68 protein-coding genes (1 of these 68 only partly in view) are annotated in these 55791 nt (G+C 44.5%); 60 read left to right on the top strand and 8 right to left on the bottom strand.

Annotation, left to right across the window (positions count from 1 at the left end; all coding sequences use genetic code 11):
• A protein-coding gene (locus C1T21_RS23080; protein WP_103049913.1) for an aldo/keto reductase crosses the window boundary here: on the top strand, positions 1-447 show its 3' portion. It extends 378 nt beyond the left edge of the window; 447 of the gene's 825 nt are visible here — the last part of the coding sequence; the start codon falls outside the window, past its left edge; it ends in the stop codon at positions 445-447.
• Positions 448-538: 91 nt separating this feature from the next.
• Here C1T21_RS23080 and C1T21_RS23075 read toward each other — a convergent pair whose 3' ends face one another.
• Together C1T21_RS23075 and C1T21_RS23070 are read right to left on the bottom strand one after the other, a co-directional pair.
• Positions 539-1192 carry an SdpI family protein gene (locus tag C1T21_RS23075; protein WP_103049912.1) on the bottom strand — a complete coding sequence of 218 codons (654 nt, stop codon included), beginning with the start codon at positions 1190-1192 and terminating at the stop codon, positions 539-541.
• The gene (locus C1T21_RS23070; protein WP_061830867.1) at positions 1189-1500 is read right to left on the bottom strand and encodes an autorepressor SdpR family transcription factor; all 312 of its coding nucleotides are present in this window, start codon (positions 1498-1500) and stop codon (positions 1189-1191) included. Before C1T21_RS23070 ends, C1T21_RS23075 begins: the two co-directional genes overlap by 4 nt.
• 215 nt (positions 1501-1715) lie before the next feature.
• On the opposite strand from C1T21_RS23070, the gene C1T21_RS23065 reads away from it, so the two are divergent.
• Complete coding sequence (locus C1T21_RS23065; protein WP_103049911.1) at positions 1716-2342, top strand: alpha/beta hydrolase; 627 nt, start codon at positions 1716-1718, stop codon at positions 2340-2342.
• Between the two features lie 91 nt (positions 2343-2433).
• Here C1T21_RS23065 and C1T21_RS23060 read toward each other — a convergent pair whose 3' ends face one another.
• Positions 2434-3630, bottom strand: coding sequence for a chromate transporter (locus tag C1T21_RS23060; RefSeq protein WP_103049910.1), 1197 nt, complete (start codon positions 3628-3630; stop codon positions 2434-2436).
• A gap of 170 nt (positions 3631-3800) precedes the next feature.
• Between C1T21_RS23060 and tlp the strand changes: the two genes are divergently transcribed.
• The 9 genes from tlp (at position 3801) to C1T21_RS23015 (ending at position 13583) form a co-directional block, all read left to right on the top strand.
• Positions 3801-4025, top strand: a complete 225-nt coding sequence (tlp, locus tag C1T21_RS23055; RefSeq protein ID WP_013308822.1) for a small acid-soluble spore protein Tlp — start codon at positions 3801-3803, stop codon at positions 4023-4025.
• Positions 4026-4263: 238 nt separating this feature from the next.
• Positions 4264-5556: an ABC transporter substrate-binding protein gene (locus tag C1T21_RS23050; RefSeq protein WP_103049909.1), complete on the top strand. Its 1293-nt coding sequence runs from the start codon at positions 4264-4266 to the stop codon at positions 5554-5556.
• A 27-nt stretch (positions 5557-5583) separates the two neighbouring features.
• On the top strand, positions 5584-6546 hold the full coding sequence (locus tag C1T21_RS23045) for a carbohydrate ABC transporter permease (RefSeq protein WP_023987071.1): 963 nt from the start codon (positions 5584-5586) through the stop codon (positions 6544-6546).
• Positions 6547-6549: 3 nt separating this feature from the next.
• Positions 6550-7389, top strand: a complete 840-nt coding sequence (locus tag C1T21_RS23040; RefSeq protein ID WP_029517136.1) for a carbohydrate ABC transporter permease — start codon at positions 6550-6552, stop codon at positions 7387-7389.
• 333 nt (positions 7390-7722) lie between these two features.
• Positions 7723-9009, top strand: a complete 1287-nt coding sequence (gene ilvA / locus C1T21_RS23035) for a threonine ammonia-lyase IlvA (protein ID WP_103049908.1) — start codon at positions 7723-7725, stop codon at positions 9007-9009.
• Positions 9010-9228: 219 nt separating this feature from the next.
• Positions 9229-10203, top strand: a complete 975-nt coding sequence (abnA, locus tag C1T21_RS23030) for an arabinan endo-1,5-alpha-L-arabinosidase AbnA (RefSeq protein WP_103049907.1) — start codon at positions 9229-9231, stop codon at positions 10201-10203.
• Between the two features lie 258 nt (positions 10204-10461).
• Positions 10462-11481, top strand: coding sequence for a FecCD family ABC transporter permease (locus tag C1T21_RS23025; RefSeq protein WP_374703733.1), 1020 nt, complete (start codon positions 10462-10464; stop codon positions 11479-11481).
• Positions 11481-12506 carry a FecCD family ABC transporter permease gene (locus C1T21_RS23020; RefSeq protein WP_071559279.1) on the top strand — a complete coding sequence of 342 codons (1026 nt, stop codon included), beginning with the start codon at positions 11481-11483 and terminating at the stop codon, positions 12504-12506. Before C1T21_RS23025 ends, C1T21_RS23020 begins: the two co-directional genes overlap by 1 nt.
• Before the next feature lie 129 nt (positions 12507-12635).
• Complete coding sequence (locus C1T21_RS23015) at positions 12636-13583, top strand: ABC transporter substrate-binding protein (RefSeq protein WP_103049905.1); 948 nt, start codon at positions 12636-12638, stop codon at positions 13581-13583.
• A gap of 162 nt (positions 13584-13745) precedes the next feature.
• Here C1T21_RS23015 and C1T21_RS23010 read toward each other — a convergent pair whose 3' ends face one another.
• The gene (locus C1T21_RS23010; protein WP_013308831.1) at positions 13746-14177 is read right to left on the bottom strand and encodes a hypothetical protein; all 432 of its coding nucleotides are present in this window, start codon (positions 14175-14177) and stop codon (positions 13746-13748) included.
• A gap of 197 nt (positions 14178-14374) precedes the next feature.
• On the opposite strand from C1T21_RS23010, the gene C1T21_RS23005 reads away from it, so the two are divergent.
• From C1T21_RS23005 to C1T21_RS22995, 3 genes are all read left to right on the top strand, one after another.
• Positions 14375-14674, top strand: coding sequence for a hypothetical protein (locus C1T21_RS23005; protein WP_103049904.1), 300 nt, complete (start codon positions 14375-14377; stop codon positions 14672-14674).
• Positions 14675-14945: 271 nt separating this feature from the next.
• Positions 14946-15770 (top strand): alpha/beta hydrolase, encoded by an 825-nt coding sequence (locus tag C1T21_RS23000; protein ID WP_068938549.1) that lies wholly within the window; start codon positions 14946-14948, stop codon positions 15768-15770.
• Positions 15771-15862: 92 nt separating this feature from the next.
• Positions 15863-16654: a dioxygenase family protein gene (locus C1T21_RS22995; protein ID WP_103049903.1), complete on the top strand. Its 792-nt coding sequence runs from the start codon at positions 15863-15865 to the stop codon at positions 16652-16654.
• Between the two features lie 157 nt (positions 16655-16811).
• Here C1T21_RS22995 and C1T21_RS22990 read toward each other — a convergent pair whose 3' ends face one another.
• Positions 16812-17330: a DoxX family membrane protein gene (locus tag C1T21_RS22990; RefSeq protein ID WP_023987083.1), complete on the bottom strand. Its 519-nt coding sequence runs from the start codon at positions 17328-17330 to the stop codon at positions 16812-16814.
• A gap of 249 nt (positions 17331-17579) precedes the next feature.
• Here C1T21_RS22990 and C1T21_RS22985 point away from each other — a divergent pair, with 249 nt between their 5' ends.
• The 6 genes from C1T21_RS22985 to corA all read left to right on the top strand — a co-directional run bounded on the left by C1T21_RS22985 (position 17580) and on the right by corA (position 24421).
• Positions 17580-18674, top strand: a complete 1095-nt coding sequence (locus C1T21_RS22985) for a DUF3048 domain-containing protein (protein ID WP_103049902.1) — start codon at positions 17580-17582, stop codon at positions 18672-18674.
• 188 nt (positions 18675-18862) lie between these two features.
• Positions 18863-19477 carry a DUF47 domain-containing protein gene (locus C1T21_RS22980; protein ID WP_007428879.1) on the top strand — a complete coding sequence of 205 codons (615 nt, stop codon included), beginning with the start codon at positions 18863-18865 and terminating at the stop codon, positions 19475-19477.
• A gap of 14 nt (positions 19478-19491) precedes the next feature.
• Positions 19492-20481: an inorganic phosphate transporter gene (locus C1T21_RS22975; protein ID WP_103049901.1), complete on the top strand. Its 990-nt coding sequence runs from the start codon at positions 19492-19494 to the stop codon at positions 20479-20481.
• A gap of 239 nt (positions 20482-20720) precedes the next feature.
• Positions 20721-22169, top strand: coding sequence for an amino acid ABC transporter substrate-binding protein/permease (locus C1T21_RS22970; protein ID WP_103049900.1), 1449 nt, complete (start codon positions 20721-20723; stop codon positions 22167-22169).
• Entirely contained in the window at positions 22162-22890 is a 729-nt protein-coding gene (locus tag C1T21_RS22965; protein ID WP_029517121.1) for an amino acid ABC transporter ATP-binding protein, read from the top strand. The genes C1T21_RS22970 and C1T21_RS22965 overlap by 8 nt, the downstream gene beginning before the upstream one ends.
• A gap of 571 nt (positions 22891-23461) precedes the next feature.
• Positions 23462-24421: a magnesium/cobalt transporter CorA gene (corA, locus tag C1T21_RS22960; RefSeq protein WP_103049899.1), complete on the top strand. Its 960-nt coding sequence runs from the start codon at positions 23462-23464 to the stop codon at positions 24419-24421.
• Between the two features lie 6 nt (positions 24422-24427).
• On the opposite strand, the gene C1T21_RS22955 is transcribed toward corA, so the two are convergent.
• On the bottom strand, positions 24428-24943 hold the full coding sequence (locus tag C1T21_RS22955) for a hypothetical protein (RefSeq protein WP_061830840.1): 516 nt from the start codon (positions 24941-24943) through the stop codon (positions 24428-24430).
• Between the two features lie 226 nt (positions 24944-25169).
• Between C1T21_RS22955 and C1T21_RS22950 the strand changes: the two genes are divergently transcribed.
• The 4 genes from C1T21_RS22950 to rlmD all read left to right on the top strand — a co-directional run bounded on the left by C1T21_RS22950 (position 25170) and on the right by rlmD (position 29118).
• Positions 25170-25460: a YerC/YecD family TrpR-related protein gene (locus C1T21_RS22950; RefSeq protein WP_007428885.1), complete on the top strand. Its 291-nt coding sequence runs from the start codon at positions 25170-25172 to the stop codon at positions 25458-25460.
• Entirely contained in the window at positions 25460-26248 is a 789-nt protein-coding gene (locus C1T21_RS22945; RefSeq protein ID WP_081112480.1) for a sirohydrochlorin chelatase, read from the top strand. The genes C1T21_RS22950 and C1T21_RS22945 overlap by 1 nt, the downstream gene beginning before the upstream one ends.
• A 173-nt stretch (positions 26249-26421) precedes the next feature.
• Positions 26422-27303 carry a diacylglycerol kinase gene (locus C1T21_RS22940; RefSeq protein WP_013308843.1) on the top strand — a complete coding sequence of 294 codons (882 nt, stop codon included), beginning with the start codon at positions 26422-26424 and terminating at the stop codon, positions 27301-27303.
• Positions 27304-27525: 222 nt separating this feature from the next.
• A complete protein-coding gene (gene rlmD / locus C1T21_RS22935) occupies positions 27526-29118 on the top strand; it encodes a 23S rRNA (uracil(1939)-C(5))-methyltransferase RlmD (RefSeq protein WP_103049898.1) in 1593 nt (530 codons plus the stop codon).
• Positions 29119-29309: 191 nt separating this feature from the next.
• Here rlmD and C1T21_RS22930 read toward each other — a convergent pair whose 3' ends face one another.
• On the bottom strand, positions 29310-30518 hold the full coding sequence (locus C1T21_RS22930; RefSeq protein ID WP_103049897.1) for a site-specific integrase: 1209 nt from the start codon (positions 30516-30518) through the stop codon (positions 29310-29312).
• Positions 30519-30708: 190 nt separating this feature from the next.
• A complete protein-coding gene (locus tag C1T21_RS22925) occupies positions 30709-31326 on the bottom strand; it encodes a helix-turn-helix domain-containing protein (protein ID WP_103049896.1) in 618 nt (205 codons plus the stop codon).
• A gap of 194 nt (positions 31327-31520) precedes the next feature.
• Here C1T21_RS22925 and C1T21_RS22920 point away from each other — a divergent pair, with 194 nt between their 5' ends.
• The 36 genes from C1T21_RS22920 to C1T21_RS22745 all read left to right on the top strand — a co-directional run bounded on the left by C1T21_RS22920 (position 31521) and on the right by C1T21_RS22745 (position 55778).
• Positions 31521-31700, top strand: a complete 180-nt coding sequence (locus C1T21_RS22920) for a helix-turn-helix domain-containing protein (protein WP_103049895.1) — start codon at positions 31521-31523, stop codon at positions 31698-31700.
• Positions 31701-31733: 33 nt separating this feature from the next.
• Positions 31734-32417: a Rha family transcriptional regulator gene (locus C1T21_RS22915; RefSeq protein ID WP_103049894.1), complete on the top strand. Its 684-nt coding sequence runs from the start codon at positions 31734-31736 to the stop codon at positions 32415-32417.
• 132 nt (positions 32418-32549) lie between these two features.
• Positions 32550-33401, top strand: a complete 852-nt coding sequence (locus C1T21_RS22910) for a hypothetical protein (protein WP_103049893.1) — start codon at positions 32550-32552, stop codon at positions 33399-33401.
• Complete coding sequence (locus tag C1T21_RS22905; protein ID WP_103049892.1) at positions 33401-33652, top strand: helix-turn-helix domain-containing protein; 252 nt, start codon at positions 33401-33403, stop codon at positions 33650-33652. The genes C1T21_RS22910 and C1T21_RS22905 overlap by 1 nt, the downstream gene beginning before the upstream one ends.
• A gap of 15 nt (positions 33653-33667) precedes the next feature.
• Positions 33668-33901 carry a hypothetical protein gene (locus tag C1T21_RS22900; protein WP_103049891.1) on the top strand — a complete coding sequence of 78 codons (234 nt, stop codon included), beginning with the start codon at positions 33668-33670 and terminating at the stop codon, positions 33899-33901.
• A gap of 94 nt (positions 33902-33995) precedes the next feature.
• On the top strand, positions 33996-34391 hold the full coding sequence (locus tag C1T21_RS22895) for a hypothetical protein (RefSeq protein ID WP_103049890.1): 396 nt from the start codon (positions 33996-33998) through the stop codon (positions 34389-34391).
• Complete coding sequence (locus C1T21_RS22890) at positions 34392-34712, top strand: hypothetical protein (protein ID WP_103049889.1); 321 nt, start codon at positions 34392-34394, stop codon at positions 34710-34712.
• Positions 34713-34720: 8 nt separating this feature from the next.
• A complete protein-coding gene (locus C1T21_RS22885) occupies positions 34721-35608 on the top strand; it encodes a hypothetical protein (RefSeq protein ID WP_103049888.1) in 888 nt (295 codons plus the stop codon).
• 246 nt (positions 35609-35854) lie between these two features.
• Complete coding sequence (locus C1T21_RS22880; protein ID WP_103049887.1) at positions 35855-37135, top strand: replicative DNA helicase; 1281 nt, start codon at positions 35855-35857, stop codon at positions 37133-37135.
• Entirely contained in the window at positions 37092-37448 is a 357-nt protein-coding gene (locus C1T21_RS22875) for a hypothetical protein (protein WP_103049886.1), read from the top strand. Before C1T21_RS22880 ends, C1T21_RS22875 begins: the two co-directional genes overlap by 44 nt.
• 13 nt (positions 37449-37461) lie before the next feature.
• Complete coding sequence (locus tag C1T21_RS22870; RefSeq protein ID WP_103049885.1) at positions 37462-37938, top strand: hypothetical protein; 477 nt, start codon at positions 37462-37464, stop codon at positions 37936-37938.
• Positions 37913-38320, top strand: coding sequence for a hypothetical protein (locus C1T21_RS22865; RefSeq protein WP_103049884.1), 408 nt, complete (start codon positions 37913-37915; stop codon positions 38318-38320). Before C1T21_RS22870 ends, C1T21_RS22865 begins: the two co-directional genes overlap by 26 nt.
• A 501-nt stretch (positions 38321-38821) precedes the next feature.
• The gene (locus C1T21_RS22860) at positions 38822-39178 is read left to right on the top strand and encodes a hypothetical protein (protein ID WP_103049883.1); all 357 of its coding nucleotides are present in this window, start codon (positions 38822-38824) and stop codon (positions 39176-39178) included.
• A gap of 215 nt (positions 39179-39393) precedes the next feature.
• Positions 39394-41106 carry an ATP-dependent nuclease gene (locus C1T21_RS22855; protein ID WP_103049882.1) on the top strand — a complete coding sequence of 571 codons (1713 nt, stop codon included), beginning with the start codon at positions 39394-39396 and terminating at the stop codon, positions 41104-41106.
• Positions 41107-41506: 400 nt separating this feature from the next.
• Positions 41507-41755, top strand: a complete 249-nt coding sequence (locus C1T21_RS22850; RefSeq protein WP_103049881.1) for a hypothetical protein — start codon at positions 41507-41509, stop codon at positions 41753-41755.
• Positions 41756-41901: 146 nt separating this feature from the next.
• Positions 41902-42375: a hypothetical protein gene (locus C1T21_RS22845; protein WP_103049880.1), complete on the top strand. Its 474-nt coding sequence runs from the start codon at positions 41902-41904 to the stop codon at positions 42373-42375.
• A 51-nt stretch (positions 42376-42426) separates the two neighbouring features.
• Positions 42427-42699 carry a hypothetical protein gene (locus C1T21_RS22840; RefSeq protein ID WP_103049879.1) on the top strand — a complete coding sequence of 91 codons (273 nt, stop codon included), beginning with the start codon at positions 42427-42429 and terminating at the stop codon, positions 42697-42699.
• Positions 42700-42834: 135 nt separating this feature from the next.
• Positions 42835-43680 carry a S1 family peptidase gene (locus C1T21_RS22835; RefSeq protein ID WP_103049878.1) on the top strand — a complete coding sequence of 282 codons (846 nt, stop codon included), beginning with the start codon at positions 42835-42837 and terminating at the stop codon, positions 43678-43680.
• Between the two features lie 72 nt (positions 43681-43752).
• Positions 43753-44193: a terminase small subunit gene (locus tag C1T21_RS22830; protein ID WP_103049877.1), complete on the top strand. Its 441-nt coding sequence runs from the start codon at positions 43753-43755 to the stop codon at positions 44191-44193.
• A complete protein-coding gene (locus tag C1T21_RS22825) occupies positions 44186-45439 on the top strand; it encodes a PBSX family phage terminase large subunit (protein ID WP_103049876.1) in 1254 nt (417 codons plus the stop codon). The genes C1T21_RS22830 and C1T21_RS22825 overlap by 8 nt, the downstream gene beginning before the upstream one ends.
• Before the next feature lie 20 nt (positions 45440-45459).
• The gene (locus tag C1T21_RS22820) at positions 45460-46932 is read left to right on the top strand and encodes a phage portal protein (RefSeq protein ID WP_219727879.1); all 1473 of its coding nucleotides are present in this window, start codon (positions 45460-45462) and stop codon (positions 46930-46932) included.
• Entirely contained in the window at positions 46929-48635 is a 1707-nt protein-coding gene (locus tag C1T21_RS22815) for a minor capsid protein (RefSeq protein ID WP_103049875.1), read from the top strand. The genes C1T21_RS22820 and C1T21_RS22815 overlap by 4 nt, the downstream gene beginning before the upstream one ends.
• Positions 48589-48882 carry a hypothetical protein gene (locus C1T21_RS22810; RefSeq protein ID WP_146032512.1) on the top strand — a complete coding sequence of 98 codons (294 nt, stop codon included), beginning with the start codon at positions 48589-48591 and terminating at the stop codon, positions 48880-48882. Before C1T21_RS22815 ends, C1T21_RS22810 begins: the two co-directional genes overlap by 47 nt.
• Complete coding sequence (locus C1T21_RS22805; RefSeq protein WP_103049873.1) at positions 48875-49216, top strand: hypothetical protein; 342 nt, start codon at positions 48875-48877, stop codon at positions 49214-49216. Before C1T21_RS22810 ends, C1T21_RS22805 begins: the two co-directional genes overlap by 8 nt.
• 100 nt (positions 49217-49316) lie before the next feature.
• Entirely contained in the window at positions 49317-49952 is a 636-nt protein-coding gene (locus C1T21_RS22800; RefSeq protein ID WP_103049872.1) for a phage scaffolding protein, read from the top strand.
• A 15-nt stretch (positions 49953-49967) separates the two neighbouring features.
• On the top strand, positions 49968-50339 hold the full coding sequence (locus C1T21_RS22795) for a hypothetical protein (protein ID WP_103049871.1): 372 nt from the start codon (positions 49968-49970) through the stop codon (positions 50337-50339).
• A gap of 18 nt (positions 50340-50357) precedes the next feature.
• Entirely contained in the window at positions 50358-51401 is a 1044-nt protein-coding gene (locus C1T21_RS22790) for a major capsid protein (RefSeq protein WP_103049870.1), read from the top strand.
• Between the two features lie 46 nt (positions 51402-51447).
• The gene (locus C1T21_RS22785; RefSeq protein ID WP_103049869.1) at positions 51448-51762 is read left to right on the top strand and encodes a Rho termination factor N-terminal domain-containing protein; all 315 of its coding nucleotides are present in this window, start codon (positions 51448-51450) and stop codon (positions 51760-51762) included.
• Positions 51722-52096: a phage head-tail connector protein gene (locus C1T21_RS22780; protein WP_103049868.1), complete on the top strand. Its 375-nt coding sequence runs from the start codon at positions 51722-51724 to the stop codon at positions 52094-52096. The genes C1T21_RS22785 and C1T21_RS22780 overlap by 41 nt, the downstream gene beginning before the upstream one ends.
• A gap of 2 nt (positions 52097-52098) precedes the next feature.
• Positions 52099-52470 carry a hypothetical protein gene (locus tag C1T21_RS22775; protein WP_103049867.1) on the top strand — a complete coding sequence of 124 codons (372 nt, stop codon included), beginning with the start codon at positions 52099-52101 and terminating at the stop codon, positions 52468-52470.
• On the top strand, positions 52467-52868 hold the full coding sequence (locus C1T21_RS22770) for an HK97 gp10 family phage protein (RefSeq protein WP_103049866.1): 402 nt from the start codon (positions 52467-52469) through the stop codon (positions 52866-52868). Before C1T21_RS22775 ends, C1T21_RS22770 begins: the two co-directional genes overlap by 4 nt.
• 4 nt (positions 52869-52872) lie before the next feature.
• Positions 52873-53298, top strand: coding sequence for a phage tail terminator family protein (locus C1T21_RS22765; RefSeq protein WP_103049865.1), 426 nt, complete (start codon positions 52873-52875; stop codon positions 53296-53298).
• Positions 53291-53533, top strand: coding sequence for a hypothetical protein (locus C1T21_RS22760; RefSeq protein ID WP_258012600.1), 243 nt, complete (start codon positions 53291-53293; stop codon positions 53531-53533). Before C1T21_RS22765 ends, C1T21_RS22760 begins: the two co-directional genes overlap by 8 nt.
• Positions 53533-54855 carry a phage tail sheath family protein gene (locus tag C1T21_RS22755; protein ID WP_308411656.1) on the top strand — a complete coding sequence of 441 codons (1323 nt, stop codon included), beginning with the start codon at positions 53533-53535 and terminating at the stop codon, positions 54853-54855. Before C1T21_RS22760 ends, C1T21_RS22755 begins: the two co-directional genes overlap by 1 nt.
• Before the next feature lies 1 nt (position 54856).
• On the top strand, positions 54857-55330 hold the full coding sequence (locus C1T21_RS22750; protein WP_103049863.1) for a phage tail tube protein: 474 nt from the start codon (positions 54857-54859) through the stop codon (positions 55328-55330).
• Between the two features lie 28 nt (positions 55331-55358).
• A complete protein-coding gene (locus tag C1T21_RS22745) occupies positions 55359-55778 on the top strand; it encodes a phage tail assembly chaperone (protein WP_103049862.1) in 420 nt (139 codons plus the stop codon).
• Positions 55779-55791: the final 13 nt, after the last annotated feature.

Raw genomic sequence — 55791 nt, 5'->3', positions numbered from 1 at the left:
CTGTATGAAGAAGGAAGCGTACGCGCTATCGGAGTTAGTAACTTCCAAGTTCACCATCTCGAAGACCTCCTCAAAGACAGCAACATGGTTCCTGTCATCAACCAAGTGGAGCTTCACCCTCGTCTGACTCAACAAGAACTGCATCAATACTGCCGGGAGCACCAGATTCAGCTTGAATCTTGGAGTCCACTGATGAAGGGGAAATTAACCGAGCAAGCGGACATCGTTGAGATTGCTGCCAAATACGGTAAAACCTCTTCGCAGGTTATTTTGCGTTGGCATCTGGATCGGGGGATTGTGACGATTCCCAAATCTGTAACCCCGCATCGTATTCGCGAAAATGCTGATTTATTCGACTTTGAATTGACGGCTGAGGATATTGAACGAATCAATGGTCTTCATCTTGATGAGCGTGTAGGCACGCATCCCGATAAGCTGCTGTTTTAAATAAATATTCAAATGTATAAAGAACCTCCTATTCTACGTTTATCGTGGATTGGGAGGTTCCTTTTTTATGTTCACGTTTGGCTTTGTCTGCTTACTGGTTTAGCTTACGATACAACAAGTAAGAATAGAGTACAGGAGAGATAACGGATATGATCAGTACGGTTAGGAAAATGACTACTCCCGCCATTCCACCGATCCATGCCGCCACCAACGCTGAAGCACCGCCAAGCATCATCATAGGCCCCCCGAAACGGTGCGTTTTACGCCATACCTCGGGATTAGACAGAGTCCACGGCGTGCGGATACCGAACGTATAGTTCGGCTGTACCTGAGTCATATAATTCCCCAGCACCATCAGCATCAGGCCTATTAACCCTAAAATTATAGCATTCATTTGCAGTCGTATATTCAGGTTATACAGCAGCATTCCCCATCCAGCTACAGCGAGAACTACAGAAACACCTGCACGCGTAACTTCATAGGCTTTTGAAAATTTCTCATAATTAGCTCTGTTGGGGTCCATGTGGCGTGCCAATCGAATGACCAGCGGGACTAGGCCCAACAACACGAGCATGATAATGGAACCACTTTTGCTCGTATACCCGTCTGCTGTATTGTTAAAGTTAATATGCGAGGCTAGAACATTGGGAAGTCGGTCGTACAGCAGTATAGCGCCTATGGCGGGTGATAAGGCAATCAAAGTTACCAAAACATCCGTCAAGCTCCAAGGTGTTCGCAATTTCATTCAGATTCCTCCGCATCCTTAATATGATTTACATTTTTCTTGGCAGGGGTATCAGAGTGGGCGATACTGAACATCCAACCGATGACATCCGCCACAACCGTTGTATGCAGGGTGTAGATAATGTTTTGCCCCTGTCGTTCATCCAGCACCAGCCCAGCCTGCTTCAGGATATTGAGATGGTGGGAGATGCTGGGCTTACTAATTTGAAAATGTTCAGCCACTTCGCCTGCGCTCATACTTTTCTCCTTTAAAAGCTGTAAGATTGTACGCCGGGTCGGATCAGCCAAAGCTTTAAAGGCATCGTTCAAAATACATTTCCTCCTTTAGATATTTAGATAATATTCTAAATATCTAACACCATAATAAAATAGAGCTATACTAAATGTCAATGGAACAAGGCATCATTTTAGAAAAAGATTTAAATCAGACTCATTAGGTTTGTAAAAGGCAGCGAAGTTGGCTATAATTAATTTATAATAAAAATAAGAATCTTAATTTAAAGAAAATTGAGGAGGAAATATAAATGAAACACGTATTTCGTAAAGGAACTCATCCGCAAGCCCCGGTTATTTTGCTGTTGCATGGTACAGGCGGGAACGAACAAGACCTGATCCCTTTGGCTGAGATGGTAGCACCGGGAGCTTCTGTGTTAGGCGTGAGAGGAAATGTGCTGGAAAATGGGATGCCGCGTTTCTTTCGCCGTTTGGCAGAAGGAGTGTTCGACATTGAGGATCTCGTATTTCGCACCAAAGAACTGAGCGAATTTGTGGACACAGCTGCAGAGCAATACGATTTTGATCGTAATAACGTGGTGGCTCTTGGCTATTCCAATGGTGCAAACATAGCCGCCAGCATGCTCTTTCACGATGCAAAAGCGTTACGTGGAGCTATTTTACACCATGCAATGGTGCCGTTGCGTGGGCTGGATTTGCCAGCTTTGAATGGTATCCCTGTATTTTTGTCTTCCGGTGAAAATGATCCAATTGTTCCAGTTGGGGAATCCCGTGAGCTGCACGCTTTACTGGAAGGAGCCGGAGCTCAGGTGAAAGCATATTGGGAACGCAATGGTCATCAATTAACCCGTACAGAAGCCGAAGCCGCAGGGAAATGGTTTGGAGAGCATTTTAACCTGAGTGGAGAGCAGATTTAAATACCGGATAAGTTAAAATGTTGAGGATAGGGCGAGTGACCTGGTTAAAATCATCGCCCAAAAGAGTCGACTGCTTGTAGGCTGTCGGCTTTTATCCTAGCAGCATTCCTCCAGTTGCCCCCACAAGAACTACCACCCAGGGCGGCAGCTTCCAAAAAACCAGCATCACAAACAAAATGACCGCCAGAGCAAAGTCTATTGGCTTCAGGATGGCGGTAGTCCAAAGCGGATCATACAGCGCAGCCAGCAAAATACCAACCACAGCCGCATTCACTCCTACCAAAGCCCTTTGGATTTTCGGACTGTTTCTTAATTTATTCCAGAACGGAAGTACACCGACAACAAGAAGAAATGCTGGCAAAAAAATGGCGAGAGTAGCAATCATCGCTCCTGGTAACCCCCAGGCCATAGCTCCAAGGTAACCTGCAAAGGTGAATAACGGCCCTGGAACGGCTTGCGTAGCTCCGTAACCTGCCAAGAAATTCTCTCGGCTAACCCATCCAGTTGGAACAACTTCCCTCTCCAAAAGCGGCAATACCACGTGTCCCCCACCAAATACCAAAGAGCCTGAACGAAAAAAGCTATCGAACAGCGTTAACCATCCCACTTCCTCTGAGGATCTAAGAAGCGGAAGTGCCACAAGCATTGCAACAAATACAATCAAGGAGCAGACCGCAAAAGTTCGGCTAATCGCAATTTGAAGATTGGACGTAATCTCCGCCTCTTGCTTTCGAAAAAGCCATAACCCGATAACACCAGCAGCAACAATGATTAGAATTTGACTGTAAGCTGTATGCCAGGACAACGTAATCACGGCGGAAATCACGGCAATTGTCGCCCTATCCCGATCAGGCGTCAGCTTCTGTCCCATACCTAGAATAGCATGGGCCACAATCGCAACAGCTACGATCTTTAATCCGTGAATCCACCCCGCACTCGCTATATCGTATCCTTGAAGCAAGAAAGCAAACGCAACTAACACAAGAAACGACGGCAGTGTGAAACCAATCCAGGCAGCAAGTCCTCCAAGTAATCCTGCTCTTACAACTCCAATTCCAATGCCAACCTGACTGCTGGAGGGACCAGGGAGAAACTGGCAGAGGGCTACAAGATCGGCGTAACTTGCTTCATCCATCCACTTTCGGCGACGTATGTATTCATCATGGAAGTATCCTATATGTGCAATCGGTCCTCCAAAGGAAGTGAGTCCTAATTTTGCGGACACCCCCAGCACTTGAAGAAGAGTGGCTAATTGTCCCCTTAGCGGCTCTTGCTTATTCGTTTCCATAAACGGGGCTCCTTTTCTCATTTCTTCTAACTTTAATATAACTGAATAATGTAATCTAAATTACTCCATTTTATTAATTTGGCTCAGGAATGCATAAAATGATCCGATAGCGATCAAGCTACGGATTAGCGCTCTACTGAGCGACCCCATGATTAGGAGGCGACAAAGGAATGGCAAAACCGGATAATCGAGCAGATAATGTAGAGCATTTGCAACAAAGTATTCAGAACACACAGCAGAACCTGCATGAAGCTGAAGGATATCTGAACGAATTTTCCTCTGAAATCAGCAACGAGGAGCGTAAGCAGATCGAAGAAAAAAATAATCGTCGTAAAGAAAGTATTAGATCATTTCGGGAAGAAGTGAAGGACGAAGCAGCACATTCGCAAGAATAGTTAAATAGCGCGACCCAATTCCGAGTTTTAATTGGAATTGGGTCGTTTTTTATGCAAAAATCATCATAGCCTCATACAATTCATTTTCCCCCTATAATGCTAGGGAGACGCTAATCTGCGTTGAAAATAAATATTTTATAAATAATGTTGTTGTAAACTAATTTGTATTGATGTTAAATAATAAAAGAAAGCGCAATCATTTACGAATTAGGATTTCATCATGCGAAGGGGGAAGGATATGCTGCTGCGAAGAAAAAGCATGGCTTTGATGCTTATGGCGGTGGTTTTGATGGCTGGACTGCTGCAAGGCTGTTCTTTCAAGACCGATGAAAAGGATGGGCCGGGAACTGAACTTGTATTATGGACGTTCAATGAACTGCATGAGAAGTTTTTTCTGCAAATGGCTGACCAATGGAACCAACAGCACCCTGATGAATTGATTAATTTGAAAGCGAATACATTTCCTTATGATAACCATCACAGCAAGCTGTCGATTGCGCTGCAATCGGGGGTGGGAGCGCCGGATATCGCGGATATTGAGGTGAACAAGATCGGTAATTTCCTCAAAGGCATACCGCAGCTGGTCCCGCTCAATCCGGTGATTGACCCCGAGATCAATAACATTGTGCCTTCCAGAGTACAGATTTACGGCAAAGACGGTAAGTATTACGGCATTGACTTCCACGTTGGGGCCGAAGTGATGTATTACAATAAAGAGATTATGGATCAGGCGGGGGTAAACCCGGATTCCATCGTCACCTGGGCAGACTATGCTGCTGCAGGCAAGCAAGTACTGGCGAAAACAGGCAAGCCAATGGCGACCTTAGAAACGAATGACCTATGGAGCTATTGGCCGATGATCTCCCAGCAAAATTCAGATTTTCTGGATGACAAGGGCGAGTTGACGCTGGATAACGCAACCAATATTAAAACACTCGAGTTTCTTCAACAGATGATAAAAGACAAAGTCGCTATTCCCGCACCGGGCGGCGGTCATCACATGGAGGAATACTACGGGTTTATGAACAAAGGTGGGGCTGCCTCGGTATGGATGCCGATGTGGTACATGGGGCGTTTTACGGATTACATGCCTGACCTGAAAGGTAAAATTATCATTAGACCCATGCCGGCGTGGGAAAAAGGCGGATATCGCTCTGCGGGTATGGGCGGAACCGGAACGGTAGTCACGAACCAATCAGAGCACCAGGATCTGGCGATGCGCTTTCTGGCCTTTGCCAAGCTATCCAAGCAAGGGAATGTGGAGATCTGGAAGCAGCTTGGTTTTGATCCCATCCGTAGTGAAGTGTGGACATTGCCGGAAGCCAAAGCCAAAAATAAATTTACGGAGTATTTTGGAACGAATATTTTTGACACGCTCATCGAAGTCAAAGATGAAATCAATGCGGTGCATATCGGTCCGAAAACGCCTGATATCGCCAGTGCTGTGCGTAATAAAATACTTTATCGGACACTACAGAATGGCGAAGATCCAGCCACGGTGCTACATGAGCTGGCAGATGAACTGAGATAGACCCCAACAGGAAAGGGAGTGAGATTCATGGCAACGCCCGTTCATACGAACGCTAATGTACCGACAGGTCAGCCGCCACAACCTCAGCGTCCGACCAGAAGCCGATGGAGTCGCTTTATTCATTCCAGCCGTACGGCACCGTATGTGTTTGTCCTTCCATTTTTACTGTCCTTTGCGCTATTTTTTGCCTATCCGGTCATCTCGACGGTCATTATGAGCTTTCAGGAAGTCCTGCCAGGGATAACAACTTATGTTGGGCTGGAAAATTATAAGGACTTAATCAATCCTACGTTTGGAAAAGCGATATTGAACAGCGTACTGTATACGCTGCTTACACTGGTCGTGCTGATTCCTCTGCCACTGGTACTGGCGGTATTGCTGAATTCGCCTAAAATGCCGGGCAGAGGGTTGTTTCGCTCCGTGATGTTTATACCTGCACTAACCTCGGTGGTGGTAGCAGGAACGATCTTCCGACTCATGTTCGGTGAATTGGATGGTTCGCTGATGAACTCCCTGTTGGGGGTATTCGGTCTGGAGCCTTACAAATGGCTAATGAACGCGAACACCGGCTTTTTAGCGTTGATCGTGCTGGCCTTGTGGAGATGGTTAGGCGTAAATATGCTGTACTACATGTCGGGACTCCAGAACATTCCTCCCGAGTTGTATGAAGCTGCGCAGATTGATGGAGCCAGTCGTTTCGATTCATTTTGGCGGATTACGATTCCTATGCTGAAACCAGTAACGATCTACGTATTTACGATTAGCATTTATGCGGGGTTGTCCATGTTCACGGAGAGCTACATGTTGTGGAACGGAAATAACTCCCCGAACGATATTGGTTTAACGATTGTTGGCTATCTCTATCGCCAAGGTCTGGAGCAGAACAGTATGGGCTTCGGAGCTGCAGTGGGCATTGTTTTGCTCGTATTTACACTAGTGCTGAACCTGATCCAGCTCAAATTTTTCGGCATGTTCCGGAAGGAGGATTAAGCGATGGCTCAGAAACAAAAAGGCTCGTTATCCGCATTGCTCGTTGTCCTGTTCATTCTGTTTGCCGGGTTTGCCCTATTTCCGCTATTTGCCGTGACGCTTGCCTCGTTCAAGCCATCGACGGAGCTATTGCGCTACGGATTGAATCTTAAGCTGGAGTGGGACATCATGTCCCTGAAAAACTATGCGTTCATCTTTCAGGGGACGACGGATTATTTTCAATGGTACTGGAACAGTATTGTCATTACCGTCTTGTTTACGGTGTTATGTCTGATATTGTCCGCGATGGTGGGCTATGGTCTGGAGATGTACCGTTTTAGATTGAAAAATGTGATTTTCACACTGGTGCTGGTCGTGATGATGATCCCGGTAGAAATCATCATGCTGCCGCTCTACAAGCTAATGATCGGCATGAAGCTGATTAATACAGTATGGGGTGTAATTCTACCATTCGTCGTCGCGCCGATCCCGATCTTTTTCTTCCGTCAATATTTGAGTGGTGTTCCCAAGGACTTCATGGATGCTGCGCGGGTTGATGGCTGTTCAGAATATGGCATTTTCGTACGGATTATGATGCCTCTGATGGCGCCTGCGTTTGCGGCAATGGCTATTTTGCAGGCGATGAACAGTTGGAATAACTTCCTCTGGCCGATGATTGTACTGCGTACCAACGACATGCTGACACTGCCAATTGGATTGTCCAGTCTGCTGACGCCATATGGCAACAATTATGATGTGCTGATCGCGGGATCCGTTTTGGCTATTTTACCGATTCTCGTTGTGTTCCTGTTCTTCCAGCGTTACTTTATTGAAGGGATGACGGCAGGCGGTGTAAAAGGATAATCGCAAAGGTATTTAATAGAGCAATGGAGTACAAGAAATGTGCAACGTCAGAAAAGGCTGATCGGGCATTGTCCCGGTCTGCCTTTTTTAGTGTTCGATTGATTTTCATTCTCATTTTCATGACTATCATCTGCACAAGCTATGGGTAAACGTGGTATGATATTTGAAAGATTTCAAATACAGCACTTTGCATCATTCGATTCCTAACGCTCAAAAGTACAATGTATAGACGAACTAAACTGTTTCGATCTATATATTGCTAATTTGAAATCGCTTTTGGGATTTATGCAAATTGCTCAATACAGAAATATTCAGGCGGAGCGTGGAGAACCTATGGAACCAACAAAAACCCAGAAAACCGACCCGGCCATGGCGTCAACCGTTGGCATGGAGGATATTGTACGGGCGCATCATATGCTGCGTGAGGTGATTGTACGTACACCTTTACAGAGGGATGCTGTCCTATCGGCCAAATATAACTGTAATGTGTATCTGAAAAGAGAGGATCTCCAAGTCGTGCGGTCCTTTAAAATCCGTGGAGCTTACAACATGATCCGTAGCTTGACCCCTGAGCAAATGGAAAAAGGCATCGTGTGTGCGAGTGCAGGGAATCATGCGCAAGGTGTGGCTTTTTCATGTAATGCACTTGGTATCCACGGTAAAATATTTATGCCGAGTACAACGCCCAATCAGAAGGTGAAGCAGGTTCGTCGCTTTGGTGGAAACAGTGTAGAGGTCATTTTGACCGGAGATACGTTTGACGATGCTTATGATGAGGCCATGAAGGTGTGCAGCGAGCAGGCAATGACCTTCATCCATCCGTTCGATCAGCCGAAAATTATTGCAGGCAATGGTACGATTGCGATGGAAGTAATGGAGAGCCTAGATACACCTATGGACTATGTGTTCGTGACAATTGGCGGCGGCGGTTTGGCGGCAGGCGTAGGTACGTATGTTAAAACCGTGAGTCCATCCACCAAGGTAATTGGTGTGGAACCCCTTGGCGCAGCGTCGATGACGGAAGCGATGCGTTTGCACAAGGTCGTTACACTGGATCAAATAGACAAGTTTGTTGACGGAGCTGCAGTGAAGCGTGTGGGTCAGCTGACATACGATATTTGTAAACATACCTTGGACGATATTGTGAAGGTACCGGAAGGCAAAGCATGTACCGCGATTCTGGAGTTGTATAATGAAAATGCGATTGTTGTGGAGCCTGCGGGTTCACTGCCTGTGGCAGCACTTGATCTGTATCGCGAGCAGATTCAAGGCAAAACGGTTGTCTGTATTGTCAGCGGTGGTAACAATGATATAGATCGAATGCAGGAGATTAAGGAACGGTCCCTAATTTACGAAGGACTGAAGCATTATTTTATGGTGAATTTCCCGCAAAGAGCTGGGGCGCTGCGTGAGTTTCTACAGGATGTGCTTGGACCGGACGACGATATTACTAGGTTTGAATATACGAAAAAGAATGATAAGGAAAATGGACCAGCTCTGGTCGGTATTGAGCTGTTTCATAAGGAAGACTATCTTCCTTTAATTGAACGAATGAACCGCAAGGGGCTTAAATATACGGAACTGAACAAAAACGAAAATCTATTTAATATGCTAATTTGAAGAGGAGCCTACAGGCTCCTTTTTTGTATCAAAATTTGCAAAATCCTCATATGTATAGCGGTATGCGTAGTTTATGAATTTCTTTTTATTTGAAATAAAGCGTTTACAAAACTGAATGTAATAGGTTAACATATGGGTAACTTCATAAGTATAAACACTAATGTAATAGGTGTGACACCTGAATTTCATTATAAGATACTCATTCGGAGGTGCGAAGGAATGTTGAAAGCATGGAAAAAATCAGTACAGAGTAAATTGATCAGAACGGCATTTGCTGCCGTAACCTCGGCTGCTTTAATGCTGTCAGTGATGCCATCTGCATCCGCAGAGCACTGGGCGTTAACTGGCGATGTGGCAGTGCATGATCCGTCCATTACGAAGGAAGGCAACGCATGGTATATTTTTTCCACAGGGCAGGGGATACAGGTTCAAAGATCGGACGACGGACGTAATTTTTACAGATTGCCGCAAATATTCCTGTCGCCGCCATCATGGTGGAAATCGTATGTACCTAAGCAAAAGCCTAAAGATGTATGGGCACCGGATGCTCAAAAGTATAATGGACGGGTATGGCTGTACTATTCCATTTCTACTTTTGGTGCCCGGACCTCGGCTATCGGACTAGCCTCCGCAACGAGTATTGGCGCGGGGAGCTGGAGAGATGATGGACTAGTGCTGCGTACGACGGATGCTAACGATTACAATGCCATTGACCCGAATCTCGTCATTGACGCTTCCGGTAACCCGTGGCTTTCCTTTGGTTCATGGAATTCAGGCTTGAAAGTGACTCGACTGGATAAAAATACGATGAAGCCTACGGGCCAGATCTATTCTATCGCCAAGCGTACGGCTGGTGGTTTGGAAGCGCCACATCTTACATACCGTGACGGCTATTATTATCTGTTTGCTTCCATTGATAACTGCTGCAAAGGCGTAGACAGTAATTATAAGATTATTTACGGTCGCTCTACTAGTATTACCGGACCGTATGTGGATAAGAGCGGCAAAAGCTTGATGGATGGCGGTGGAACGGTACTGGATGCGGGGAATGACCGTTGGAAGGGACCGGGTGGACAATCTGTCTATAACAACAGTGTGATTGCACGTCATGCCTATGATGCCACTGATGGTGGAAATCCAAAGCTTCTGATTAGTGATTTGAAATGGGATTCGGCAGGCTGGCCTACGTACTAAAGAGAGGACCGTTTGGAGTCACCTGTGTAGTAAAATCATATAGATATATTCAAAAACTGTTCCTCCTAAGGGGAACAGTTTTTGGCTTGCAATGTCATAGAAACATGCTATTATGTATCAAGTTGATAATAATTATCATTATCGTATGAGAGACGTGATGATTTTCAGGTACGGAGGGAGTGACCTCACCAAATGCAGTCTAAAGACAGCATGGACAAACATACAGCTCTGACAGAGAGGGCAGTTCCTGAAGTAGTCATAACAGCACGCCCAGTGCTTCGAGCGGGTAGGATTCGGCAGGCGTTGTTGTTCACAGCTTCGGCTGTATTGTTGGCTTTGGCCATATTCGCCGCCATTTCTCTCGGAGCCAAGGACCTGACCGTAAAGACCGTGTGGTCGGCAGTATTTCATTATGATCGTTCGCTGATGACACATCAGATCATTCACGAGCTGAGATTACCGCGTGTACTGGGTGCAGCTGTTATTGGAGCTGCGCTGGCGGTGGCAGGCTCTCTGATTCAGGGTATTACACGCAACCCGCTGGGAGATACAGGTGTGCTGGGCATTAACGCAGGAGCGATGTTTGTAGTTGCTGTGAGTTTTGCCTTTTTCCCCAATCTACCTTATGGGACGTTAATTGTATTGTCGTTCCTGGGGGCGCTGATGAGTACCTTACTAGTATTTGGTCTGGGAGCATCTGCACCGGGAGGATTGACACCTATGAGATTGACGGTGTCTGGAGCTGTGACGGCTGCCTTGTTAGGTTCCATGACTTCGGGGATTGCGATTTATTTTGATCTAAGTCAGGATTTAGCCTTCTGGTATGCGGGTGGTGTAGCCGGGATTAAATGGTCGCAGCTTGAGATTCTTGCACCGATTTTACTTATGGTGATCGCCTGGTCTATGGGGCTGGCACGTTCTATTTCGCTGATTTCGATGGGCGACGAGGTGGCGTTAAACCTTGGGTTGAATCTCAGGCGTATCCGGCTTTTGTGTCTGCTGACTGTAGTGGTACTGGCCGGACTCTCTGTATCGGCTGCCGGAGCCATCGGCTTTGTAGGTTTGGTTATCCCACATATCGCCCGCAAGCTAATCGGTGTGGATTATCGCCAGATTGTGCCGCTGTCTGCATTATTGGGAGCCGTGCTGCTGGTGCTGGCAGATTTGGGAGCGAGAATGGCAAATCCGCCGGAGGAGCTAGCTATTGGAATTATGGTGTCTTTTATTGGAGTACCCTTTTTCCTCTTTCTCGCCCGTAAGGAAAGGAGGGATTTATAGTGAGTCGCTCTTTAGGGATTGGGGACACAAGAACGAAAAAGGCTTGGCTCGTTTGTTTGGTATTGGCGGGGATCAGCTTTGCTGTCCTTGTTTTGGGTTTGAATACCGGAACGATTCGTATTCCACCGCTACGCGTGCTGGATACGTTGTTTGGCGGTGGCAGCGGACGTGATCATATCGTTCTGTTCGAGTATCGTCTGCCACGTATTGCTGTAACGGTGCTAGCTGGAGCGGGACTAGGTGCAGCCGGGGCGGTCATGCAAGGCTTGTCACGGAACGCACTTGCTGATCCGGGAGTGCTCGGTCTTCATGCGGGGGCTGCGTTGGGGCTGGTAATGTTCGTTAGCTTTTTTCGCGACCTGGACGGATCGGCCGCCGTTCTGATCCCCTTGTTTACCTTTGCAGGAGGTGTCATTGCGGCGGTGCTGATTGTTTTGTTGTCCTATAACCGCAGCAGAGGAATCGTGCCGGTGCGTCTGATTTTGTCTGGCATCGGTGTAGCCTCGGGTCTTAGCGCCATAACGCTGTATTGGTCGTTGCGGCTGGATGAGGATACGTACGCATTTACTGCACGTTGGTTGGCTGGCAGCGTTTGGGGCCGGGACTGGATACACGCAGCGGCTTTGCTGCCTTGGATAGTCATTGTATTACCCTACGTTCTGTCGCAGACGCGCAGTCTGAACAATCTGTCGTTGGGCGACGAGACCGCAGCTGGAATTGGCACAAATGTGAAGCGCCAGCGCCTATTACTGCTGGGCGCAGCCGTGGCTCTATCCAGTGCCAGCGTATCCATGGCTGGAGGCATCGGTTTTATTGGGCTGATTGCGCCTCATCTGGCTCGCCGTCTGGTTGGGCCGATGTACCAGCATTTGCTGCCAGTAGCCTGTTTGGTCGGGGTCGTCATTCTGGTCACCGCAGACACGATTGGGCGTTCGGTGTTTCAGCCGAATGCGATTCCCGCAGGTGTGGTGGTTGCTGTGGTAGGAGCTCCGTATTTTTTATTCCTGCTGTCCCGAACAAAATGACAGAAGGAATAGGTACATATGAAATCATATGGTGCAAATGATGCAACCCGCTGAAATTAATAACTAAGTAGAAGCCTTCTATATTGATCATTATAATGTAGAGTTTCTGTAGCATAGGAGAGAGTAAACATGAGAAAGCACAAATTTGAGGGTTCAGGTTTTAAACGTTCATGGGTAGTCACAGCTCTTGTTGTATGCATGATCATGCTGTCCGCTTGCGGACAAGCAGCCGACAAACAGGCTACCGATACGAAAGCGGCTGGCAGTGCGCAGACAACCATTAGTGCGGATTCGCGTATTGCTTCGATGTCTATTCATTTGACCAACAACCTGCTGGCATTGGGTATTACTCCGGCTGGTTCGGTCATTGGCGGAGATGTGAAGGATTTTCTGCCCCATGTAAAAGATCGTCTTCAAAATACCCGTAAGCTAGGTGTTGTCACAGACCCGGATATGGAAGCGGTACTGGAGCTCCAACCTGATCATATTTTCTTAGACAAAAAATATTCGGGAACCGATGTGGCCAAGTTTGAAAAAATTGCGCCGACCGAAGTTTTTGATCTGGATGAAGGCACATGGAAGGATCAATTGAAAAAAATAGCTGTTATGGTCAAACATGAAGCACAGGCAGACGCATTTCTAAAAGATTATGATACACAGAAGGAACGAGTCAAAAAGCTGATTCATTCAAAAATTGGAGACGGAACGGTTATGGCTGTACGTGTGACGGCGAAAGAGGTTCGTGTTATGGGGATGAAGCGTCCGGTAGGACCGCTGTTGTATCAGGATTTGGGCTTGAAGCCAGCCAAAGGTGTAGAAAAGATCAACAAGGCTTACCAGGTTGTTTCCCAAGAGGTTTTACCGGATTATGATGCCGATGCGATCCTTGTTATCATCAGTAAAGGCGCGGATGCCCAAAAGGTATACAAGCAGCTGGAAGGAAATACAGTATGGCAAGGTCTCAAGGCGGTGAAGCAAGGGCATGTCTACATGTTGGACGGACAGCCTTGGCTGGACTATTCCGCGATGGGACATAAAATTGCTCTGGATAATGCAGAACAACTATTTTCCAAATAAGTTCTAAAGTATATCAAGCCGTATTCCCCCATGCAGCTTCTTGCAGGCCAGGAATACGGCTTTTTGGCGCACACCCAAGCTGTAAGTCGATTGCCTGATCGAAATGAAAAGGAGCTGCTATGATCTCAAATGGGGCAGCTCCATTATAATGAGGATTGCGGGCTATGAACGTTTTTTACGCAGAAAAATCGGTTTGAGCCCAATAAAGCCGATGGCGGCGAGAATTAAATTTACCCATGGTGAGATCCTGAATACCGGCAGTACACTGCGCAGCGCCAGTCCGGCGACAAGAATCACGACAACCAACACAACATACATCAAGATGGATTTAAGATTCATCTGGGGCTTTACAGGGGCATGGTCTGGCTGTTGTGTCTCCTCGCCTTCTTCGGGACGGTCCATAAAATTCATCAGAGCTTCAACGAGTAGAATGGCTCCTGCGGCGATGATGATAAGGGTGGAAAGGCTGATTTTTTCAAAGGGTTTGATATCCCCACCTGTAAAGGTGACAAACCATCCGATAATTGCCTGTGTCAAGAAAAACATAGACAAGGCAATCCATGCAATAAGCGTATAATTTTTTGCTTTATTCATTTCTTCCTCCTGCTTTATGAGCGTATCCCGGGCTGATGGAACCGCCATTTCGTAACAAAGACAGTATACGTGAGGAAGCGTCGGATGGCAAAAGACTTTATCTATAAAATGTATATTACCGCTGCATTCTCCTCAAACTGGATACAGGGTGAGCACATAGAGCAACCTGAATATAAACGTTAAGAGGGTGTGGCATCATGAAACTGGAGAACCAGGCAGATTATTCAGTCCAAAAACGACTGGCAAACGCTTCGAACGGGAATAGCGGGGTGGCCTCGTCTACAAATGTGAGTCACCGGAGCGTTCAGAGATCATCTCCAACGTACCGTATACTGGACGATATCGAAGTGGCTGAGGATACAGAATTTGCGGGTGAACTGGGTGCACAGAACTACCGCAGCCTGTGGCATGAGGATGAACACAACGGTGCCTCTTGTAAGCTGGAGTGGGAGGGACGAACGGAGACCCACCAAATGTTTAGGAACAGCTACGAATAATGAATGTCGATTTTAATGTAGTGGATTCACTCTAATAAGTGTAGTATAGCGTTCTCTGGAATCGCATCGGGGAGCGCTATTTGTTTACTTTTTTAACGATGTGAACTGGCAGGTTGACAAGGGAGCAGGGCAATGATAGACTGACTTTACTATAATACTTATTAAACTTATCGGAATTAAAGTGAATGAATATCCTGGATGGATATTCCACGTTACGATATGAGTTTGATTTCATAAATGTGTAGTGAAGCTTGAAACAGGGGGAATCAGGATGGAACGGCAAATTGGAATTCGCTTTGAACATGAAGAACTGGCCGCAACAATTCATTATCCAAACCGTACAAATGAGGGAGATCGTCAGAGAAGGGTTCCTCTCGTTGTTATATGTCACGGTTTTGTAGGCAATCGTATCGGCGTAGATCGATTATTCGTCAAGACTGCGCGTGAACTGGCCGAAGGGGGATACTTTGTCCTGCGCTTTGATTTTGCCGGTTGTGGGGAGAGCACAGGTGAATACGGCAAGCAGGGGCTTGAGTCCATGATTAATCAGACACGTACCGTGTTGGATTACGCCGTCAATTGCGCGGACATTGACCCGACCAAGGTGACGCTGATCGGTCACAGTCTGGGGGGCGCAGTAGCCCTTCTCACAGCCGTACGGGACAAGAGAGTACAAAATCTGGTTCTTTGGTCAGCAGTGGGCTATCCGTTCAACGACATCGTCAAAATTACGGAGCGAAGCGTGTACGATGAGTCTGTTAAAACCGGTCATGCCGACTATTTGGGCTATAAGTTTACGCCTGCTTATTTTGAGTCGTTAGCTCAATTTCAGCCGTTCCAGGAGGCCGTTAAATTTAACGGAGATGTGCTCGTTGTTCATGGCACCTCGGATGATATTATTCCTGTGGATTATGCATTTCTGTTTCAAAAGATATTCTGGATGCGTCCAGAGGGACGCTGTGATAAAGAGATTATTTTCCAGGGAGATCACACTTTCTCGTCAGGTAAAGAGCGGCAACGGCTGATTGATCGAACACTTGAATGGCTGGATGAACAGGAAAATATTCAACGGGATTGGCAGCACTGGATGATCTGATTTCAGTGTGTAACGGATTGTATTGGAAATTGCGCCTCCGCCGGAGTAAAATGGAAGAGTAACACTATACTGGCGTGTGGAGGTTGGCAGCGATGACATTACCCTCAATTTTTGTTGCGCATGGTTCACCGACACTGGCTGTAGAAAATAACGCATATACCAGCTTTCTTGCAAAGCTGGGCGCGAGCCTGCCCCGACCCAAAGGAATTGTCATTTTTTCCGCACATTGGGATAGCCCCGATCAATGTATTGGCGCGGATGATCAGCATGCAGCGTTGCACGATTTCTATGGCTTTCCCGAAGAAATGTACTCAATCGATTACCCTGCACCAGGCGATCCGAAGCTGTATGAGGAGATAGAGCATCTGTTCAGTCAGCATAACCTGTTCCACCAGCCGGTTCGGAACCGGGGACTGGATCATGGAGCATGGGTGGTTTTGCGGCATATATATCCTGATGCAGACATACCGGTCGCACCCTTATCCATTGATTCTCGGCGCGCTCCCCAGGAGCAATACGAGATTGGACGGATGCTGGCACCGTTGCGAGAACAAGGGATTTTGATTATCGGTAGCGGCGGATTGGTCCACAACTTGCGGACACTCAAGCAGACGAGTGAGCCAGCCGATTGGGCCGTTCAATATGATGACTGGATTGCACAGCAGCTTCAAGACTGGAATTTGCGTCACCTATTCCAATATGATAAGAAGGCTCCATATGCCAAACAGGCGGTACCTTCTTATGGAATTGAGCATTTTTCACCTTTGTTTTATGCAATGGGGGCTGCGGATCATGAGCGCTCCGCGCGTAAGCTTTTTCAATCGTATGTCCTTGGCTCGTTGAGTCTCAATTGTTGGGCTTTTGGTCAAGAAAGTGATACGTAAATGTAAAAAAAGAACTTCCGAATCCACATGGTGTGTGGGAATGGAAGTTCTTTTGTGTATTTTGCGTCTTCGATTAATTAGAAGGCACGTGTATCGTGAGCATAACAGCGCAAAAAATAACCATTATCCCGGAGGATAACGGTTATTTTGGGGATGTTTAAGCTATTTTTCGACTAGGGTCCGCTGGAAAGGTATCTTTATTTTTACGAAACAGTCCACGCAGGAAAGGCAGTACCCAACGGTCAAAGCCAATTCTTCCAGCATTTGCACCAGCAACTACAAGGAAGATTTCAAACAGCAGGTAGATTGCATTGGTGCTTACTGTACCCGAGAACAGGAACGAGAAGTTCATAACCATAGCCATCAAAGCAGCCAGTGTAGTCAATGTACCGAGAAGCAGGCCAACCCCGACCAAGAACTCACCCAATGGGATCAGGACGTTGAACAAACCTACATTCGGCAGGGCAAAGGCTTCCAAGAACGATCCCCACCAGCCTTGTACAGCGGGATGGTCTCCACCTGTTTTAGCAATGGCCCCCGAGATAAATCCGCCTGCATCAAATCCACCTGTCAGCTTTTCAAGTCCGTGGGTCATCCATTCATACCCTAGATAAACCCGTACTACAGTCAGCAACCACATTGCGACTTTGTTCTCACGTAACCAGCTGTTAAACATTCAAACCACTCCTCTTTCTTAATCTATAATGTTGGTTGTATTTCATTTTGTTGGGGATGATCATCTTTGCTACACCTTTATTGTAGTAGGTTCAGTTACAGTTATTTGTGATAAAAATCACAAAGTCTAAATATTTTTTAAATTTTAATGTCTTCAGATAAGTATTCTATAGATTGGTCATGCTTCAATCAAGACAAAAACAGGAAATAAAGCTTATAATGAGAAAAATAACTAAGTGGAGGGATGAACTTGTCCGGGCCCATTTCCCAACGAAATCATTGGTTGCGTGTGATGGCCTCAGCTCTGTTATGCATGACGCTGATGTCTTGTTCTGCTATGTCCAATACGGGTAAATCCGAATCCGTTCCCCAACTGACCAAGCAAGAAACAGAGAAGGAGGCACTTGAACCGCCGAAGGAGCAGTCTATTCCAGCATTTACAGCTCCGCTCACTGGTCTTCCGGTGGAGCAGCCGGTTTTGGAGCGACCGCTCGCTGTCATGATCAACAATGCTCCGGCTGCGCGTCCACAGGCAGGACTTAGCGAGGCAGACATGGTATATGAAGTTCTTGCAGAAGGCGGGATTACCCGTCTGGTCGCTTTTTTCCAAAGTCATGGCGGAGATGTAAAGATTGGACCGGTCCGTAGCATTCGGCCGTATTTGATTGAGCTGGGCGAAACCTATGGTGCGTTGCCGATACACGCAGGGGGAAGCACAGATGCCTATGCGATTTTACAGCAGCAGCGGAAGGAACATCTGGATGAGATTTCAAATGGAGGGGCTTACTTCTGGCGAAGCAAAGATCGTCGTCCTCCGCATAATTTATACACAGACGTAAACAGACTGCGCAAAGGAAGCGATAGTAAAGGGTATGCCAAGCAGACGGACGTTCCAGTATATTCTTACCTTAAATCCGGCGAAACTCCAGTTATGGTGGACGAGGCAGCAGCATCTTTGCAAATCCGGTTTTTGCTTAAAAGCTATCGGGTATCTTATACCTATGATCCAGCGAATCAACAATATAAGCGTTTTGTGAACGAAAAGTCACATGTGGATCAAAATAATAACCAACAGCTCTCAGCAGCCAATGTCATTGTAATGAGCGCTAGACATCGAACGTTGGATGATGTAGGCAGATTAAGTGTTGAGCTGGACGGCAGTGGAGAGGCCATGGTGTTTCAACAAGGACAGTTAATACAGGCTGAGTGGCAGCATACACCAGGCGATGCGATTCGTTTTATGAAAAATGGGGTTGAAATCCCGTTAACGCCAGGTACATCCTATATACATGTGGTACCTGCAGATACTTCACTAAAGGAACATGTAACCATAGAAGCAAATTAGAAAACGAAATACACCTTTTTAGGAAAAAATTGTCGGATAATGACCTTCCATGTCGGGCATTGTATACGTATATCATGAAATTTGCTTTTACAAACATTACAAAAACATTGATGAGTGTGATAAGATAGCAAAGGTTGTCTATTGCAGTCGAAACAGGTTGCGGATATTTTCGTAAAGGGGTAATCGTTATGAGATTGAAGAAAAAGGATATATTCTTCGAGACGTTGGAAAATATGGCAGATACGATCGTGCAAGCAGCCGATTATTTTGCCCAACATACTTCAAATCTTCAAGATGTGACTTTGTTTACAAATGAAATGAAGAAGTATGAAAATAAGTGTGATGATTACACACACACGATTATTACTGAGCTGAACAAGACCTTCATTACGCCGTTGGAACGCGACGACATCATGGAACTGACAACGACCATGGATGATGTGCTGGACGGTCTTGAAGCGACGGCTTCCCGTTTTTATATGTACAACATTACGGAGCCGGACGAGTATATTGTGCAGTTCGCTGATATTTTGCGTCAATCAGCTTACGAAATTCAGAAAGCTGTGCATTTGCTTTCACAGAAAAAATTGCTGGCCATTCGTGAATACACTATTCGCCTGAATGATTTGGAAAATCAGGGGGACGAATTATTGCGTATTTGCATCAAAAACCTGTTTGCAACTGTAACTGACCCTATTGAACTGATTAAACGCAAAGAATTGTACGAACGCCTTGAAACGACAACGGATTCATGCGAGGATGTTGCAAATATGCTGGAATCCATCATTATGCGTAACTCGTAAGGGAGTCCTTTTACATGGATACAAGTTTACTGGTATTGGGTATTGTTATTTTTCTTGCTCTGGCATTTGATTTTATTAATGGTTTTCATGATACGGCGAACGCGATTGCAACTTCGGTATCGACCCGTGCATTGACTCCACGACGTGCAATTATTATGGCTGCGGTCATGAACTTTCTCGGGGCAATATTGTTTACAGGGGTTGCCAAGACCATTGGTGGAAGTGTCGCTGATCCAACCAAGCTTACGAATGGAATTGATATCGTGATTGCGACGCTGATCGCTGCGATTATCTGGAACCTCTTAACCTGGTGGTTCGGTATTCCTTCATCCTCTTCTCATGCACTAATTGGTGCATTGGCTGGAGCGGTGTATGTAGGTGCGGGATCGGATAAATTAAACTGGAGCGGCTTCATCGGGATTGTCGAAGGACTTATTTTCTCCCCGTTGATTGCTTTTGTTGTCGGTTACATCGTGATGATGATTTTAAAATACATCTTCGCTCGTCGTAGTCCGCATACGGTGAACAAAGGGTTTCGTACAATGCAGGTCATTACGGCAGCGATTCAGTCGTTCACGCATGGTACGAATGATGCTCAAAAGGCGATGGGGATTATTACATTCGCACTCGTTTCGGCGGGGTATCAGGACCATTTGGAAGTACCCATGTGGGTAAAAATTTCAGCCGCAACAGCCATGGCGCTGGGTACGTCTATTGGGGGCTGGAAAATCATCAAGACGATGGGAACCAAGATTTTTAAAATCGAGCCAATTAACGGATTCGCAGCCGACATTTCGGGAGCTTCTGTTATTTTCACAGCCACATTGCTTCATTTACCCGTAAGCACCACTCATGCCATTACTTCGGCTATTTTGGGTGTGGGCTCTGCGAAGCGCTTTTCCGCTGTGCGTTGGTCGCTGGCCGGTCGCATTATTATTACTTGGGTTATAACGATACCTATTTCTGCACTGTTATCTGGATTGATTTTCAAAATTCTTTTCTAGTTCATTATTATTTCTTGAAAAAAAGGTATACACTATAGGATACACCATAAGCTTCCGTCCGCTTTTTGCGGCAGGGGCTTATTGGCATTCTGGGGCAAAACTGCTTCTTCAAAGTTTACACCTCCAGATAGTTCCATGAAACATTTTTCAAAAATAGCTGACATCAAAGTAGTCAATTTTTAATAACTCCTGTAAAATAAACAGAAAACTTTGAACCGTTCAACTGACTGGAGGAACTTATGCAAAAATCTAGAAAACTAATAGCACTCATGATTTGTTTGTTTTTTGTGGTTGCCCTGGCTGGTAATTTCGGTGTAGTGGCACATGCAGAAAATAAAACAAAGTATGATATCGGCACGGATACAACGTTCGCGCCTTTTGAGTTTGAAGATGTGAATGGTAAATTCGTCGGAATCGACATGGATCTGCTGGCGGCTATTGCCAAGGATCAAAATTTTGAATATACCATCAAGCCTCTTGGCTTTAACGCGGCAGTGCAGGCCCTTGAAACGAACCAAGTGGATGGTGTCATTGCCGGGATGAGTATTACCGATGAACGTAAGCGGAAATTTGATTTTTCCGAGCCTTATTTTGATTCAGGCGTCGTCATGGCGGTCCGCAAGGATAATGATACGGTTAAACGCTATGAGGACTTGAAAGGACAGCGTGTCGCTGTCAAAACAGGAACGGAAGGTTATACATTCGCAGAATCCATTAAGGCCAAATACGGCTTTACTACAGTACCGTTCGACGATTCTTCTCAAATGTATGATGAAGTTAAAACAGGTAATTCGGTTGCCTGCTTTGATGACTATCCGGTACTGGCATATGGTGTAAATCAGAATAACGGCCTTAAGCTGGTAACAGATAAGGAAAAAGGTGCTTCTTACGGGTTTGCTGTTAACCAAGGCAAGAACCAGGAGTTGCTGGAGAAATTTAATGCAGGGCTTGTTAATCTGCGCAACAGCGGGGAATACGATAAAATTTTGGCTAAATACCTTGGTGAATCAGGCAAAGGTGTGGCGCCTGTAGAGACCAGCCGCTGGGGACTGATTTCCGCTTCGCTACCTTCGCTCATTAAGGGCATGGGAAATACGTTGCTGTACACGCTTGTATCTTTACTCGTAGCCTTTATCCTAGGGTTGGTGTTTGGCTTTATGAAAGTAAGCCATAACAAGGTGTTCCGTGGTATTGCAACTGTTTTCGTCGATATATTCCGCGGTATTCCGCTGATCGTGCTTGCTTTCTTTATTTACTTTGGTATTCCACAGGCACTGGATTTCAAAATGCCGCTTTTTGTTGCGGCTGTATTGACGCTATCCCTAAATGCGGGTGCGTATGTAACTGAGATTATCCGTGGTGGTATTCAGTCCATTGATCCGGGACAAATGGAAGCAGCTCGTTCGCTTGGTCTACCCTATCGGACGGCTATGCTTAAAATCATTTTGCCACAAGCTGTGAAAATCATGATCCCGTCGTTTATCAATCAGTTGGTTATTACGTTGAAGGATACGTCCATTTTGTCTGTTATCGGTTTGGTCGAATTGACCCAATCGGGTAAGATCATTATTGCGCGGACATTCCAATCCTTTGATATTTGGCTGGTAGTAGCGGTGATGTATCTTATCGTCATTACAGTCCTGACCAAAATTTCCAACCGTCTTGAAGGGAGAGTTCGCCGTGGGTAAAATTATCGTTAAAAACCTAAAAAAAAGCTATGGTAGTAATCAAGTGCTAAAGGGCATCGACATGCAAGTACGTGAAGGCGAGGTTGTATGTGTCATTGGCCCGTCTGGTTCGGGGAAAAGTACTTTTTTGCGTTGTATGAACATGCTTGAAGAAATTACCGCAGGTGAGGTCATTGTCGATGACTACAACTTGAGTGACAAAAACGTGGACATTAACAAAGTCCGTGAAAATATAGGTATGGTATTTCAACACTTCAATTTGTTTCCGCATATGACCGTGCTCAAGAACATTATGTTCGCGCCGACTGAACTGGGTAAACAGTCCAAGGCAGAGGCCCGGGAAACGGCTATGAAGCTGCTGGATCGTGTAGGTTTGGCCGATAAGGCAGATGCACTGCCAGGACAGCTTTCCGGCGGTCAGAAGCAGCGTGTAGCGATTGCACGTGCGCTGGCAATGAACCCAGACATTATGCTGTTCGACGAGCCGACCTCGGCGCTTGATCCTGAAATGGTAGGCGAAGTGCTGGGTGTAATGAATGATCTGGCTCGCGAAGGCATGACGATGATGATCGTAACGCATGAGATGGGTTTTGCACGCGAAGTAAGCGACCGTGTTGTGTTTATGGACGGTGGTTACATCGTAGAAGAAGGAACGCCACAAGAGGTATTTGGTAATCCGAAAAACGAGCGGACCATTAGTTTCTTAGAAAAAGTATTGTAAGTGGGCAAGGTTTGCCGTGAGTGCAGGTAAGGACGTAGTGTGCGACCGCTCCGCGATCCATTTGATCTTTCGATCGCTGTTGCCCCTGAATTTTTGGATTGTATAGGACCTTATAAGGTGAAAATTCAGGGGCAAAGGCGAACGCTCCGCTTCTCCAGATTCAAATGGAGCGCTCCGCTACTACTTGCTGAGCGCTCCTTTCTTCGCAAAAGCCTGCCCCATTTTAAATGGGTGGGTATAGGCAGAAGGAATTGGCGCAGCGCTTTGCTTGCTGCGCCGAGGGGGATATAGCGAGGTAAGCATCCGACCGCTTAGTGGCTTTTCGTGTGCATCTTTAATGAACGTGAGTGATTTTTCTTTTACGATGCTTATTTTCGTAAGTGGAAGGCTTGCTTTGAAGATAAGAACTGCTCTGCACGAGGATAAAGGATATCTTGGGAGGCATGTTGGCCCGGAGATATCCTTTTCTTTATTAAAAGGAATACAGGACTTGAGATTTGTATAATGCTGATTGGCTTATATAAAATATAAATAACATATCAGACGGAAGTGTAAGCGAGGAGGACGTACGGTGATACGTACATTGGCTATAGGCCATGATCATCAGGTAACAGTGGGAAAACCATTGGAGCAGATCGTCATGGAGGATTACATATGGATATGGGTAGATTTTAGCGAGCCTACAGATCGAGAGTCGGAGCTGCTGACGAGTTATTTTCATTTTCACCCATTGGCTGTGGAGGATTGTATGCATGTTCTGCAACGTCCCAAATTGGATTATTATGAGGATGTGCAGTTTCTGGTTGTGCATGCGCTTGATGTAGACACGTTAGCTGCGGAAGAAGTGGATATGTTTATTAGCAGTCGTTTTTTGGTTACATATCACCACCGTGACCTAGAGGAGCTGGATCAAGCCTGGGAGCGGATTGTCCAGCATGCGAATGAACGCAAAATATGGTCGCGAGGACCGCTGTCTGCAGCCTACACGGTGATGGACAAGCTGGTAGATAACTATTTTCCGAGCCTTTTTATGATTGAGGATGAATTGGCCGAGCTGGAGGGCTTGGGCGGTCGCGAATCCGTAGAGGAATTAATGAAGCAGGTGTTTGACCTGCGTGGCAGGCTGCTCAAGCTGCGCCGTACCATCGTACCCATGCGTGATCTGATGTACCGAGTTTTGAATTCGCAGCATGTGCAGGGCCAAGGAGATCATATGGCTTATTTTACCGATATATATGATCATTTATTGAAGCTGACAGACATGCTGGAGGCCGACCGCGAGATGACAGCCGACCTGAGGGACAGTTATATATCGCTCAATTCCAATCGCATGAATTCAATTATGAAGACGCTGACCGTAATTACGACCGTCTTTATGCCCTTGACGCTGATTGCAGGAATTTATGGTATGAATTTTTCGAATATGCCCGAGTTGGGCTGGAAATATGGATATTTTGGCGTACTGTTCTTCATGTTTTTGTTGAGTGTTGCAATGGTGGTCTGGTTTATGCGCCGAGGCTGGTTCAAATAGTATAATCTACTTTCTTTTGCGCTTGCGCGGACGTCTGCGCGGGGTAGTGGTGCTTTTGCGCTGCGTCTTTTTCCGGCGTGGGCGTGGTGGTGTGTATTCATCCAATTCCTCGGTGATATCTGTGGCAGAATTTTTGCTCGCGGATTTTCCGAAGGCTGGGAGCGAGCCCATAATCAGCTTCGCCATTGGAGCAAATTGCTGCACACTAGACATAACCTTTTGCACCTTGCCGACCGTAGCAACAATTCCATCAATGCCACCCATACGGTCAATGAAGCCTTTGATTTCGTTGAGATTACCGAGGTTGCCAAGACCCCCAAGCAGTCCTCCTTTGGCTGGAACCGGGTCTGGTGTGACCACGGCAGAATCCGTAATACTCGCTGGCGCCTCGTAAGGAACCAGCCCGGAAGAACCGGCTTGCGGAACCTCGTTGTATGGATCGAGTCCGGGATAAGGAGATGAACTATACGGATCGGAAAGGGAACGCTGTAGCGGCCTCCGATGATAGTAGTGTCCAGGCATGAGATCACATTCCTTTGCAGGTTGATACTCTACTGTATGTTACAAACGCACAGTGGGTTTAGGCGCGTGTCCCGAAATCAGGTATAAAAGCGGATTTGGGCATTCGTACGGTACGTTTCTATGGTCATAATGTTGTTCTGTAATGCGTGAAACCGTTAATGCTTGAAAAACCGACTATTCCTCGGGTACAATGAGGAGAGATCGTAACCTTGGGAGATGATAATCCATGCAGCTTAAAAAGCTTAATGATAAAAGTATTGATCAATTGTTCGAAGCTATTTTAACTCTTAAAAATTTGGAAGAGTGCTATGTATTTTTTGATGATCTGTGCACGATTAATGAAATTCAATCCCTCTCCCAACGTCTAGAGGTTGCCCGTATGCTAGGCAAAGGCAGCACATATAATCAGATTGAAGCAGAGACGGGGGCCAGTACAGCTACCATTTCACGTGTTAAACGTTGTCTGAACTATGGTAATGACGGGTACAAAATGACTCTGGAACGTCTGGGACGCTAATGCGGAGCCCTGGGATACTGGTAATCAGCCATGGCTCTAGGGAGCCATATTGGGTGGAACAGGTGGATCAGGCAGTTGCGAAGCTTCATTTGTCGGAAGAAATGCCGATAGAGGTTTCATTTTTGGAAACGGTTAAAGGAAGATTGATTCAAAATGGTATTGACCGTCTGGAAGCCTTGGGTGTAACAGATATATTGGTTATACCTTTGTTTGTGTCATCAGGCAGTACGCATGTAGATGAGATTAGCTATGCGCTGGGTGTCAAAGATGCGCCGGACAAAGAAACAGATTTGGAGCCGTTTCGACTGAAGGCGCAAGTGCATTTTGGCAGCCCGCTGGATGACGGAGAAGATGTTGCCCGCATGGTGTGGGACAAGGTTCGCCCGCTATCAGCCGACCCTGCGAGAGAGGTTATTTTACTCGTAGGTCACGGCAGTGTGCACAACGGCTTTTTTCAGCGCTGGGAGCAGGGGATTTCTTCGTTGGCCCGTACGGTGCAAAGCGTGAGCGGTATCATCACGGACCACGCTTTGTTAAATCCCGAGAGTGTGTACGACAAGGCAGCGTATTGGAATCAGGAGCGGGGTCATGATGTTATTGTGGCACCGCTATTTTTGAGTTCGGGATATTTTACAAGTCGTATGATTCCTAAACGCTTGCAGGGACTCGAATACCGTTATTCAGGAGACCCTTTATTACCGCATCCTTTGCTCACAAGCTGGATGGATAGACAAATTCGTGAATTATTGCAAAGTGTGCAGAAGCAAGCAAGGTCAAGTCATAGGTAGTCTGGTTCGGCTATAGCGTCATCTTAGCCTTAAATTTCCTTATTTGGGCAAAGTCTGGCTTCTTTTATTGTAAAAGAGGTCTTTTTCCAGTATGATGATATTTTGTACAGACTGAATGTGATGAACTGCTATGTGAATATAAATATCATTAAATATACGGGTGGCGTAACGGAATGAAAAGAGCTAGATTAATCTATAATCCGACCTCTGGGCGTGAGGAAATGAAGCGTCGTCTTGCGGATGTTTTGCAGCGCCTAGATGAAGGGGGTATTGAAGCCTCTTGCCATGCAACTACGGGTGAAGGGGACGCAACGCGTGCCGCAATAGAGGCCATTGAGCGTGGGTATGACATGATTATCGCCGCTGGTGGCGACGGTACATTGTATGAGGTCATTAACGGGATGGCTGAAAGAGAAAACCGCCCGCCCCTAGGTGTGTTTCCTCTGGGGACGACGAATGATTTCGCCAGAGCACTGGGCATCCCCAAGCACTGGGAGGATTATTGCGACCTCGTTATTCGTCAAAATCCGAAACCGCTGGATATCGGAAAAGCGAACGACCGCTACTTTATCAACATTGCAGGCGGGGGAACTTTAACCGAGCTTACGTATGAAGTTCCGAGCAAGCTAAAAACGATGATTGGCCAGTTGGCGTATTATTTTAAAGGCATGGAGAAGATGGTCAGCCTTGCTCCACAGGAGCTGATCATCAAGGCTTCGGGTCAGGAAGTGATCCACGACGAGTTTATGCTCTTCCTGATTGCGAATACGAATTCGGTGGGCGGGTTTGAAAAGCTTGCTCCTGGGGCGACAATAGATGATGGGCTCCTCGATGTCATCGCTGTGCGGAAATGTAATCTGGCGGAAATGATCCGATTGGTAACCCTTGCGCTGCGTGGTGAGCATTTGCAAGATAAGAAGATTGTTTATTTTAAAACAGATTACATGGAAGTGACCTCACCCGGCTACGTCCAGCTTAATCTGGATGGCGAACTGGGGGGCACCTTGCCAGCGACGTTCCGGAATCTGCCGCATCATTTGAATGTTTTCCGGTGAGGAATGATGAGGAAATATTTCTGCTTCCGGACGGCAACGCAATATAGTATATGGAATGCAGAGTAGGTAGTTGTTTTTTTGTGTAAACATATTGGTTTTTGCCGTTCTCCGTGGGGAGTAACGGCATTTTCGAGTTGATGTTTGTATGTTTAGATGACCGTTCAAATTAGACGTCCGAAAGAAAATACCGCATAAAAAGAAGATCAGAAAGAAGTGACAATCATGACGAATAACCGTAGCGGACGTGGAAAAAGCCGCCGGAATGCAGCAACAGCAACTCCATCCAATCGTATTCGATCCAGTGTAGAGCGTAGCGATCTGCCTGTACAAAAGAACGATGAGGCCGTGATAGACATCATCGGCATGAACCACGATGGCGAGGGTGTAGGACGTGTCGAGGGTTTTACGCTGTTCGTTCCAGGTGCGTTACCGGGTGAAAAGGTTCGAGTAAAGGTGTTGAAAACGAAAAAGCAGTATGGCTATGCCAAGCTGCTGGATATCGTGCAGGCTAGCCCTGACCGGATCGCAGCTCCATGCGCCATCTACGATCAATGCGGCGGTTGTCAGATCCAGCATATGAGCTACGAAGCGCAGCTCAGCTGGAAACGCCAGCATGTCGTGGATGTGCTGGAGCGTATCGGGAAGCTGAGTGTGGCTACGGAGTCCAGTGAGCATACTGCACAGGTTTTGGCTGCTTCTGCGGATACAGATGGTGAGGCCGATACAGTCTCGACTTCTGATTCGGCCATGAATGCGGATGGAAATGCCGACAGCATGTCGCGTGTACATGGCGTAGTCGTGCATCCTACACTCGGTATGAGTGAGCCTTGGCGATACCGCAACAAAGCCCAGGTGCCGATTGGTGTCACCGAGGGTGGGCTTGTCGGCGGTTTCTACGCACGTGGCAGCCATCGAATTGTGGATATGAACACCTGTCTCATTCAGGATGAGCGTAATGACGAAGTTGTCGCACGTGTGAAAGAGATTGGCCGAATGCTGGGCATCAGTGCATATAATGAAGAAACCGGACGCGGGCTGCTGCGCCATGTCGTTGTAAAGACTGCTTTTCGCACGGGGGAAATGATGCTGGTGCTCGTGACGAATGGACGAGATATTCCACACGCAGATGCGTGGATCGGCAGTATCCGTGAGCATATCCCACACGTGGCAAGCATATGCCAGAACGTGAATACGAAGCGAACGAACGTTATTTTTGGCGACGAGACTCGTGTACTGTGGGGGCGTGACGTGATCTACGACTACATTGGAAACGTACAGTTTGCGATTTCCGCGAGATCCTTTTATCAGGTGAATCCCGTACAAACGGAAGTGCTGTATAGCAAAACCGTCGAATATGCCGGGCTCACGGGCAAAGAAACGGTAATTGATGCGTATTGCGGCATCGGCACGATTTCTTTGTTCCTCGCTCAGCATGCGGATCAGGTGTATGGGGTGGAGATCGTCAAAGAAGCCATCGACGATGCACGGAGCAATGCGCTGTTGAACGAAATGCGCAATGTGAAATTTGAGGTAGGCGCGTCCGAGGACGTCATTCCTGCATGGAAAGAGCAAGGCATCACCGCCGACGTTATCGTCGTTGATCCGCCCCGTAAGGGCTGTGATCCACGCCTACTCGACACCATTTTGGAGATGAAGCCAGAACGCGTGGTGTATGTATCCTGTAATCCAAGCACACTGGCGCGGGATTTAAGGATACTGGAGGATGGCGGGTACAGTACTGTGGAAGTGCAGCCCGTAGATATGTTTCCGCATACGGTGCATGTGGAAAGTATCGCTCTCCTTGTAAGTAATTAATACAGTTGAAAAAAAGGCTTTAATATCTGTGTTTTTATGTGATACAGGTTGGATTTAATTAATAATATAGGACTGTATCTTCTTATTGATGTGAATATGATGTGATAAAGACAGGTATTCCACGAAAAACAATGTCAAATTATACTGAAATATCACAAATGAGGTGTTGGCTATTTTTTGAGTCAGCGCCTTTATTTTTGTGTGCTAGCTTTTAAAGAAAGCAGATTTTCAAATTTATCGGCGGCGGCTTGATCAGCCGTTTGGAGAGCGTGTCCATAAATATTCATTGTTGTACTTATGCTGCCGTGACCGAGACGTTCAGAAATAATTTTGGCATGTACGCCTTGATTGATGAGTAGTGTTGCTGAAGTGTGCCGAAGATCATGAAATCGGATATATCTAAAGTTATTCTTCAGCACAAATTGCCTAAACCATAGATAAGGACGTTCATGATGGAATGCTTTTCCGTTAGCGTGGGCAAATACAAAGAAGTGATCCCCTCCAAACCAATTATCTGCCAATTTATCCCTTTCCCTTGCGCGGTATTTGTAATACTCTTTTAACTCCTCAAGAACAGACCTAGGCAATGCTACTTTACGCCGGGAATTCTTGGTTTTCGGTTCCTTAACTGAAGCTTTACCAGCTGTAGAAGATGATACGCTTTGTTTCACATCAATAACACCAGTTTTTAAGTTAATATGTTTCCATTCTAAACCAAGTAATTCACCACGCCTCAAGCCAGTTGTTAGCGCTAATGTAATCATTACCCGCCAATGATAAGGTTCTTTTTGAAGTGCTTCTAATAGTTGTTGTACCTCCTTCTCGTCATAGGGGATGATCTCTTTATATACAACCTTGGGCTTTTGAACATTGTTAGTAGGGTTGATTTTTATAATTCTCCATTCAATGGCACGCGAAAATATATTTTTTAAGATACGATGATGATATTGAATGGTACCAGATGACAAGGATCCTTTTTTGCGATCATGTCGGCTCCCCTCTTTGCTTAACGACTCCAGATAGTCTACAATGTGCAACGGTTTTACTTGATCTAGTCGCATATGTCCGAATACAGGAATTATATGCGTTTTAAGGCTGTTTTCGTATACATATAAGGTTCTTTCAGCAAGATGTTTGTTTGCATACTTCTCTCTCCATTCAGTAACAAAGTTTTTAAACGTCATTTTTTCCGGTGCAATGTACTCTCCAGCCAAAACCTCTTGTCTAAATTTTGAGTACTCGTCGTCTAAGTAATCTTGTAGACGTTTTTTAGTCTTAAGAAGTTTTTTATCATCAATTGTGACAGTCTTGGTTTTCCGTCCATATTTTCCACTTGCTTGTACTCCTGTGTATACAGTAAAAAACCATGAATTATCTCCTCTTTGCTGGATATTGGCCATCCTATTCACTCCTTTGGTTAAGATGTAGACACCCTTGTGTTTAGCCTGAAAACTTAAAGCAAAAGGGGGTTTTCAAGTCTTAGATACAGACTGCTTTTTTTAGTTTTAGGTTCGTTTTTATATTAAAACTGGAGATGAAAAATATATGATTTGGTCTTCTACTCATAGATATAAGATTATAAAAATTTAGTTATTCATCAAGTAATTTGTCTAACCCATCATCTTGATAATTCAAAAAAAATTCTATCTCTTTCTCAATAAACACATTGTCTAGAAATTTTATTTCTATGGAGTTTTTATTTATCTTTATCGGTACCTCATAGGTGTCATTTAATTCATTAACTGCAAAGTCGGTAATTGCATTAAAAATTTCTTGTCTGAAGATCAAAGGGATTTTTTCGAGATCAGATTTATCTTTAACAGAAAAAAAAATTTGTGAACGTTCTGGATAATGATCTGTATTTAATAATCCCTTTAATGTCATTACTGATTCGTTAAAATAAATCTCAACCTCGTAATAACTAGAATATTTCACTATGTTTAGTGTTCCAGGAGGAACCATCTTAATTTTATTTTTGCTTGGACTGGTAAATATAAAATTGATTCCTACATCTGCAAATGTGAATAATTCACAAGGGGTGACATCTAATAACTTACAAATAGCATCCATTGTCTCGAATTGAATTCCCTTGCCCGTATTATTTTGTAAAGCACTCAGTGTATTACGAGATAACCCCGTTCTCTCAGACAATTCAGAAATGTTTATTCCTCTCTCAGCCAATAATACTGCCAAGTTACATTTTATCATCGTTTATCACCTTTTCGTTTATATTTGCTTAAAAGTATATACAATTTGCTTAGTACATTCAACATTATGTATTGACACATTACTTGTCATTTGGTATCTTATAACCACCAAAATGATCAATACTATTATCAAAATGTTAATTGTAATGATCATATTGTTCTGTAATATAATCAAAATCGAAGGGAGGAGATATAATGGGGAAAATTACTTTGACAGTTAATGAAACGGCTGAATTAATTGGCGTATCACCTACCACTGTATATAACATGGCGAGAGAAGGACAAATACCTCACGTTAGAGTTAGGGCTCGTATCATTTTCCATCGTGACGTAATCGAGTGTTGGTTACGTGGTGAATATGTGAAAAATAACTGACGGTATTTTAACTGTTTAGAAAGGAGAGAAGGCATGAAAGAACTGGTAAGGATTAAAGAAAACGATGTTTTCACGAATAGTCTCATCATAGCTGAGAACGCACTCCTTCAACATCATTCAGTTACCCGTATTTTGAGAAATCACATAAAGGATTTTGAATTCTTTGGATCCTTGAGGTTTATGGATTTGAAATCCAAAAACTCAAATGGTGGTAGACCAATAAAAGTTTATGAGCTTAATGAGCAACAGGCGACATTACTCTTAACCTATTTGGATAATACCGTAACTGTCAGACTCTTCAAAAGGAACTTAGTCGATCAATTCTTTAAAATGAGATTCCTCTTACTCGAACGTCAGTCCAGTGAATGGCTCCAGACACGTAAACACGGAAAAATGTTACGCCGTCAAGAAACAGACGTCATTTCAGAGTTAATCATTTACGCGAAAAAACAAGGCAGCAAAAACGCTGACATGTTGTACATGAATTACTCCAAACTGGTGAATAGCTTGGTTGGGATTAAAGCTGGGCAACGTGAGTTAGCTACGGAGAAGGTTCTTTCGGTGATAGCACTAATTGAGGATCTAATCTTAAATACTGTTCAGGAAGAAATGTCTGCCGGGGTCTATTACAAGGAAATATACCAGCACTGTAAGGCAAAGGCGGCAAGCATAATGCAATATGTGTACCTTCCTGTGGAGCGGCTATTAATTGCATAAAGGAGCTACCACGATGACTCTGTCGGAACTGGCTCTTCAAACCATTGCAATACGCCGTCATCGTTCATAATATCCGCAAACAACTTGCTGTGGATACTAAGAAAGTTATCAAAGTAACTACGGGGTGAGGAAATGTTTGTAGTCATTCAAAAGTTGAAAAGGCGTAAAGCAAATCCTTACGGTACTTGTAAAGAATTAATTGTTGATAGCTACACTTTCACTATAGGTGAAGTAACTAAAACGAAATATACATGGCGGCATAGTTTCGAAAGATTCGAGCGGCCTAAAATGGATGCTTATAAAATCATGGTGCATCATAGCTACCGTGAAAATGGGCAGGTGAAGAAAAAACAGTGGACGATATGCACTATGAGCTACTACACGTTATTAGAGTTCTGGCCCGGTGACTGTCTGAACTCTAAATTACTTGAAGTGAAGTTGCAGGAAATGGGCATTAGTGAATCTGAATTGTGGGATATGGTCTATGAGAAACTAGATCCAATCATTGAAAGGATCAAGAAGGAGTTCCAAAGCACTCCAGAATACAAGGCAAAGCAAGAACAGGAAAAGATATTATCCCAGTACCACAAGGCTAAAAAAGAGTTCGAAGAATTGTATGGAGATAATACCTACGATTTTTGCTATGACGTTTTCGGCACCCTACGAAATAGGGAGTATCTTATAACCTTGGTAGACGCACAGGAAGAACGTGAAAAGAAAAGTAGTTACTACAGTTCTAATCAAAGTAACCACAGCGGTAGTTACTCGAACAATGATTATAGTAACTACGATTACAGCGATTTTTTTAAGAACTTTAGCGGTAGTTACCAAGGTTCCAATCAAAGTAACTACAGTGAGGACGATAAGAAAGTTCTTAAAAAAGTGTACCGCGTGCTATCAAAAAACTTTCATCCTGACATTACAAAAGATGATGGCGAAGCTATGAAGTTGATCAATAAGTTAAAGGAAGGTTGGGGGATATAGTGGCTAGAGATATTGCAAGCCAACTGACGTTGCAGGAAGCAAGGGAAAATTGCGGCAAGACGATTGAACGAGCAAGCGAACTGGCGGGCGTTCCTGTGAAAACCATAAAGCATTGGGAGGTAGATGCCACTCATGCAGAAATGTATGAGTTTCTGAGATTGCTTACCTATTACAAAACCTCAGTAAACCACGTATACGCAGGCAGGGCAGAAGACGTATACAAAGCCCGTAGAGAGGCGGTGAGTGTGTAAATGGAGATGGACCCAATGGTAATTGATCATATGAATTGTCATACAAGTATCACGAGCATCAAAGGGAAATTAATTGAAATCCTTTGTCGCGTTCAAGAAGATAGTATGTTTACGGGGGAGCATTTACAACATAAATTGTTCGAAGTTATATACGAGGCACAACAAGCCGAATCTATTCATTTTGGAGTGGTCAAAGAGTTTTTCGATGAACAAACAAAAAGCCTTAACAATACCTTGGCGGGGCGTTAAGGCAACACACATTACGGGACAAGCCCACGCGCACATTATAAATCATGTATTCGTAGAGTGCAAGGGCTGTCTCAATAAGGGGAGAGCACGATCGGTGAATAAAATTATGATGATTGATAACGAAATTGTCGGAATTACATTGAGAAAGATGCAGAATCAAGATTCAACTGAGCAAGAAAAAACACTAGCCAACTTCTATGAAGTAGGTATGAAAGAGGTCTTGTACGAAACAGCTCTTTCTCATTATCTTACGCAAAGACCTATGAAATTGAAACGCCCTGACATTATTGACGCTAATAAGAAGCTAACCGTCGAATTTGGTAATTTGTATGACCAATTGAACAGTGAAGCTAAGGATGCACTTTCTACTTTGGAAGATGCCTTTATCGAGGCTCATGCGCTGGAAATGGAAGAATCCTTTGTAATAGGATTTATTGCTGGATATAGAATGCTCAAAGGCCTGAACGTTTCCAGACGGGAGGGATTTTGAATGAACATGGTAAAGGCTAGTGAACAACCTTGGGAGTTTGAAATGTTCGAACTTCTTACGGGATATCCCAAATTACCTGATAGTGCATTTCAAGGTAAGTATCATCACATTAAATTTAATTGGACTCAATTTACTATTCGTTCAAATGAAATGGTCGAAGCGGCTTACCTTGCTATCATGCCTTTTACTGATTCGTCAGAACGGGAACAGTTCGCAGCTCAGTATATATATCGCATTTTAGAGCCGGGCTATGAAACGGCAATATGTAGTTTCTTTGAAGCTGCTTTTGGGCTTGAAGGAATGGAATACCTAAAAGAGTAGGTGGAAATATGGCAGGGAAAGGATGGATAAGGCTGCATCGAAAGATCATGGACAATCCCATTTTTAACGATATGCAGCTTTATCGTCTATGGTCAATCTGTTTGCTGGAGGCAAGTTACGCAGAGCATTACCAACCGATCGGGCGGCAAACTGTTCTTGTCCAACCCGGTCAATTTGTTACCGGAAGATTCGAGCTTGAAACCACGTATAATCGCGGTTTGAAAAGAAAAGAAAAAGTTTCAGATTCTACAGTTTGGCGGTGGATGAAGAAGCTTGAAACAGATGGTTTTTTGACGATAGAAGCGAACAACAAATTTTCAGTCATAACCGTTGATAATTGGGCCTTTTATCAGGGCGAAGACGAACAAAATGAACAACAGTTTGAACATCAAAATGAACAGCTAGTGAACAGCAAACGAACATCAAATGAACAGCTAGTGAACACAAACAATAAAGGTAATAAGGGGAATAAGGGAGACAAGGGAGAGAAAAGAGATATAAAAGACTTTTCCGCCGAAATTGAAAATTTCCGCTCTCGCTATTCTCCAGAGCATTTAAAACTGGTTGACGAGTATCTTGATTTCATTCGAGAGACAAGGACAACTCGAAGAATATCCGATAGCATCATTCACAAAATCATGGCCTATTTTGATAAATACTCATTCGTTCGTGTGGAATACGCAATAAGAACCCATATGAACATGACTGAAAAGAAAAGCGCTCAGGAAGCTTATACCTTCGGGATTGTCAGAAAGACAACAGAACAGGAAGCGGCTAAGAAGTTGCCAGCACTTAGGGAACAAGTGATGAATCAGAACGGAGGTATTAAGCAGCCGGGGAATCGGCTTACTCCTGAGCAATTAAGACAGCTTGAGGAAGGAGACGACAGTCCGTGAACCACGGTGAAGTGAATAAATTACTGGAGCTGATTGGAGAGTTTTTCCCTATCAACATTACTCCAGAGAAATTGAAAGCGTGGTGGGAGGTCATTGGGCATGTTGAATACGGTCCAGCGAGGAAAGCCGTGATTCATTGTCTCCAAGAATCTGATTTTATACCGCGTCCATCGCAAGTCCTGAAACGGATGCCAAAAATAAATGAACTCGTGAAATTAAGTTCCGGGGAAGGGGATTTCTTCGATCATGTTTACCGAACACAATCTGAGAGAAACGCAGCCGAGCGAAGAACTGCTAGGAAACTTCCTGAAAGACCCGACTCTATACCGGGCGAATAAACATCTTTTGTCGCCTGATTTGTTTGGCGAATACACTTGGCTGTATCACTTGATTCAAGAAGTAGACGAGCAAGAGGGGTTGTCTTACAAAGGGGTAGTTTCCCGTTGCGATGCAGACCGCATTAAGGTGTTGATGGAATTTCGTCAAGCTGCTTTCAACGAAAACCGTGTTCCTCTTTTAATCCGCACGCTCAAGAAGGACAGGCTGGCGGGGGACATTCTTTCCCTAGCTAACGAATTACGCAGCAGGACGGTGGAGGGTGAAGACCCGGACACTATTCTGAGGGATATTCAAAACGTCGCCTTTACTCTTGAGACGAGTGAAAGCGGAGGGATGGGCGACCCGAGCAGAGACGTGGACGAGTGGAGCGAATACATGCTGAAACTGGCAGAGGACCCGACACTAGCCTATGGGCTTATGACTGGTTTAAGACCTCTCGACTCCATTACGACAGGCTGGCATAGACAAGATTTTTCCGTAGTGGGCGCTTGGACGAGCATGGGGAAAACGGCCTTCACCATCGAAAATGTTCTACGCCTGAACAATGCTGGGTACAAGTGCGCTATGTTCTCTCTTGAAATGATCAAACGGCAGATTTACACACGAATGATGGCTAACAAACTTGAAGTAGATTTAGAGCAATTCAGAACAGGCCGCTTGGCTAAACACCATTACCAAGAACGCATGATCCGTGAAAAGGAAGCTCTGAAAAGCATTTATGTAGACGACACACGGGGAATAAGCGCAGATTACATCGTGGACGTGATGCGCCGTCTAAAACGAACGCAGGGCCTTGATTTTGTCGTTGTGGATTACCTTCAAGATGTTAAGGAGCATGGCGAACAAAACGACAACGGTGGTAGTGCATTGGCTCGTGTATGCCGCAAGCTGAGGGCATCGGCTAAAGAAATGGATTGTCACGTAATGGGACTATCTCAGGTAACGCGGGGAGTCAATGAACGACAAGACAAGCGTCCTTTGGTATCTGACTTGGCAGGAAGTACGGGAATTGAAACATCTGCTGATGTAATCGCCTTACTGTATCGGGATGATTACTATAACGCTGCTTCAGACAAGAAAGGTATTCTCGAAGTGAATTTTGCCAAACAGCGTAACGGAAAGCTTGGGGTGGTGGAACTGGCCTATGATCGAACCATGCAGACCATCCGAGACATTTACCATTATTAACGAACTGATAGATCGGTATCAAGAAGTGTTCAACCGACAAATTACACTCGCCTACGAAACAGGTCAAATGGATAGCGATACTTATAAACGGTTTGTTGTGATCGAATGTGATGCAGTTTCCCTTGATGCAGTCTACGACCATTTTGATCAACTTTTTCATGAATTGGCTGATTATCATCGGGGACGGCTAAAAGAACGGATTTTCAAAGGTGCTGAATTTATAGATTCGCTCGACCGATCAGATCCGCGCCGACCAGCAGCTTTAAATAAATATGATGCTTTGTGCGAACGCCTGCGGCAAAGCGAAAAATAAGGAGGATACGGTTATGTTGAATTTATTTCACCCTATAAGTCAAAAAAGTCTGACCGGAACTGTTCACCAACATCGGCGGCTAGAAAGTTCGCTTATCCCTATGGGAGACGTTTTGGGAGAAGTGGGAACACAGGCAGGAGAATTGCGGGTAGCGACCACATCACAAGGGCAAGACCACAGACGTGGTAAAGCATTGAAACACATAGAAACTCGCCGCCGACTGGTATACAACAGACCGGACAATGAATGGGGTGTATATGAGCTTTGCAAGGCAGTCTATGAGCTTGCAGAGATTGATCAAGTGGATTTTAACGGGGCAGACCTGATTGAAAAAATGATGCTTCTTCGGAAACTTGTCCCCTTTGTCTCCAGTTCCGCTTTGCAGATTGGAGTAACCGAATACCACGATTCCCGAAACCGACAAGGCTGGGGAATGGACTTCTTGAAATGCGAGGGAATGAACTATGGGTTTGCAAATAAAAGCCATTGAAGCCGCTCAGCAGATTCAGGACATTTTGAGAGAGGTCAAGACGGCCTATAAAAAAAGTGATCGGGAAGTAAAATACTACGATCATGAATGCGCGGATATAATTCATGCGCTGGAGTTCATTGAGCTAGATGCCGAGACAGCTTGTGCGCTCTGTCAGCAGCTTCGAGATAATAGGAAAAGGCGTAGAGAGGCCAAGAACGAACGAGAGCGCCTACAGCCCTTATATGAAGTCTCAGAAGGACACCCATATTTGATATATGAGTTTGAAAGAGCAAAATGGAGAACTGAAAGGATTGAATGCATACAGAAGCATCGCATGTACACACCACGTATTAGAACGGATCTGCAACAGGCGTTTGACAGGGTGAATTGTAGAGACTGAAGTCCTTTAAGGACTTTGGTTTAAAGGAAGATTGCTGTCGACCAGACCGACCGCAATTCCCGCTATCCCTTCAACGGATAGCGACATTAGTCTCTGCAACCAAATTACAAAAAAACACGGATTTTGCAACCAACAGATCTATTCACGCAATTTCAGTAAATTGAATTGCTACCAACTCGGATTCGCAAGATGTTGCGAAGCAAGTCGTCAAAATGACGTTTCGTAGCCAGAAGTGGCAACGGCAACCGTGCCCACAAGTGGGCATGATCCGTTTTCCCCAGAAGTGGGGATGAAACGAAATGGGTGTCACCAACTTTGGGGAGGCCCAATAGATGAATATTTTCGCCCACAAATGGTCGAAGACCTCCCAAGACAGTCGGACATGGTGATTCACCATGTCAGGAATTTAAAAGGTGCGTTAAATATGACGCTCACACATTGGGCCTTTTGACTTAAAAGTTCTTAAAAAGTGAAAGGAGCGATCGATTGGAGGCGATGCAAATGGAATTATTCCCGACAGCAAATAGGTCAGACATGCAGCTGGCTCGAAGCCTTTTGAATCGGTACACCAGGATGCGTAAAACCGTTGATAGCCTGTCCGCTAGGAATGCAATAGGTGAGAAAGAACGACTAGTTATGGAGGAATACAGACGAAAAACAGAGGCTGTAGAAATGGCTGTGAGCCTTATTATGGACGATAACGTTCGCCGGGTAATGGAATTCCGGTTTATCAGAGGAAATACGCGCTGGGGGACTGTGAGCCGGTTCAGTAGCATAACAGACCGATCAGTTGACAGGCGAATTGTGCGCGGAGTGGAATCGGTTGCAGAAACACTGAAGTTGATTGGTTTAATATAAATCGTTAGAAAAAAGTTCTTCCAGACATGGAGGAGCTTCTTTTTTGACTGTGGTAAAAGTACCTAAGGCATCTAAAATTAAATGTGGAAAATTAATGAATGCTATTTATATAATATAGAATATTATGCATATATTTTTTTGTGGATTCCTCTTCTTGATTATTAACTGGGGTGAGTATGTATTAATAGAATAACTTTAAGGAGAATGACAATAAGATGAAAATAATAAATGTATCCGTAAAAAAATACAAAAGCATTAAAGAATCAGGTGAAATTCATTTACATAATAAAATTAACGTATTAGCAGGAAAGAATAATACGGGAAAATCAGCTTTTATTGAGGCTATATATAAAGTTATTAACGGGGATCTTGTTGATCACATTTCCTTTAACCCTGAATTAATAGAAATAGTTATAGAAATTAATGTATCAACCGAAGAATTAAATTTTATAAATCAAAATGTTCAATCGGATTATAGTATGCCAGATTTTGAGAGACTTAGATTGACCATTAATTACGATAATATAGGAAATTATACGATTATAAAAAAAACAGAATTGTGTTATAACAATACTTTTATAATTTTATATCAGAATAATTCTATAAGCGGTAGAACAGAATATCTGTTTACAAATTTACATGGGCATGACCAAGCTTATACTGGAAGTCTCCCGACGTTTTTAAATAACACTTATTTTTTGTTGAAAAATAAACTGGTCTACATAAGTGGTTCAAGATATGTACCAATGACAGAAGGTTCTAACTTACATAGTTCCTTATTTATTGACGGAACCAATCTTAATGCATTTCTTTATACTTTACATAACAATGAGGAGAGGATCTTTGATAAGATTAAAAGAACATTCACTCAAATATTTACTGATGTTACTTCTATAAGTACACCTATTAATGATAATAATAATACACATATTAGTATATATTTTGAAGGTATTGAGAACCCGATTCCTTTATCGAGTTGCGGTAGCGGGTATACTCATGTTTTATTACTTTTGTGTGTTCTATTTACTAAAAAAGATAGTGTTGTTTTATTTGATGAACCACAGGTTTTTTTGCATCCTTCAGCAGAAAAAGCTATATATGATTTAGTTAATGATATTGGAGAACACCAATATTTATTTACCACTCATTCTCCAATTCTAATTAATTACCCTGTGGAAAAGTATTTATATCATGTTAGAAAGATAAATGGGTACAGTATTTTTACACAATTGGAACAAATGCAAGAAATACTGTTTGATATAGGTGTTAGCAATAGTGATTATGCATTGTCTGACAAAATAATATTTGTGGAAGGTGAGACAGAGGAACTTGTAATTCCTATAATCCTTTCTCATTATGGGTTGAAACAGATCGGATATAACTACAGAATATTGAATATGAAGGGAACCGGTAAGGAGTTTAATAAAAAAACAGCTATGAATAGTCACAGAGAAAAGCTTGATTTAATCTTAGGAGGGGTATCTCAAAGCCCAATTCCTTATAAGATAATTATTGATGCTGACAATAAGACAGAAGAAAAAATTAAAGAATTAAGAGATAATTACTCGGATAATATTATTATTTTGGATAGAAGGGAATATGAAAATTACTTTTTAGATTGTTATCGAGAGTTGGCTGAAATTATTAATCTTGAATTAGAAGAAGAAAGAATTAACCCAGAAGAAATAAAATATGAGATAGATTCTATAACATCGAATACAACTGATAGAAAATTATTTCCCCGAGATTCAATGGAAATATATAAAGATGTTGTAGGTAGTGAAGTTTTGGAACGGTTATTTGAAAAATACTCATTAACATATAATAAGGTAAAACATGGGTTACACTTAACTAATTTAGTGTTAGAAAACACTCCTGAAAAATTAGAGTTCTTTAGAAACGAGCTAGAGGGTTTTTTACAGAGTTAAGAAATGAAGAAAGTAGTGATCAGAAAAACAGGATCAATCACACTATTTTAACGTCTGTACCGCGTCTGTAGTACGTCCGCACAACGTCTGTAGTTCGGAATTAAAGTAGGGACATAGGGTTAACGCCCGGGTGTCCCTGCTGTCCCTTACCACGGCAGGACTCGTCCACGCTTAAAGGCACCGCTTTGAACACAGGGTGATAGAGCACTGAGTTGCGGTGGTGTGGAAGCGGGGAAGGAATAGGTTAGAGTCCTTTCCAGGCGCTCCGCCCGGGCGCGGTAGAACTACGGGCAAAAAGTAAATAATCACTCATGACCTTCATGGTAGAAAGTATTGAGTGAAAAGAAGACGAAAAGCGACGGGAAACCGCCGCTTTTTTGCGTTCAAAGGAGGAAACGACATGAGCTATGCATATTTGGACAACACAGGTATTCTTCATCTGCATCCGCTGGAGCGGGAGGCACAGAAACACGGTAAATACGTGGAAACCAACCTGGAGTATGACGACAGCGGTTTTCCGATCATCGGTGACGAAGGCGTGGTGTACTACCCAAATGAGGGTACAGCCTACATCAAAGGTAACAAAGCCAAAGGTCAAAGCATTGCAGTACCGAACGTGCTCAAGCAGTTGGCTGACAAACTCAAGTAACACCTTTTTCCCGGCTTAGTCCGGGGATATGACACATACAGGATTATAGCGGTTCGATTCCGCTGTGTGTCTTAATATCTGTTTACGATTATAAGAAACGTGCTGTAAAATGTCGGATAAACACACCTTAGAGGATGGTACAGCCGATGATAATGGATCGTGAACAATTTAGAGTGCATTTGAAAGAGGGTAATCGCAAAGGCTTGCCTCTCATAAAAATGATCGCATTCAAAGCAAAATACGTTAAAATGGATCAAATGGATTTCGAGACACATTTCGATAATCTCTTGAGTGTGCGCCTTAGCAACGTCTTAGCGAGCGAGTTTCAAGGCAAATCGTTCCAAGAATTCGCTAACCACAAATTATCCTATTATTCAGGGCTAAGAAACATGGGTAAGTTAACGTTTTATGAATTTCTGGACGTACTGTACGATATGGCTGTTCCAATACAGTTAGACTACAAAAGCAACGAATACTATACTGTTACTCAGCTCGCTAATATCTTGGTAGCTAAAGAAGAAGATATAATAAGACAGTTAGAATCAGGTCGATACAAAGATGCATTCATCAATGAGCAAGGTGAATGGCTGAAGCCGAAGCCGCCTGAAAATGAATACTAATATCTCAGTCGCCAATAGGCGGCTTTTTTATTTGCTGAAAGGGTGATATTAATGGCGAAGTATAGTAAAAAGCCTATAGAGGTTGAAGCGATTCAATATGATGCAACCAAGTACCGTGAAGCTGCTGAGTGGGCGAAGGGGCTAATTGGAAATAAGCCTTCAAAGATAATCGAAGTTGCCGAAGATGAGCGCATATTCATATCAACGGCAGGAGGTAATATGACTGCTTATCATGGGGATTTCATCATTTTTGGGCTCGGTGATGAGTTTTATTCAGTTCCACCGGAAATATTCCATGCAAGTTATGACGAGGTGAGTTCATGAAACTCTATACAGACGGAACCATAGAAGGAACACCGCATAAAGAGGGTTAAAGCAGACAGAGGGTTTGGAAAATAATACTATATAACTGAACTAGATGTGTTATATTAAAAAAAACACTAAAAGGTTGGGTTAATTATGGTTAAAAGACTTCTTGCTGATTTGCCTTTATCCGAGCAACTCATGCATTGTACTGTTAGAATTGAAAGTGAAGATGCTGCCGGTAATATAAGCGAGGGTACAGGTTTTTTCTATCAAATGTTACAAGAGGATGAATCGTTACAGTACATTGTAATGGTCACAAACAAGCATGTGATTGAGGGTAGTGAAGTCGGACGGTTCGTTCTGAATTTAGCAGACGAAAACGGTAACCATATTCTTGGCAGCCAGGAAGTTATCACCTTAACGGAATTCGAACAACGATGGATTAAGCATCCAGAGGATGTTGATTTATGTATGATGCCTTTAGCGCCGATCATCCGTGAGGGAGAAACAAAAGGTAAATATTATTCCATATTGACACTAACTAGAGATGACATTCCGTCGGATGAACAGATATGTCAGTTAAATGCAATTGAAGATATTATAATGATTGGTTATCCGAATGGTATTTGGGATAGGTTTAATAATTTTCCTGTTATGAGAAGAGGTATTACTGCCACACATCCGAAATATGATTACAACGGAAAACAAGAATTCTTGATCGATGCAGCTTGTTTTCCTGGTTCAAGCGGCTCACCTGTTTTTATATTTAATGAGGAGAGCTTTATTGATAAAGAACAAGGATTAATCTTTAGAACTAAAATTTACTTAATGGGTGTTCTTTACGCGGGGCATCGGTACACTACTACCGGGGAAGTAAAAATAGAGGAGGTTCCAACAGGACTACAATCTATCTCAAGTATATTTATTAATTTGGGCATTATTATAAAGGCTAGCAATCTACTTGTTTTTGAACGGATTCTTAGAGAGAGAAACAGTTAAAGGACTTTGTATACTACTCGAGACAACATTTAATGTTGTCTTATTTTTATTACAGGGGGTGGGTGATATGACATGAAGCTATCTGAGAATCAAAAGAAGTTTGCAGATTACTTTATTGAGACAGGTAACGCTACTCAAAGCTATCAGAGGGCTGGATATAAGGCTACAGGTAAATCTGCTGAAGTAAATGCTTCCAGATTGCTAGGAAATGCTAAGGTGAGGGAATACATCGACTCGATAGTGGTGAAAAAGGACGAGGAACGAATAGCGAAACAGGACGAGATTCTTGAGTTTCTTACATCGGTGCTGCGTGGGAAGGTGAAAGAACAGTTCCCATTGGGCATGGGCATGGGTGAGCAATCGCTCGTTAAGAAGGAACTGGACGGCAAGGATCGCATAAAGGCTGCTGAACTGCTTGGGAAACGTTATGGATTGTGGGTTGATAAACTGGATGTTAACGCCGTTGTAGCGCCTGTTTTTGTTGACGATATACAGGGTGAAGATGATGGCTAGAAAACTATCCGAATTCATCCCGAAGGCGTTTCATGCGACATGGAGAGCTGCGAATGATCCACACATCCTCAACATCATAGAAAAAGGTGGCCGCGGTTCAGGGAAATCGTCAGATATAGCACACATCATTGTGCAGTTGCTTATGCGTTACCCCGTTAATGCTATTGGTATACGTTATATCGACAACACCATTGAATTATCCATTTTCGAGCAAATGAAATGGGCCATAACCGAACAAGGTGTGTCGCAGTTTTTCAAGATTAATAAATCCCCCATGCGGATAACATATCTGCCGCGAGGCAATTATATGGCCTTTAGAGGTGCACAGAACCCTGAGAGGCTTAAATCCCTGAAAGATGCCAACTTCCCATTTGCCATAGGGTGGATTGAGGAATTAGCAGAATTTAAGACGGAAGAAGAAGTTACAACCATCACCAACTCCTTATTGCGTGGAGAATTGGGAGATGGTCTTTTTTATAAGTTCTTCTATAGCTACAACCCGCCAAAGCGTAAGCAGTCATGGGTCAACAAGAAATATGAGTCTGTATTCCAACCGGATCATACACACGTTCATCACTCTACTTATTTGGACAACCCGTTTATCTCCAAAGCCTTCATAAAAGAGGCTGAGAGTGCAAAGGAGAAGAACCAACGGCGTTATGAATGGGAGTATCTCGGGAAAGCTATTGGGTCCGGAGTGGTGCCGTTTGACAACCTTACATTCCGCACAATTACAGATGAAGAGGTTAAAAGCTTCGATAATATCCGCCAGGGCAATGACTGGGGTTACGGTGTTGATCCGCTGGCCTTTGTTCGCTGGCATTATGATAAAACACGGCGGAGAATCTACGCGCTGGATGAAGTATACGGCGTAAAGATAGCTAACCGAGAGTTGGGCGAGAAGCTCAAGAAGAAAAAGTATGACCAGCAGCTGACCATTGCGGACAGTGCAGAGCCAAAGTCGGTGGATGAATTAAAAATGCAGCTTCATTGCAGATTCAAAGGCGCTAAGAAGGGGCCAGGATCGGTGGAATACGGTGAAAAGTGGCTTGATGATCTTGATGAAATCGTCATTGATCCAGTTCGTACACCAAACATTGCGCGAGAGTTTGAGAATATTGACTATCAGACAGACGCTGACGGCAATCCGCGGACGCGGCTGGATGATAAGGACAATCACACTATTGATGCTACACGGTACGCCTTTGAGGACGATATGAGGCAGCCAGGTATCTCATTTGATTAATACAGGAGGGAGGTTACACATTGAGCACCACACAAGACATCATTCGCATGCTTGAAGCGAACTCCCCGATGACTGATATGGAAATCGCTATGCAAGAGATAACCACATTCAAGGGTTCGCTTAAAAGAGAACTCATGTTACTGGGGCAGGCATACTATGAGAACAAAACCAAAATACTGGAGAAGAAGCGTACAGTTGTTGGCGAAGGCGGGGTAAGGCAAGAAGTCCATAATCTAGCTAACAATAAGCTAATACATGGTTTTGTTCGCAAACTCGTAGATCAGAAAACAGGGTATCTGCTTTCCAAACCATTTAGCATACAAACTGACGGCCCTGATGAATACAAGAAACGTCTTGGTGACTACTTCGGCAAAGACTTTCAACGTACACTTAAAAACGTTGGCAAGAATGCAATTAATAAGGGGATAGCTTGGCTACAGGTTTATTACACCGAGACTGAAGAACTTGCCTTCAAGAGCATTCCAAGTGAGGAAATTGTCCCGCTTTGGAAAGATTCAGCGCATACAGAGTTGGATGCAGTCATTCGATTCTATGATGTGATCTACTATGAGGCTAAAACCAAGAAGACCATTACAATAGTTGAATTTTGGGATTCAAAAGGAGTCATGCGCTTCTCTCAAGATAAGCTGGTTTCGAATGATCTAAGTCCATTAGGAGAAGTGGAATCTCACTTTACAGCCATAGTAAACGGTAAGGAAATGCTTCTGAATTGGGAGCGCCCGCCTTTTGTTGCATTCAAATACAACGACGAAGAACAACCGCTTATAGAAATGATCAAAACATTGGTTGATGATTATGATTTGCGGATGTCGGAGAATGCGGACAATATCGAGGATATGCCGAGCAGTATTATTGTGCTGAAGAATTACGGTGGCGGAAAGCTGGAAGATGCACGGCGTAACTTAGCTCAACTACGTATGGTTAGGGTTGAGGCAGACGGCGGCATTGATACGTTAGGTATAGACATCGATACTACAGCACTAAGCAATCATATTGCTGAATTGCGTAAAAGTATATATGAGTTTGGTCGAGGTGTGGACACGCAAACGGACAAGTTTGGTAATAATCCATCTGGCATAGCCCTTCGTTCTCTCTATCAGGATTTAGACTTGGATGCGAATACGATTGAGGCAGAATTTCAAGCCTCGCTGGAACAGCTTCTTTGGTTCGTAGATCAACATCTTTATAACACAACAAAGGTTGACTACTCCAGTTATGACGTTGATTTCATTCTTAACCGGGACGTTATGATCAATGAGACTGAAGCGGTTGAGAATGTCAAAAACAGTGTAGGGATATTGTCTGAGGAAACCAACCTGGCAAATCATCCTTGGGTCACTGATGTTCAAGCCGAAGAAGAGCGTAAAAGGAAAGAATCTGCCGAAGCCTTGAAAACTGTGGAAGATCAGCCTTACGGTGGCACAGGCGGTAATCCCCCTGAAACAGATCCAAAACAGGATGAACAATCATGAAGTCCGAGGAATACTGGTCAGGCCGTATGGACGCTCTGAATGAGGCGCAGCTGGGCAAAGGTGATGCTTACGTCCGCAAAATGGAGATTGAGTACGCCAAGGCTAACGCATCCATCCAAAAAGATATTGACGTGTTCTACCAGCGGTTTGCGAAAAATAACGAGATAAGCCTAGCGGAAGCACGGCAAGTGCTGAAAGCTGGAGAGCTCAAAGAGTTCAAATGGACGGTAGACGACTATATCAAGGCAGGCCGCGAAAATGCTGTGGATCAACGGTGGATGAAGGAACTTGAGAATGCATCTATCAGAGTGCGTATGACTCGCTTAGAGGCTTTGCAAATGCAGATGCGGCAACATGTCGAAGTCCTAACCGGAAAGCGTCAGGCAGGCGCTAAAGAGCTTATGGGCGATATATACAAGGATGGGTACTATCATTCTGTGTTTGAGCTACACAAGGGTACAGGGTTGGGCGCCACTTTCTCTAAGTTGGACAAGCGGCAGATTGAAGCGGTTTTAAGTAAACCCTGGGCAGCCGATGGTTCGAACTTCTCTGCACGGATCTGGAAGGACCGTGACAAGTTGGTCCACGAGCTCCAGACTGTTTTGACTCAAGGTATGATACGCGGCGATACACCGGACAAGATGATTAACGCACTGTCTGACCGTATGGGTGTATCCCGATCAGCGGCAGCCAGGATCATCCAGACCGAATCCGCGTACTTTGCTGGTCAGTCTCGTATGGATGCTTATAAGGAGCTGGGCGTAGAGCAATACAAGTTCACGGCTACGCTGGATAAACGCACATCAAGTATCTGCCGGCACATGGATGGAGAAGTATTCGCGGTGAGCGAGGCTGAGGTAGGAGTTAACTACCCACCGTTGCATGCTTATTGCCGTTCTACTACGATTCCGCATTATGAGGACAATGTCCAGGAGCGCATAGCGCGGGATGAGGACGGCAAGAATCAGGCAGTGCCGGGTGACATGACTTATTCTGAATGGGCCAAGGAAAACGTTCCTGCTACGGACCGTGTAACTGAGCCGATCAAGCCAGTCGAACCAGACAATAATGCTATTAAGACGGTTCCCCCAGAGTTGGAGAACCTACCAAACAGACCATACAACCCTAAAGCTTCTTATCACGTGGATATCCCTAATGTATCATCGGTTGCTGCAGACAAAATAGCAGACATTAGCCGGGAATTGGTACGTGAGGGCTCCAAGACTGGTAAGGGCTATTTGTCGTTCACGGACTTTGATGGCAAGGAGTTGGCGAGGATCGCGGGCAGTAAAGACAGTGTACCATTCACACCTAAAGCGCGGGATATGCTGCTGAGCGCTCCTGCTGGCAGCCTAGTGCTTGCTCACAACCATCCGAGGGGCAACAGGCTGTCGGTTAAAGATGCGCGTTCTATGGCGCTATATGCAGCTATAGGGGCTATGGTGGTAGCTGGGCATGATGGCGGCACAAGTACACTGTCAGCACCGAGCAAGCGCAGTCCGTCGGAGTTTGATGAGGTCCTGCGCCGAGTGGTTGCCGAGGTGGACGCACAATTGCAAGCTGATCCAGCTTTCGCTCAGTTGTCACCAACGGCCAAGAACGAACGCTTTGATTATCTGGTGCTCATGGCGATAGTAAGCGAATTGGGGTGGGAATATGCCGAAGACTTCGAAGCAGCAAGAGACGGTAACCGGTTTAGATGATAAGCCGATAATGCTTGATTTTGATGCTCCAGTAGATGAACGGGTGAGTGCATATATCAGTCAGGTGTTAGGACAGGAAGGTGAAGATGTGGACAAGGATAAGATTAGGGAACTATTCGAGCAACTTCTCGGCGATTATAAGTCATCTGAGGAAATGGTGATACATGAACGTGGTGGAGACGAAAAGGAACTTGAGAACACTATAAAAGAATACCGGGAAGATCTGGAGGCGTTGTTGAATGAGTGAATCCATGAAATCAGACGCACTTTCCAACGCAGAAGTGTTGGACATCTTAAGAGAAAAGATCGGTTTTGTTGGCAAGCCTTCGTCAAGTGTTGAATGGCGGTATGAATTAAACAAGACCGGTAAACTGGTGATTGATGGTCGGGCTACTCTTTATGACATCGAACGAGCTATGCAAATAACAATTGACTTGTCAACAGCCTTTTACATCCCGTGGCAGCCAATTATTAATTTTAAAGTGATAGTAAGCAAACATGAAGGGACACGTATTGAGTTAACTACGTTGCCTGTATCTTCTACTGGATGGGTTACCATAAACTCGGAACTACCTTATTGAAATTCTAGGTAAATCACCGCCGTTTGGTATTGTGGGCGTAAAACACAAGACATCACTGGCCGAGACCAGGTTAAAAAACGAAGATGAAGGAGCGGTATATATGGATTGGTTAAGAGAATTGCTGGAGGGTCAAGGTGTTCCAGCGGACAAAATCACAGCTATTACAAAGGGGGTTGAGGACAAGTACACCGGATATGTGCCTAAGCGTCGATTTGATGAAATAAATGATGCTAAGAAACAACTTGAAGGTGATTTGAAAGAACGCGACAAGCAGTTGACTGATCTGCAGAAGGCGGCGGGGGATGTTCCGGCATTACAGGAGCAGATTACTAAGCTTCAAGAGGACAATAAAGCTGCTACCGACAAGTACGAAAATGACATGAAGGAACTGCGCTTGAACACTGCGCTTAAGATGGCTTTGAGTGGTCAGGTTCACAACGCTGATATTGTTGCGAAGTTACTGGACAAAACAAAAATCGAACTGGACGACAACGGTGCTATAAAAAATGGTTTGGACGACCAACTCACAGGCCTTCGCGAAAGCGATGGCTTTTTATTTGTCCCAAAAGAGGACCCGAAACCAGGATTCCAACCGAAAGGTGCTACACCAGCGGATGGAGCAGGCGGAAAGCAAGACCCGGGTAAGGGTGAGCCCAATTACGGGAAGATTGCTGCACAGAATAAGTCAGCGGATAACGAAGGCCTATCTAAAGCCCGTGAATCCTATTTCCAATAACAGGAGGATGAGAAAATGAGTAAATTTGTAACTACTAAATACGGCAATAAGAAGGTTATCACTAAATTCCCCGATCATTATGTGAACTTAGCTGTAACAGTGGATGATGCGGGAATCACAGCTAATGCTGATGGGAAGAAGATTGTTCCTGCTGGCACGATTATTGGCAATGGTATTTTGAACGATATTACGAAGTTAGCTAAAAAGGCAGTTACGACTACTGGTGTTTCTAATGCTGAAGGCGTCCTTTTTGAAGATGTTGACGTTACTTACGGACCATCTGCAGGCGCGATGATGATTCACGGATTCGTGGATTTAAACAAGATTCCAACGGCTCCAACGCCAGAAGAAGTGACAGCACTCAAACAAATCACATTTTTGAAATAAGAGAGGACAGGTGAAGACATGCCAACTATTTTTGATCTTGTAACAGCTGAGAATATTACTACCTACTATCAGGAAACAGCATCTAATGCTATTCCTTACTTGGGGGCGACATTGTTCCCAGCGAAAAAGCAACAAGGGCTAGATTTGAAATGGATTAAAGGGGCAGGAGGCTTGCCAGTATCCCTGCAACCGTCCGCATTTGATGCCAAAGCCACATTGAGGGACCGGATCGGATTTGAAGAAATCAAGACTCAAATGCCATTTTTCCGTGAAGCTATGAACATTGATGAAACAGAACGCCAAGAGTTGTTAAGGTTGTTATCATCTCCTAATGCGGTGTATTACCAAACGCTGATTGATAAGATCTATGACGACAGAAAAACGTTGATTGATGGTGCTGTGGTAGTGCCTGAACGAATGATCATGCAATTACTTTCTTTGGGTCGGATCGACATTGTTGCCAATCGCCAGCAATACAAATACGATTACAAAATGTCTGATGAGCACAAAACCACGCTTACGGCGGAAGCTAAATGGAGTAATCCTGATGCTCCGATCATTCAAGACATCAAAACGTGGCAGGATCTAGTCGAGGATGACACTGGTGTACGTCCTGAGAATGCTATTTGCACACGGAAAACGTGGAACTACATTTTGAATAATAAAACTATTCGGTTGGACATGAATCCTGTAGGTGGTCAGAACATCATTATGACCGACTCCATGATGAAACAATACCTTTTTAGCAAGTTGGGGCTTACTGTAGCTGTATACAACAAGAAGTTTGCTTTGCAAGATGGCACAACAGGCCTGTTTTACCCAGATGATTACTTTACCCTTATCCCTGCTAACACACTGGGCAATACGTGGTATGGTACTACACCTGAGGAAGCGGATTTGATGAGTGGCGGTACGGACGCTCAGGTACAGATTGTCAACACAGGGGTTGCGGTAACAACTTACAAAGAACCACATCCAGTAAACGTAAATACTATCGTGTCTGAGATCGTATTACCTTCATTTGAACAAATGAACAACATCTTTATCGCTAAAGTTAACTAAGGGGAGACAATTGTCTCTCCTATTTATTTTGGGAGGAGTGAATAGAGTGAAAGTGACTCTTACAAATAGTGCAAAGTACGGCGGTGAATTCCACATCAAGGGGCAGGAAATTGAGGTAGAGCCAAAACATGTGCCAGGGTTGATTGCTGATAAAGTTATTAGTCCTGATACAGAAGTGCCCGAAGAACCTGTCGAAACAGATGTCAACAAGATGAATCTAGCTCAGCTGAAGGATTACGCCGAACAAAACTCCATTGACCTCGCTGGTGCAACCAAAAAGGAAGACGTGCTCGCAGCCATCGTGAAAGCGGGTGAAGGCAATGGAACCGAACCGCAGGGAAACGCTGCTGACCAAGCTTAAAATCCTACTTGGCATTCCAGTTACTGATACGAGTAAGGATGTACAACTCGGATTTTCCTTTGATTTTACGATTGATGGCATTAAGAACTACTGCAACATATCCGACATACCGGTGCAACTGGAAAATACAACGCTGCTGATCGCCAAGGACTATTATCTCAACCAGTTTGCAGAGCCTGCAACGGCTGGAGAAACTGAGTTGAACGTCCAAAGTGTTAAGCGTGGTGATGTGCAGTTTAATTTTGCGGCTTACGCCAAGAAGGGCGTGGAGGGTACGGCTTTCATTAAGTCGTACGCCGCGCAACTTAATGCATTTCGAAAGCTGAGGTGGTAGCCATGCAATTAGGCAATCCAGCAGTGGAGCGTAGGCTGCTTGAAATGACCTATACGGGGGTTTGCCGAGTCGAAGGACAGACAACTAGCAAAGACCCAGTAACAGGCGTTGAGCGTCCAAAGGACGGCGTTATATTCGACAACCAGCCATGCGCGCTTTCTCAAGCATCCTTGCCAAGTGCCCAGCAGACAGATACAAACAACGATGTTGCTTATGACGGCAAACTATTCATTGCTCCTGATATCGTCATTCCGTCCGGAAGCCGCATTTATGTGACGCAGGACGGCATGAGCTATGAGTTTCAGCAGTCGGGCGAGCCGTTCATTTATCCAACCCATCAAGAGGTAAAAATGAAGCGAGTGGGCAAGGCATGAGTGGCTTTGCGGACTTTGATTTTAGCGAGTTTGAGCAGCTGGGGAAGAGCCTGAAAAAGATGCAAGCTGATTACCCACAGTTCGTCGAGAACTGCATAAGAGAGCTTGCCAGCAGGCTCTTAGCTAAGACGGTGGCGAGGACTCCCGTAGATACGGGGATGCTCCGGCGTAACTGGCAGCTTGGCCCTGTAGAACGTGTAGGGGGAGGCTACAGCATCGAACTGTTTAACCCTATCGAATATGCGCCTTATGTGGAATACGGGCACCGTACTCGGCTACACACGGGCTGGGTGGAAGGTGGATTTATGCTGACAATTTCCGAAAGGGAACTTGAACGCGAGTTGCCTGCACTCATGGAACGCAAGCTTAAACGATTTATGGAAGACCACCTGAGGTGATGCAATGGAAGATGTAAAAAACGGAATATTGAAGTACCTGAGCACCTTTCAAACGGGTGTCCCGGTGTACGACGAAAGAATTGAGCAGGGTTTTCATGAACCGTGCTTTTTTGTGTTGATTATTGATGGAGCTCAGAACCGGGAATTTAATCGCCGTTACATGCGGACTGATAGTTTCGATGTTCACTATTTCCCGGACCCAGACAACCCGGAAAAGCGCCGTGAATGCGAGGCGGTGGCCAACAGGCTGTATGAGGAAATGGAATACATCCAGTGGGAAGGCAGCCTGTACAGGGCGGTGGGAATGAAACACCAAATCGTCGATGATGTGCTGCATTTCTTCTTGGATGTGAATGTCCATCTCATGCGGCCGAAGGGACCAGAAACAAAAATGAGGACTTTAAAACAGGAGGCTGGTATACGTGGCTGATAACCAAGAAACAGAAACCGGGGCAACGCCTGTTGTGGCACCTACGAAGAAAGAGACGGCAGCGTCGTCAGCTTCGGTAGAACCCCGTTTTGCCAAAGAGCAATTTCAAGAATCACAGCAATTTACGCAAATTGAAAAAGATACATTAAGCGTCCTACTAGAGGATGAGCAGGATTACACCATTAGTGAAGCTAGACGGGTTCTCGCTGAATGGTTGAAGAAGGAGGTTAAATAATGGCTGGTACATGGGTTACACAGAACAAGGATCTACCTGGCGTATATACCAACGTTGTTTCTGAGCCTAAACCACTGGGCACGTTAAGTGATCGTGGTACCGTCACCCTGCCGTTGACATTAAGCTGGGGGCCAGCAAAACAGATCATTACTATCGATGCTGGTGATGATATTTCAAAAGCGTTGGGATATGACATTACAGATACAAGCCTCCTGCTGGTTAAGGAGGCTCTTAAGCGCGCCAAAACGCTGCTGGTGTACCGCCTGAATGAAGGAACAAAAGCTACAGTCACAAGTGGCAATCTTGTCGCCACAGCGAAGTATGGAGGCGTGAGAGGTAACGATATTTCAATTGTAATTCAGGCTGACATTGACACACCATCTAGCTTCAACGTTCGGACTTTGGTCGAGGGCCGGGAGGTCAACTTGCAGAAAGTGACTAATATTGACGGTCTGGTAGCTAATGAATGGGTGAGTTTCAAGGCTTCTGCTACTGATAAGACATTAGCAGCTACGGCCGGAGCGCCGCTGACTGGCGGGGCAAACGGTACGACAACCAACGCAGACCATTCCGATTATATGGCAGCCATTGAGACACAAGATTTCAACACCGTAGGAGTGCCGTATGATGACGCAACGCTGAAGCCTTTGTACACCACCTACGTTAATCGCCTGCGGAATGACGAGGGCAAAAATGTGCAAGTGGTATTACCAAATTACAGCGCGGCCGACAACGAAGGAGTAATAAACGTCACCAACGGTGTCATTCTGTCGGATGGCACAGTGATTGACAAGGTTAAGGCAGTCGCTTGGGTAGCAGCAGCTACAGCAGCGGCAAACGTTAACCAGTCGCTTACTTATGCTGACTACGATGATGCAGTGGATGTAGATGTAAGATTCACCAACCGTGAAGCAATCGCAGGTGTGCAGAGCGGTCAATTCTTCTTTATCTATAAAGGCGGCAAAGCCAAGGTACAGCAGGATATCAATACATTCCGTAGCTTTACGCCTAAAAAGAATAAAGACTTCCGCAAAAATCGTGTCGTTCGTACATTGGATGGCATTAACACCGATTTGCAACGAGTCTTTGAAAGGTCCTACATCGGCAAAGTTGATAACAACGTTGACGGGCGTAATCTCGTTAAAAAAGAAGCTATCAATTTGTTCGAACTTAATCAACAAATCAGTGCTATTGAGGAGTTTAATCCTCAGACGGATGTAACGATCGTACCTGGTACAGACAAAGATGCTATTTACGCTGAGTATTACGTTAAACCAGTAGATAGTATCGAAAAAATCTATCAGTTAGTGAGGGCGAGATAATATGACACAGTGGTTGCAAGCTAAGGATACTATTTCCGGCCAACAGGGTCGATTGTACGCCACCATAAACGGTAGTGTGGAAGAGATGGCCTACTGTAAGAAATTCGAAGCAAAGATCGAAAAAAACATGACAGAAGTAAAAGTACTGGGATACCTGGGCGATCAGAATAAAGCCAATGGCTGGAAGGGTACGGGTTCAATGACTTTTTACTATGTGACCTCATTGTTCAGACAAATGATGCTGGATTATGTGACCACAGGTAAAGATACCTATTTTGATCTGGTTGCTGTCAACGAAGACCCAACTTCCTCGATCGGCAAACAGACCGTGACGCTCAAGAATGTTAATATAAGCAGCATTATTATTGCTAAGTTGGATACTGAATCTCAATTGTTGGACGAAGATTTGGACTTTACTTTTTCCGGGGTCGGATTGCAAGACAGCTTCACAAAACCTGTTTTGGGTGGTAACTAAAATAATCTAAATTAAGGGGATATAAATAATGAGTGACTTGACATTGTTTTATGCGGAAAATGTGGAATCGGAGATTACTGAGGAAATTGCTCTCTCTGAGCGTTTTAAGGATGCAGAAGGGAAGCCGTTATTGTGGAAGATTCGTAGCGTTTCAGAGAATGAGACGTCCATAATCCGAAAGGAATCCGCTAGAAAGGTAAAGGTGAAAGGCGTTTACCAGACTGAAACTGATTCTGACCTCTTTACGGCGAAATTGGTAGTAGCTGGAGTGGTTCATCCTAACCTTAAAGATGCTGGGCTGCAAGCGTCTTATGGTGTTATGGGGGCGGATTCCCTTATTCGAAAAATGTTACTTGCTGGGGAATATACTACGCTCATCGAACGTATTCAGACGCTGAGCGGATTCGATCGCGACATTAACGATCTGATGGATAATGTAAAAAACTAATCGTGGAGAGCGA

This window comes from Paenibacillus sp. F4 (assembly GCF_002894905.1).
Taxonomy (GTDB): Bacteria; Bacillota; Bacilli; order Paenibacillales; family Paenibacillaceae; genus Paenibacillus; species Paenibacillus polymyxa_B.
Note: the sequence above shows the minus strand (reverse complement) of the source record. Positions and strands in the feature narration are given on the sequence as shown.

What these genes read in the sequence shown, in the direction of transcription:
- C1T21_RS23075 (WP_103049912.1), bottom strand. Translation starts at nt 1,192, where the DNA reads ATGAAATTGCGAACACCTTGGAGCTTGACGGATGTTTTGGTAACTTTG.
- C1T21_RS23065 (WP_103049911.1), top strand. Translation starts at nt 1,716, where the DNA reads ATGAAACACGTATTTCGTAAAGGAACTCATCCGCAAGCCCCGGTTATT.
- C1T21_RS23060 (WP_103049910.1), bottom strand. Translation starts at nt 3,630, where the DNA reads ATGGAAACGAATAAGCAAGAGCCGCTAAGGGGACAATTAGCCACTCTT.
- tlp (WP_013308822.1), top strand. Translation starts at nt 3,801, where the DNA reads ATGGCAAAACCGGATAATCGAGCAGATAATGTAGAGCATTTGCAACAA.
- C1T21_RS23050 (WP_103049909.1), top strand. Translation starts at nt 4,264, where the DNA reads ATGCTGCTGCGAAGAAAAAGCATGGCTTTGATGCTTATGGCGGTGGTT.
- C1T21_RS23045 (WP_023987071.1), top strand. Translation starts at nt 5,584, where the DNA reads ATGGCAACGCCCGTTCATACGAACGCTAATGTACCGACAGGTCAGCCG.
- C1T21_RS23040 (WP_029517136.1), top strand. Translation starts at nt 6,550, where the DNA reads ATGGCTCAGAAACAAAAAGGCTCGTTATCCGCATTGCTCGTTGTCCTG.
- ilvA (WP_103049908.1), top strand. Translation starts at nt 7,723, where the DNA reads ATGGAACCAACAAAAACCCAGAAAACCGACCCGGCCATGGCGTCAACC.
- abnA (WP_103049907.1), top strand. Translation starts at nt 9,229, where the DNA reads ATGTTGAAAGCATGGAAAAAATCAGTACAGAGTAAATTGATCAGAACG.
- C1T21_RS23015 (WP_103049905.1), top strand. Translation starts at nt 12,636, where the DNA reads ATGAGAAAGCACAAATTTGAGGGTTCAGGTTTTAAACGTTCATGGGTA.
- C1T21_RS23010 (WP_013308831.1), bottom strand. Translation starts at nt 14,177, where the DNA reads ATGAATAAAGCAAAAAATTATACGCTTATTGCATGGATTGCCTTGTCT.
- C1T21_RS23005 (WP_103049904.1), top strand. Translation starts at nt 14,375, where the DNA reads ATGAAACTGGAGAACCAGGCAGATTATTCAGTCCAAAAACGACTGGCA.
- C1T21_RS23000 (WP_068938549.1), top strand. Translation starts at nt 14,946, where the DNA reads ATGGAACGGCAAATTGGAATTCGCTTTGAACATGAAGAACTGGCCGCA.
- C1T21_RS22995 (WP_103049903.1), top strand. Translation starts at nt 15,863, where the DNA reads ATGACATTACCCTCAATTTTTGTTGCGCATGGTTCACCGACACTGGCT.
- C1T21_RS22990 (WP_023987083.1), bottom strand. Translation starts at nt 17,330, where the DNA reads ATGTTTAACAGCTGGTTACGTGAGAACAAAGTCGCAATGTGGTTGCTG.
- C1T21_RS22980 (WP_007428879.1), top strand. Translation starts at nt 18,863, where the DNA reads ATGAGATTGAAGAAAAAGGATATATTCTTCGAGACGTTGGAAAATATG.
- C1T21_RS22975 (WP_103049901.1), top strand. Translation starts at nt 19,492, where the DNA reads ATGGATACAAGTTTACTGGTATTGGGTATTGTTATTTTTCTTGCTCTG.
- C1T21_RS22970 (WP_103049900.1), top strand. Translation starts at nt 20,721, where the DNA reads ATGCAAAAATCTAGAAAACTAATAGCACTCATGATTTGTTTGTTTTTT.
- C1T21_RS22955 (WP_061830840.1), bottom strand. Translation starts at nt 24,943, where the DNA reads ATGCCTGGACACTACTATCATCGGAGGCCGCTACAGCGTTCCCTTTCC.
- C1T21_RS22950 (WP_007428885.1), top strand. Translation starts at nt 25,170, where the DNA reads ATGCAGCTTAAAAAGCTTAATGATAAAAGTATTGATCAATTGTTCGAA.
- C1T21_RS22945 (WP_081112480.1), top strand. Translation starts at nt 25,460, where the DNA reads ATGCGGAGCCCTGGGATACTGGTAATCAGCCATGGCTCTAGGGAGCCA.
- C1T21_RS22940 (WP_013308843.1), top strand. Translation starts at nt 26,422, where the DNA reads ATGAAAAGAGCTAGATTAATCTATAATCCGACCTCTGGGCGTGAGGAA.
- rlmD (WP_103049898.1), top strand. Translation starts at nt 27,526, where the DNA reads ATGACGAATAACCGTAGCGGACGTGGAAAAAGCCGCCGGAATGCAGCA.
- C1T21_RS22930 (WP_103049897.1), bottom strand. Translation starts at nt 30,518, where the DNA reads ATGGCCAATATCCAGCAAAGAGGAGATAATTCATGGTTTTTTACTGTA.
- C1T21_RS22925 (WP_103049896.1), bottom strand. Translation starts at nt 31,326, where the DNA reads ATGATAAAATGTAACTTGGCAGTATTATTGGCTGAGAGAGGAATAAAC.
- C1T21_RS22920 (WP_103049895.1), top strand. Translation starts at nt 31,521, where the DNA reads ATGGGGAAAATTACTTTGACAGTTAATGAAACGGCTGAATTAATTGGC.
- C1T21_RS22915 (WP_103049894.1), top strand. Translation starts at nt 31,734, where the DNA reads ATGAAAGAACTGGTAAGGATTAAAGAAAACGATGTTTTCACGAATAGT.
- C1T21_RS22910 (WP_103049893.1), top strand. Translation starts at nt 32,550, where the DNA reads ATGTTTGTAGTCATTCAAAAGTTGAAAAGGCGTAAAGCAAATCCTTAC.
- C1T21_RS22900 (WP_103049891.1), top strand. Translation starts at nt 33,668, where the DNA reads ATGGTAATTGATCATATGAATTGTCATACAAGTATCACGAGCATCAAA.
- C1T21_RS22890 (WP_103049889.1), top strand. Translation starts at nt 34,392, where the DNA reads ATGAACATGGTAAAGGCTAGTGAACAACCTTGGGAGTTTGAAATGTTC.
- C1T21_RS22885 (WP_103049888.1), top strand. Translation starts at nt 34,721, where the DNA reads ATGGCAGGGAAAGGATGGATAAGGCTGCATCGAAAGATCATGGACAAT.
- C1T21_RS22880 (WP_103049887.1), top strand. Translation starts at nt 35,855, where the DNA reads ATGTTTACCGAACACAATCTGAGAGAAACGCAGCCGAGCGAAGAACTG.
- C1T21_RS22875 (WP_103049886.1), top strand. Translation starts at nt 37,092, where the DNA reads ATGATCGAACCATGCAGACCATCCGAGACATTTACCATTATTAACGAA.
- C1T21_RS22870 (WP_103049885.1), top strand. Translation starts at nt 37,462, where the DNA reads ATGTTGAATTTATTTCACCCTATAAGTCAAAAAAGTCTGACCGGAACT.
- C1T21_RS22865 (WP_103049884.1), top strand. Translation starts at nt 37,913, where the DNA reads ATGGGTTTGCAAATAAAAGCCATTGAAGCCGCTCAGCAGATTCAGGAC.
- C1T21_RS22860 (WP_103049883.1), top strand. Translation starts at nt 38,822, where the DNA reads ATGGAATTATTCCCGACAGCAAATAGGTCAGACATGCAGCTGGCTCGA.
- C1T21_RS22855 (WP_103049882.1), top strand. Translation starts at nt 39,394, where the DNA reads ATGAAAATAATAAATGTATCCGTAAAAAAATACAAAAGCATTAAAGAA.
- C1T21_RS22850 (WP_103049881.1), top strand. Translation starts at nt 41,507, where the DNA reads ATGAGCTATGCATATTTGGACAACACAGGTATTCTTCATCTGCATCCG.
- C1T21_RS22845 (WP_103049880.1), top strand. Translation starts at nt 41,902, where the DNA reads ATGATAATGGATCGTGAACAATTTAGAGTGCATTTGAAAGAGGGTAAT.
- C1T21_RS22840 (WP_103049879.1), top strand. Translation starts at nt 42,427, where the DNA reads ATGGCGAAGTATAGTAAAAAGCCTATAGAGGTTGAAGCGATTCAATAT.
- C1T21_RS22835 (WP_103049878.1), top strand. Translation starts at nt 42,835, where the DNA reads ATGGTTAAAAGACTTCTTGCTGATTTGCCTTTATCCGAGCAACTCATG.
- C1T21_RS22830 (WP_103049877.1), top strand. Translation starts at nt 43,753, where the DNA reads ATGAAGCTATCTGAGAATCAAAAGAAGTTTGCAGATTACTTTATTGAG.
- C1T21_RS22825 (WP_103049876.1), top strand. Translation starts at nt 44,186, where the DNA reads ATGGCTAGAAAACTATCCGAATTCATCCCGAAGGCGTTTCATGCGACA.
- C1T21_RS22815 (WP_103049875.1), top strand. Translation starts at nt 46,929, where the DNA reads ATGAAGTCCGAGGAATACTGGTCAGGCCGTATGGACGCTCTGAATGAG.
- C1T21_RS22810 (WP_146032512.1), top strand. Translation starts at nt 48,589, where the DNA reads ATGCCGAAGACTTCGAAGCAGCAAGAGACGGTAACCGGTTTAGATGAT.
- C1T21_RS22805 (WP_103049873.1), top strand. Translation starts at nt 48,875, where the DNA reads ATGAGTGAATCCATGAAATCAGACGCACTTTCCAACGCAGAAGTGTTG.
- C1T21_RS22800 (WP_103049872.1), top strand. Translation starts at nt 49,317, where the DNA reads ATGGATTGGTTAAGAGAATTGCTGGAGGGTCAAGGTGTTCCAGCGGAC.
- C1T21_RS22795 (WP_103049871.1), top strand. Translation starts at nt 49,968, where the DNA reads ATGAGTAAATTTGTAACTACTAAATACGGCAATAAGAAGGTTATCACT.
- C1T21_RS22790 (WP_103049870.1), top strand. Translation starts at nt 50,358, where the DNA reads ATGCCAACTATTTTTGATCTTGTAACAGCTGAGAATATTACTACCTAC.
- C1T21_RS22780 (WP_103049868.1), top strand. Translation starts at nt 51,722, where the DNA reads ATGGAACCGAACCGCAGGGAAACGCTGCTGACCAAGCTTAAAATCCTA.
- C1T21_RS22775 (WP_103049867.1), top strand. Translation starts at nt 52,099, where the DNA reads ATGCAATTAGGCAATCCAGCAGTGGAGCGTAGGCTGCTTGAAATGACC.
- C1T21_RS22770 (WP_103049866.1), top strand. Translation starts at nt 52,467, where the DNA reads ATGAGTGGCTTTGCGGACTTTGATTTTAGCGAGTTTGAGCAGCTGGGG.
- C1T21_RS22765 (WP_103049865.1), top strand. Translation starts at nt 52,873, where the DNA reads ATGGAAGATGTAAAAAACGGAATATTGAAGTACCTGAGCACCTTTCAA.
- C1T21_RS22755 (WP_308411656.1), top strand. Translation starts at nt 53,533, where the DNA reads ATGGCTGGTACATGGGTTACACAGAACAAGGATCTACCTGGCGTATAT.
- C1T21_RS22750 (WP_103049863.1), top strand. Translation starts at nt 54,857, where the DNA reads ATGACACAGTGGTTGCAAGCTAAGGATACTATTTCCGGCCAACAGGGT.
- C1T21_RS22745 (WP_103049862.1), top strand. Translation starts at nt 55,359, where the DNA reads ATGAGTGACTTGACATTGTTTTATGCGGAAAATGTGGAATCGGAGATT.